Here is a 57,671-nt window from a genome sequence, read left to right as displayed (position 1 = left end):
TTTCATGTTCCGGAGGATTGCCATCAGCGAAAAAATTCCATTCGTTGCCCCTTCCTGCCTCAGAAGCCATAAAGTTTGGATAAGTACGATGAAGACCGGTTGGACGTGTAGGCTCATGGATATCGATCATAACATGATAATCTGCTGCCTTTTTAATCGAACGGATATAATGATTAACCATCCATTGCCCATCGTGGTGTTCGCCACGGGGCACAATTCCTGATACATAACCTGTTTTTAATGAACCGTATCCGTACTTATTCATGAAACGGAAAGCGGTATCCATCTGCCTTTCGTAACTGGTGGCACTACCCCCTGTTTCATTGTGCATGACCATTTTAACATTATTAGCCTTCGCATAATCAGCGATCGCTTTGACGTCGAAATCGGGATAGGGAGTTACAAAATCAAATTTCTCTTCCTTATCGTCGGTCCATTCTTCCCAGCCCTTGTTCCATCCTTCAACCAACAGTCCTTCAATCCCATTTTTAGATGCAAAATCAATGTAATGTTTAACATTTTCGGTATTTGCAGCATGCCTTCCGTTAGGGATGTATTTGCCTTCGGCATGGAGGGTTTCCATCTGATCAGTATAGTTCCAACTGGTTTTGCCAACCTGCATTTCCCACCATACGCCCATAAATTTCATCGGTTTTATCCAGGCTGTATTTTCAATTTTAGCGGGCTCGTTTAGGTTGAGTATCATTTTAGATGAAAGGATATCTATTGCCTTATCACTCACAATTACTGTACGCCATGGCGTATGGAAAGGTGTACGCATGTAAGCCTTATTTCCACGTGCATCTGGAACCAGGCTGGATGATAAAGCAAATGTACTTTTATCAACATGCAGTTGCATTGATGGATAATCGATTAACGCAGCTTCGTGGATATTGATATAAAGGCCATTTGCAGTTTTCATCATTAAAGGCGTTTGTACAGCACTTTGGTCTGGAATATTACCTTCAATTGTTCCACTTGATATCAGGCCCCACTTTCTGGCATCAATTGCAGATAAGGGAGAAGAGGTATATTTATACTCGTTAGAATCAAAGTCCGCAGGGATCCAGAAAGTTTTATGATCACCCGTCATATTAAACGCAGTCAGTTCTTCCTTTACAATAAAGGATTTCAGATTGTCTTGTACGGGAAATTGGTATCTAAAACCTACCCCATCTTCAAATATCCTGAATACAATATCCAGCAAAATAGGTTTTTGCCCCTGCTGTACAAGATGTACTGTAAGTTGCTTATAGTGGTTTCTGATCTGCGCAACCTCGCCCCATACCGGCTTCCAGGTTTCATCTACAGTAACAGAGTCAGCTTTTAGCAACTTGAAATTTTCAGCGAGAGAAATACCCTGATCTAGTTTAAATCCTAAAACAGAGGTTTTTACAGCTTCATTTTTGCCATATGAAATTTTGTATTCAGGAGTTCCTTGTGCGTTGAGGACAAAGGTAAACCCAACATTTTTCATATTAAGGGAAAGTGGAACTGATTGCTGGGAAAATCCCTTAAATGCAATTACGGAGAGGATCAGGCTAAAGAAGATGGATTGTTTTTTGAACATAACAACTGAGTTAATAATGGGCAATGAAAAAGTTCTCTGATTTATTTAGTGAGTACAGTATGCTGGTAAGGTTGAAAAAACAATTGGCTGCCCAAAGTAACAGGACTACCTGAAAATGCATTTTTCCATGTTCCCTGTAGAACAGGAGGGATATAATAGGTGGTGGCATTGCCCCGTATACTGGCAAGGACCAATACTTTTTCGCTGCCCGACGACTTGGTAAAAGCTACAATATCATCACTGCTGTAAACAGTAAGATCGCCTGTTTTAATGGCCGCACTGTTTTTCCTCAGGTTAATAATTTTTTTATACTCAGCTTTCATATCTGGATTTGTTGTCCAATCTATTGGCGTATGGTAAAAGAAATCAATACCCCTGGTGCAGCCTACTTCCTGACCATTGTAGATCATGGGCACTCCTTTCATTAATGCGGTTACCAAAAACGCAGACATTGCGCCCGTTTTCCCTCCATAAACATTAACCGGACTACCATCGGTAAGATAAACATCATGGTTGGTAATGTACCTTACCACTTGCGATCCTGGCAAAGCAGGAGCAAACTCTGAAGTATTAAAATCTTGCAGAATAGTGGCAGGTGCAGCATTTCCAAATACTTTATTCTCTAAAGCAGCGTAATAGCCAAAGCCATAAACCATCTGAAAACCTGCTTTAAAATGATCGTTACGTGTTCCTTCGGCCAGCATTAAAAGTTTATGCGTAGTAATTCCCCTCAGGGCATCAATGGCCTGTTTCCAGAAATCAAGGGGCACAAAATCAGCAGCATCACAACGGAAACCGTCAATATTGGCATTAAAAACCCAATATTTCATTGCATCAATCATGGCAAGCCTCATATCTGGCTTATTATAGTTAAGTGCGGCAACATCTGTCCAATTGGTTCCTTCAGGAGGAATAATATTACCATTGGTATCTTGCTTGTACCAGCTTTTATTGCTGATCCAAGCATTGTCCCAGGATGTATGACTGGCTACCCAATCGAGCATTACAGCCATATTTCTGTCATGCGCAGCATTTACCAATGCCCTCAGGTCTTCCATCGTACCAAATTCTGTATTCACGGCTTTGTAATCCTTAACGGCATATGGAGAGCCAAGTCCCCCCGCAGATTTCAAAACCCCTACCGGATATACCGGCATGAGGTAAACCACATTAACGCCTAAAGCTTTAATGGAATCCATTCTGGCCGTTACCCCTTTAAAGGTAGCCTCCTGACTAAAGGCCCTGAGGTTAACCTGATAGATAATTGCATCCGAAGTATTGGGTACTCCGCTGTACGGAGTGCCATATTGCGGATAAGATGTATCCGAAACAACTTGGTTCCCATCCTTTTTACAAAAAGTAAAAAGGGAAATGCTAAGGAACAGGAATGCTTTTATGATGATATGCTTCTGATTATTTTTCATGTTGATCTCATTTAACCCCAATGGTAAGCCACCGGGGCAAGATTAATTTTTCTTAAGCTTATAATTGTAGTTTGACGGATCATGGAGATCGAGTGTAATGGTATAGTTACCGCTGGATGGTACCGTGATGTTGTTTACCGCAGCATTATATCCGTAAACCGGGCTATCAGCATAAGTAAGTTTTCCGTTTGCATCAACACCAAAGTCGATATTCCAGGCATTATTGGCTCTGAATTTAAACGATCCTGTCGACAGCATATCAGCTGTTACCGTCCAAACCTGTGTAGCTGGGTTGTAAGTAAGCTGCGTATCGGTATTCCAACCGCCCGGAGAAGCATCGCCTAGAATAGACCAGGTTGTTTTTACGGCCGACCAGGTATTGGTGTTCAGGTTAACTGACACCTGCACATACCCTGCTTCAGGGGATAAAAGGCCGCCAGCATTGCCATCAACAGAAATCTTACCTGCTCCTGCATCGCCATAGTTAATATGGTTCCAGTCTCTTGCCGTGGTCATCTTGAAATAATTGGTTACCCCAGCCGGGATATAAATGTAACCTTCATATATTTTGGATTGTAAAGCAGCAGCCGTAGGCGCAGTTGCGGGCGACCAGCCCTGATAATCGCCAGGGATATATAAAAGTGGATAAACAGCCTGTGCAAGATAAGTGGTTACCTTAACCGAAACCGCTTTACTGTAAGCAGCACGGTCCTGATAGGCTTTCACCCTAAATACGAGGTTTCCGGAAGTGCCACTTCCAATCCCCATTGATAAGGCAAGGTCATTGAGGTCTTTTCCTTTATAGGATTTGCTTAACACATCATTACCGATTGCTACGCTTGTTGCATTTCCCCAGGCCGCTGCACCTACAGTGTCAGCAGGAACATCAACTTCGAGGGTATAGGTAACAGATGCCTTGATCGGGAAACTTACCCCTGGCCATGAAAAAGTTACCACCGCAGAAGTATCCGTAGCTGGAGAAAGTACCACAGCTGATTTGTTTGCCGTTAATGACGAAGTGAATGAAATGGCTTTCAGTACGGTGAGTTCTTTTTCTTTCTTACACGACTGGAAAAGTCCTGCGAAGAGCATGATTATTAGATATATTGATTTTTTCATCGATTTGAGAATTAATAACCTGTATTCTGTTTTAAACCTGGATTGGCATTAAGTGCGCTTGTAGGAATCGGGAACAATAACCTAAACGCTGGTGCGGCAGGTGCAAAATCATGGGCAAGCAAAAACTTGTTAAACCTGATCATATCCTGCCTGCGATGGCCTTCCCAATTTAATTCGAAGCCGCGTTCGTTGTAAACATCTTCTAAACTCGGGTTAGATGCCAACGTCCCTAAACCTGCCCTTTGCCTCACCTGATCGATGAAGGGTTTTGCCGCAGCCGCATTGCCTAAACGTACATTACACTCGGCTTTCATTAATAGGATATCCGCATAACGGTAAATAGGAAAGTCATTGGATTCACCGCTACCGTTTTGTGGCGGAACAGGGAAAAACTTTACGCCCCTTATTCCTTCGTTCGGTCCTGCTCCAGGATTATCAAGCGAAGTCACGTCAGCTGTATAAGTTACCCCACCCGGTTGTGCGCCAACCAGATATTGTTTCTTTCTGATGTCGGCATTATCATATCTATCGTAATATGGGCGCGGAACAATCGTTCCGTTCCATCCACTAAAGCCAAAAAGTGCTACGCCATTTGGTCCGTTCACACTGCGGAGTGCGTAAATATTTCTCGAAACAATGTCTGCAGTAGCATAAATGGCAAGAATGGTTTCATCTTCAGGCAGTTTATCGCCAAAGAGCTCATAATACTGGTAGCCCAGCGGACTTGCGGCATTAGCGCCCCCTGGGTGCAGGCTAAAGCTTCCCTGCGACACCTTATCGCAGGCTGCCAGGCAGTCTGCCCATTTAGCTGTTCCCGTATAAACTTCTGCGTTAAGATAAACCTTGGCTAAAAGTGCGTAGCCAGCCCATTTATTAAAACGTCCATAATATACGCCTCCCTTGGTTTCGGTAAGCTTATCAACATTATCGGTAAGCTCTTTTACCACAAAGTTATAAACCGTTGTTCTGCTGGCCTGCGGGATTTTATCAACAGTAATGTTGTTATCGGTATAAAAAGGTACCGAACCAAAGTCATCAATTAAAAGGTAGTAGAAAAATGCCCGTAATACTTTTGCCTCGGCAATTTTAGAGGCTTCGGCATTTGATTGCTGCAACTGATCTACTGCTAAATTTGCTGTGTAGATCGATTTATAAAGCCAGTTCCAGGTATTGTTAACAATACCTGATGTTGGAAGCCATTGACGTTGATAAAGCTGTGCAAAATCGAGCTGCCAATCGCCTGTATTACGGTGTGGAATAACCTGCTCGTCTGAGGACATTGTATTCAAGTCATACCAGCAGTTGTCTGCCCCGGCATAACCGGTACCCCAGTTTCCCGAAACCTGCGAATAAACATTGGCCAGTGCTACATCGGCACCTTTTGGCGAACTGTAAAATTCGGAGGCTGAATATTTATCGTAAACACTTTCATTTACTTTCTTGCAACCCTGGGTTGCAGCAGCTAATATGATAAAGCTTAATAATATTTTTTTCATGTTCGTTACTATTTAAAAACCACATTTAAACCCAGAGAGAATGTTCTGGTTCTTGGATAAATCCCTCCGTCAGAACCTGAACCACTACCACCACTTACATTAAGTTCGGGATCAATCCCGGTGTATTTGGTAATCAACAACAGGTTAGATCCGGTAAGGGATAGCCTTAGTGAACTTACATATTTGATTTTTTCTGTTTTCACGGTATAACCGAATGATAGATTTTCCCATCTCAAGAAAGCACCATTTTCCAACCATAGATCTGAACTGTACTGAGAGGTATAAAGACCAAGTGGTACAGCGCTTTCTAATACGTTAGATTTACCCAAATTCTCGAAATAACTCAGGCTTGGCCTGATGGTGTTGTAAATCTTATTTCCACCAGAACCTCGCCATACCATAGAGGCATCAAAATTCTTATACCTAAAACTCGGTGTAAATGCATAAGTATATTTTGGAATTGCAGATCCCTCAATCACCCTATCAGGACTTTGGTTTCCCTGGTCGATAATGCCATCACCGTTCTGATCGATAACAGTTTCGGCGTTAGCGGCATCTTTGCCCTTATGCTGTAAAATATTGAAACTACCGATCGGCATCCCTTCAATCAGGTATGAATTTATACCCCAGGGAACGTAATTTGTATTCAGTGGTACACCCGCAATACTACCGCTTAAGCTAAGCACTTTATTTTTCAACAGTGATCCGTTACCAGCCAGCGTTAATGTTGTATTCTGGGTTTTGATTACATCATAGCTTAAAGAGAGCTCAAGGCCCTTGTTTAACAGACTGCCAACATTGGCCGTAATGTTTGGATATGGAAAAGGTGGCTGAGGCACGGTGTAACCAAACAATAGGTTATCAGTAGTGGCAGTAAAGGCATCAATTGTTCCGGTTAAACGGCCTTTGAACAATCCGAAATCAATACCGATATTGGTCTGTTTACGTGTTTCCCAACGCAGGTCTGGATTTGCATTTTGGCTCACCACGAAATTTGTAATCGGTGCGCCACCAAAATAAGTAACACCAGAATACCCAACCAATTGTAAAGATCCCTGAGGGGAAAGCCCCTGCTGGTTACCAGTTATACCGTATCCACCACGCAGTTTAAGCGTACTAAAAATATGCTGATCTTTCATAAAAGACTCTTCATCAATTTTCCATGCGATTGATCCAGATGGGAAATCGCCCCATTTATGGTTTACACCAAATACAGATGAACCATCTCTCCTATAACTTGCCGTTAAGAGGTAGCGGTTTTTATATGAATAGTTTATACGCCCTAAAAATGAAACCAGGCTTCTGTCGTTTTTGTACGAAGAAATGTCGCCTGGGGTAACTTTGGAAAGGTCGCCCAACTGAAGCGCATTATAGGTCGCAATATCATTGATAAATCCTTTTGCCTGGGCAAAGTTTCCATTGTAGGTTTGCGCCTGGGTTTCATAAACGGCAACAGCATCAAGGCTGTGGTCGCCAAAATTCACCTTATAATTTAAACTGATGTCCATCAGCTTTTCATCATTGTGATAATTGTTAATATTAGCAATCCCTTGGTTATCAATCGCTGTAGACACTGTAGAAGCAGCCGGAAGATAGTATCCCGAGTTTCCATCTACTTTTCTCCAGCTACCAAACCAGCCAACACTTAAACCCTTATATAACTGAAGATCGGCACGAAGACTTCCAAACAAACTGTTAATGTGATTTTCATTTACAACTGTATTGGCTACTGCATAAGGATTGATGTACTGGAATACATTCGGATCAGAATAATAGCTACCATCGGTATTGTAAACCGGATCTGTTGGCCTTGTTACGTAGGCATTTGAAATCAGGTTTGAACGGAAACTTTCCCTGCCTACTCCTGTTGGACTATAATTGGTATTGTTAATACCATTGTTCAGGTTCATTGTTAAGGTCAACTTGTCATCTAAAGCCTTTTGGGTTGCCTGGATTCTACCAATGTAATTTTTGTAATTGGATTTAATCACAGAACCGGTCTGCAGAATTGCTGAAAGTGAGGCCCGGTAATTAAAATTGTTTGCACCTCCCCCGAAAGCTATGGTATGGTTCTGCGTAACACCAGTTTGTGTTAACAGGTTGTACCAATCTGTGTTTGAGCCATGGTTAGCTGATGCAGGAACATTATAAAGCTGTGCCTGTTGCCACCATTGATCGGCATCAAGTGTTTTTAAACCTTTTGGTAACACATCAATAGAGGTATTTGCTGTATAATCAACGCTTGATTTACCTGCTTTACTTTTTCTTGTTGTAATAATGATTACACCAGGAGCACCGCGCGAACCGTAAATTGCAGTTGCTGATGCATCTTTAAGGATATCGACAGATTCAATCTCGCTTGGAGGAACCTGGGTTAAAAGATCCATATTACCTTGAATACCATCAATAACCACTAAGGGATCATTTCCACCAATTAATGAAGTGATCCCCCTGATTCTAACACTAGGTGAAGTGCCTGGCTCGCTACCTGTTTGTGTAATATTTACACCGGCAGCTTTACCTGCCAATTGTTGAAGCGGATTGGTTACTGAACCTGGGTTGAGGTCTTTACTGCCTATTGTAGAAACTGCCCCTGTTACGTCAGATTTTTTTACGGTACCATAACCAATTACCACAACCTCTGAAAGCGATTTTGTATCCGGCACAAGTGCCACTGTAAAGTCCTGTCCGGCAATAATACTTTTTTCAATAGCATCATAGCCAACATAGCTAATATTCAGGGTAAGCGGACCTTTATTGGTTGAAGTAAACTGAAAGTTACCTTCGTTGTCGCTAGTTATACCTTGAGCTGTTTCTTTTACTTTTATGCTCACTCCGGGTAATGGCAGGTTTCGTTCGTCTACAACCCGACCTTTATAGGAGCTGCTCTGTGCAAATGCATTGATGGAAAAAAGAAGGGCCAGAATGGCCAGACCATACTTGTACAAGTAAACTTGTTTCATAGAGAATTATATTTGGTTATCAATTATTAATATTCAGCCGTTAGCTGTTGGTTTGTTCATCAAAGTAACTGAGGATTTGACCTACTATCAATATGGCAAAATGTGAATATTAAAAATATCGAAACCACACATCAATCAAGTAATTGATTATCAACAAAATAAGTCAAATTCAAATCAAAAATTATATAGATCTATCAGATTGTTTTAGTTCTTTAAAATGATTGATATTTCACCATTAGGCTCTTTTTGATTCATATTTATTACGTTATGATACCCGTGCAAATACCTTATTTTAAGAAACTTGTACAAATTGCTGCCATATAATTTCTATATCAGCTAACTTTAGGCTTACATTTCATTTCAGGCAACCGTATCTTGGTGTTTCAGAAATATCAAAAAACAATGCGAGCCATTAAAAACCTGCTAACCCTTTCCATTTTATTTTTACTGCCCCCAGTTGCTCAGGCACAGCAAAACCAAAGATTTCTGCCTAAACGCAGTGATGCTACCATCTATCAGGTTAACATCAGAACCTTTAGTAAGGAAGGAAATTTAAGAGGTGTTATCAAACGCGTCGACTCTATTAAAAATTTGGGGATCAATGTGGTCTACCTCATGCCAATCTACCCTATCGGCAAACTAAATTCGGTAAATTCTCCTTATTGCGTCAGCGATTATCGATCAGTAAATCCAGAATTCGGTAACCTGGCCGACCTTAAACTATTGGTTGAAACCATACACCAGAAACAGATGTCTGTTATACTTGATTGGGTACCCAACCATACTTCTTATGATCATATATGGATAAAAAACAGATCATGGTATCTCCAGGACAGTACCGGCAGAATTATAAGTCCACCAAGAACAGGCTGGCGGGACGTTGCCCAGCTTAACTTTAAGAATATGGATATGAGAAAAGAAATGATCTCTTCCATGGAATATTGGGTGAGAGCGGCTAATGTTGATGGTTTCAGGTGCGATTATGCTGATGGGCCACCCTTTGATTTTTGGAAACAAGCAATAACATCCCTTAGAAAAATCCCGAACCATAAACTGCTCATGCTTGCTGAAGGTAAAAGAAGCAACCATTATCAAGCAGGTTTCGATTATAATTTCGGTTTCGCCTTTTTTGAAGGAATGAAAGAAATATATACCCGTGGCAAATCTGCAAAATTGATAGATAGCTTAAATAAAGCAGAACACAAGGGGGCAAAAAATGGCCAGCAGATTGTACGCTACACCACCAATCATGATGTAAACGGTTCGGATGGGACACCGCAGGAATTGTTTGGTGGAGAAAGAGGTGCAATCGCCGCTTTTATCGTATCCACATATATGAACAGTGTTCCCTTGATTTATAACGGACAGGAAGTTGGCACACCTTACAGGCTCGTTTTTCCATTTACAGGAAAAAATATCGACTGGAGTTTGAACCCATCCCTAACAGCCGAGTACAAAAAAATTATCGCTTTGCGCAACAAAAACGAGGCGCTGAGAAATGGCAAGGTAAAATCTTACGCTACTGATGATATCTGCGCATTTATTAAGGAGAAAAAAGGTAAAGCATTTTTTGTACTGTCTAACTTAAGAAATAAGCCGGTTCAATTCACTGTTCCTCAAAAACTTAAAAAGCAAAAGTGGACAGATGCATTTACAGGTTTACCATTTAAGCTTTCAGATCAGGTGGTTTTGCAACCTTACAGTTACCTTGTAATCAGTCATTAGGTACTTTTACCGCCCTGATCTGCATTATTTTATCTTCAAATTCTTCATTTGGGACGAAAGAACGGTTTTTAACCTTTGTTTTATACGTATAAATGGTATTTACCGAATAGTTAAGGATTTTTGCGATGGTTTCATTTTCATCGATCCCCAGCCTGATCAGGGCAAATATCCTCAGTTCAGTACTGAGCAGATGTTCATCAGGAAATTCAATGTGGTAGTCTGTAATAAAAAGTGCATTAAAATCATTCACGAAATTTGGGAACAGGTTTAAAAATACCCGGTCAAAATTATGGGAAAGATTTTCCCTTTCCAGATCTGTATTGAGTTTTTTAAATACCTGGCCAATCTCGTTATAGTTTTCGGCCTTGATATTTTTTTCTACCGATCGTTTCAACTTTTCAATTTTTTCGATATAACTGGAGTGGATATTGAAAGAGTACCCTATATACTCATCCTTGATCAGGTTTGCCTCGTCAAGTTTGTTATTGATTTGGGAAAGGGTTTTATTTGATTTATCCAGGGCTGAATTGAGTAACGTCAAGGAGTGGTTTGCACTGTTCAGGTCAGCATTTTTTTCCAAAATTATGCGATCGGCTATCCTGAGTTTTTTTAGTTGTCTCAAGGTGATGTAAGCAAATATAATCACAATGATGATCAGCAGGGTTATCGTTGAGGCATATATCGTTAACAGGTTCTTCTGCTTTTCTATCCCATTTACTTTTTCACTCTGGATAATGGGCATAATGTTGCTGATCTGCGCTTCCCGATGCCTGGCACCATAAAAATTGGCATCATCAATGGCATAATTGATGTATCTGAATGCTGTTTTGACATCTCCCTGCTGATAAAGATAATTCGCAAGATTGGTCAGTGCGACCCCTTCTTTCGTAGAGTGTGAATTATCAATTATTGCAGCCTTGATCAGCATTTCAAGGCCTAGCTGCATTTTCTTCTGCTCAAAATATGTAAAACTCAAACAGGCAAGGTTTACCGCGCTGTCCTGGCAGGACTGTTTGAGCGTAAGGATATGCTCATAAATACCCGAAGCTTTGGAGTATTGCTGCTGCCTTATCGACTTTAATCCCTCAGCCGAAAGATATTCATAGGACGAAGGTTGAGTAGAATTCAGTATTGAATCGCAATAACCAAGACCTGCCGTGTTATATTTTGCATAGTAATCGCTGATCTTATCATAATCTGCAAGATCAAAATTGCTCCTGGCCTGAAGGAACAAGTAGGCATATCTTTCCTTTGCATCAAGTTTATCAAGGTCAACCATTTTCAGGGTATCAAGCCCCTCTTTGAACATCCCGGCAGAAACCAGAACAAGTCCCATATTTATTTTTGAAAGGTTTATCTTTTTGTCATCTTTCAACAACCGGGCGTTCGCGTTCAGCTTTTTACAATAAACGTATGCAGAATCATGATTGTACGACTTGTAGGCATCAAAAAGCTGTTCATAATGATCATATCGCTTTGTAAGCGAAGAATAGTCACGTTTCAGGTTGCCCCTGATTGCCTCTATAAAAAGCACCTTTTTCTGATCAAATGCACCGCGCTGAGATAGCTTACTGTTTAAGACCTGCTGCAGACTGTCAACATCGGCAGAGGCCGAAAGGCAGGCAAACAGTTGAATTGCAAGAAAGAATACGAAATTGCAGCAGCCAGTGTTTTTCACAGATAACATGTCCTTAGTAATTGCGTTGAATGCATGGAAGATACCTGCGTTCGAACCGCGCAATATGATCAAATTTTATGTAAAAATAAAATCAATCAGATTGATTTCCAAAAAAAGTACCACAGGACAACAAAAGAAAGAATACGCCCGGAGTAGATGGTGATGATAACATTTTCCTTTTTATTGATAAAGTTTGGTCGGAGCACCCGGTCATAAGTCGTCCTGTTCCGATCATAACGGTTAACTATAAAACAGTTGCGAGTATTAGGTCCAAATCTTCTTAGTATTAATTATAACATGGACTGCAGTTATTAGGCGGCCATATTGTTTAGAACAAACTCAGACTAAAATAATGATATTGATGATGCTTAGAATTAAAAATTATAATGGGTAAGCCGTTTCACTCTTAGGCTCAGATAATACAAAGTAGCTTTGAACAGTGGTAATATTGGGTAGTGTAGCCAGTTTATTCCGAAGAAATTCGTGATAGGCATCCATATCTTTCGTTGCGATTCGGAGAATAAAATCATGTGCACCTGTCATCTGCAAACATTCCATTACCTCCCCAAATTTAGAGACTTCTGTTTCGAATTCAATTAAAGTTTTAGCACTATGCTCTTTCAACAATACATGAGAAAAGGCAATCAGGTTTCTGTTGATTTTCTTGCGGTCGAGTATGGCCACAATCCTTTTAATATAGCCTTGTTCTTTTAATCTTCTGATGCGTTCGTGTATGGTGGCGATAGATTTATGCAGCTTCAAGGATACTTCTTTATTGGTTAAAGAGGCATCACGTTGCAATAATTTTAAGATTTCTACATCAACCTGGTCTAAATCGCCGTGTATCATGTTGTGAATAAATTGAAAAAAAATATAATTGTCATTTAAAAAACAAGCCGAAACTAAAATAAAGATTAAATATCTATCAAAAAAGCAGAAAATTTCTGTAAAAAACAAGATGTATTGACATAAAAAATTATAATACAGAATTTTACTGAAATAAAAATCAATCATTTGGGTTTTGCCAAACGATTTAACAAACAGCCATGATCACATTAACAGCAAATGAAATGACTTCAGCCATAGCGGGAAAATTTGAACATTTATCACTTCTGGTTGGTAATACTCCAATGCTCGAACTCAGCTACACTTACCAAGGCAGAGTAGCCAAAATTTATGTTAAATGTGAACATTACAACTTAACAGGCAGCATTAAAGACAGGATGGCACTTTATACCTTAAAAAAAGCATATGCCGAAGGTAAGATTAAAGCTGGCGACAGGATTGTTGAAGCTACGAGCGGCAATACCGGAATTGCATTTGCGGCCATTGGCAAAGCATTAGGGCATCCCGTTACGATTATTATGCCCAACTGGCTGAGTAAAGAGCGCATGGATATTATTAAAAGTTTAGGGGCCGAAATTATTCTGATCAGCAAAGAAGAGGGCGGCTTTATCGGCAGTATTCAACTTGCAGAATTTATGGCGGCCAACAATCCGAATATCTTTTTACCCAAACAGTTCGAGAACATGGCCAACCCCGAGGCTCACGAGCACACCACAGGTAAAGAAATTTGGGAGCAGTTACGTTTGAAAAACATTTCCCCTAACGCTTTTGTTGCCGGCGTGGGCACAGGTGGAACCATTATGGGGGTAGGCAATTTTTTAAGAAAACAAAATGCCGGCATTAAAATACATCCATTAGAACCTGCAGAATCGCCAACACTAACTACTGGTTATAAAGTAGGCAGTCATCGGATCCAGGGGATTTCTGATGAGTTTATCCCCGAAATTGTGAAACTAAGCGAACTGGATGAAGTGATACAGGTTAATGATGGCGATGCCATACTGATGGCGCAAAAACTAGCCGAAAAATTAGGTTTGGCAGTAGGTATATCATCAGGCGCAAATGTGATCGGCGCCATCAAACAACAGCAAAAAATGGGGATAGAAAACTGCGTAGTGACCATTTTTTCGGATAGCAACAAAAAATATTTAAGTACCGATTTAATGAAAGTAGAACCAATTAAAGCCGGGTACCTCACACCTGAAGTCGATTTTATCGATTACCAGGCCTTTAGCAGATTAAAATAATCAACATAAACCAATTAAACCACAACATGAAAAAAATCACTTTTTTATTCTGTGCCCTATGCCTGATCAAGTTCAGTGCATACAGCCAAATTTTAAAACCGGTAACCTGGAGTTACGCAGCGAAAAAAACAAGTGCCACCACAGCTACTATATTTATTAAGGCCACTGTAGATCAGGGCTGGCATTTATACTCGCAATTTGTTAAAGATGGCGGACCGGTTAAAACAACCTTCACTTTCCCGTCGTCGGCCGCTTATACCTTAGTTGGTACCACTACCGAACCAAAAGCCATTACCAAGTATGAATCTACTTTTAAAATGGATGTAAGTTATTTCGAAAAATCGGTCGTGTTTCAACAAAAGGTAAAGTTAAAAAGCAAAAGTGCAACCGTGAAAGGCAGTGTAGAATTTATGGTATGCGATGATAAACAATGTTTACCACCAGAACAGGTAGATTTTAGTATTCCTGTAAAATAACAAGCATATGATATCCTTAAAGAAAATCTGTCTCGGCTTGCTGTGTCTCTGTGCCCTATCATTTGGGGCATATGCACAGGACAGCACCGGTACCGACGACTTAACTTTTACAGAAATTAAGCCCGAAACGGTTGATAGTACGGTTAAAACGGCCGACACTAACCTGAAAACAAGGGTTGCTGCTGCTGCAACTGTTCAAAAAGCTATTGCTCAGCCAAAGGAAGAACACAAAACATTATGGGGGATTTTTATTGCAGGTTTTGTTGGCGGTTTAGCGGCACTGCTAATGCCCTGCATCTTCCCTATGTTGCCCTTAACGGTAAGTTTTTTTACTAAGGGATCAGAAAAGGGGAAAGCTTTTCGGCGTGCAGCGCTTTATGGCTTTTTCATCATTTTAATCTATGTAGTACTTGGCCTTTTGGTAACGGTAATTTTTGGTGCCGATGCTTTAAACAGCTTATCTACAAATGGGATCTTTAATTTTTTCTTCTTCTTATTGCTGGTTGTTTTTGCGGCATCCTTTTTAGGGGCTTTCGAAATTACCCTACCCTCTTCATGGGTAAATAAGATGGATGCCAATTCAGATAAAGGTGGTATAGCGGGTCTGTTTTTCATGGCTGGAACTTTGGCACTGGTATCCTTCTCCTGCACTGGCCCCATTATCGGCACTTTACTGGTTCAGGCAGCAACCACGGGTGCACTTTTAGGTCCGGCAATTGGCATGTTTGGCTTTTCGCTGGCACTCGCTATTCCTTTCGCTTTATTTGCATTATTTCCATCAGCGATGAATAAACTGCCAAAATCTGGTGGTTGGTTAAACAGTGTAAAAGTAGTACTGGGTTTTCTGGAGCTGGCTTTTGCCTTAAAATTCTTGAGCAATGTAGATCTCGCCTATCACTGGGAATGGTTCGACAGGGAAATATTCTTAAGCCTTTGGATCGTCATTTTCGGGATGATGGGAATTTACCTTTTGGGCAAACTGAAATTTGCTCATGATAGTCCGCTGGCCTTTATTTCTGTACCCAGGCTTTTTCTGGCTACCGTAGTTTTAGCTTTTACCATCTACCTGATCCCGGGCATGTGGGGGGCGCCTTTACGCAGTGTATCTGCCTTTCTTCCTCCACAGGAAACACAGGATTTCGATCTCTACACCACAGGATTATTGGCAGGAAAACAAACGGCTACAAATGATGGCCCGCACAAATATGCAGATAAATTCCACGCACCATTAAAACTCAATGCCTATTTCGATTACAACGAAGGTTTAGTTGTTGCAAAAAAGCTCAACAAACCTGTGCTGATCGATTTTACCGGCCACGCCTGCGTAAACTGCAGAAAAATGGAAGCCAATGTTTGGCCGGATCAGGACGTATATAAAATGATCAGCAATGATTATGTACTGATCCAATTGTATGTGGATGACAAATCTGAACTCGCCCCGGCAGATCTTGTTATTACACCGGAAGGAAGAAAACTGAATACCATTGGCAAAAAATGGAGCGATCTGCAGGCCAGGAAATTCCAATCCAATTCGCAACCTTTTTATGTATTGCTCGATCCTAAAACAGAAACATTATTGGCACAACCACAAGGCGCAGATTACGAAGTAGCCAATTATAAAAAATTCCTAAAAGGTGGTTTAATAACCTTTAACAAGTAGAGAAAAGAGACTGCAGGTTTTAGAAGTCCTGTAGAATTTTAGGTGTAGTGACAATTAGACTTAGGGGCATTGCCGGATAGCATGCCCCTTTATAAACCTGAGTTCGACTATTAAAATGCGTGCAATTGATTAGTTTTTACAGTTTGATATTTGATTGATGGTTTTTCGGAAAAAAACTATATGCCGCCAATCCAGCCAAAATATTAACTACGAAATTAATGAATGAGCGATGTCTTGAATGTTCAATCTGACAAATGTTTTTAAGCTCATCATTTACAGTTTCTATGACAGACCTTTTTCTCAGCATAATCTCATCGTTCATGCTCATTAAGCTGTTTTTCATTCTGTTACGAATGCCCGTTACCAAATGTACGCCATCGCTGAAAAGTATTTCAAACAGCTGTTTGGATATATATCCTTTGTCGCCAAACAGCTTACCGAATATTTTCTTCAAGAATCCTTCTCTTTTCAAGGGTTCCCTATGATCCATATAATATGTTCTATTTATTTTTCAACATATCCTTTAAGCGGATTGCTCGTTCATGGGGTGTTCCTTTAATGTATTTTAAAAAAATTGTTTCTGTTTTTATGAGTGTGTATTTCATCGAAAGTAGTTCATCATTACTTTTGGTGAAGGATCCATATCCAACTACAAAAGGATAATTTCCAAGATCGAAAAAGCTCAGCGTGCAGCTAGGTATGGGGTTTTAGCTCAACGACCCTCGAAAACATCAAAAGCGCAGAATCCAACTGGTCTTTGCATTAAAGCCAAACCTATCGGCTGCTGCAACGCGCCCCCACAATTGTTACTATCCATTTTAATTTATTCCGTTGGTACAAAAATAAATTGGAGTAAATTTTTTCATCTTTGTTTTAAAGACCTATTTAGCTTTGTTTTAAAGACCAGGGCAAATCTTATCCCCAAAACAGGAATCTTGTACCCACCAAAACAAGAAACGCAAACAAGAAAAAACTTCCTGTTTGCATTCTTAAGACCTAATGCCTATGTTTTACTAATATGCTAATAGCATATATGCAGCACGTATAGTGTGGTCATAATTTGGCTTTATTTTTAGCTTTGGTTACAGTTCGAAATTCTGGTGGTCGCGGACGATTTTACTCACCACCTTTTCCGGCAGTCCTTGCTCATGGAGTTGCTTCTCCCAGAACCCGGAGACAGACTGAACCTCTTCGATTGTCCCTTTAGGATTTTTGACTGTAAATTTTTCAGCGACCTGGAGCAGGTCTTGCAAAAAAATATCAGATCTTTTATTATTGATTGAAAGTACACGGTTGTTACGTATGACGTTGATCATCGGATTGAGCGAATAGGTCAGGTCATAGGCTGGAGCCAATTGCCAGAGATCATGTTGTTCATCGTAAATGAACGAATGGTTCTTCATATGGTCATCAAAGTTGGCGTACACCACATTGAAGACCATTCTCCGGTAGAGCTGTTCTATTTCCCGATGGGTCAGCTTTAAGAACCTTGCCAGTGTAAAAAGGTTTTCATAGCTTGATCTTTTAGGATCGCCTGAATAGGCCCAACCGGTCATACCGGTTGCGGTAAGGATATGCTGCTTTTTGCCCTCCTGTCTATCGAAACGTTTGGTGGCAAAATGTTTCCCATCTATCATATGGCTATCCATCATATTGATCCCGGCCTCTACTGCTGTGAGGTAATAGGCATACTCAAGGGCCTCCCTGCTGTAGGCCAGCTCCTCTGCAACAGATAATTTGACGAGGTAATGGTTATAGTCCGCGGAATATTCAAGGTCTCCAGGGATGATTTTATGACTATTTTTATCTTCCGAGATCAATATCTTTGGCCGTGCACCGCCTGCAGAAGTCCCAATGTTAAAGATATTAAAGAGGGAGGCACAGCTGAGGCTATCCTCTTTGGTCTTCCCTTTATCGAACAGTACCTTTTCCAGTACGGCAACGATTTCATCCAGGTTTATGGTCGCATCTTTTGGTATTACCTTACTCGGAAAATATTCTAATGCACCCATACCTCTATTTGATACATAGGCAAGCTGTTCAATTACGCTGATCTGTTCAAAATCCTTATGACTGGCATCCATCCAGGCCTTAAAAATTGTATTTCCAAACATATCCGGCAAGGAATCGGCGATCATTGGCGGCAGTCCACGGAAGTTATCGTGATCATAGTTCCGGAATACCTGTGCATTCGGGATACGTTTGATGATATTTGGAAAAAGATTGCTATATCTGCCACTTTTAAGAAAATCCGGATGATACTGAAAAGTAGACCGTCTCTGATTTTCGTCATAACCGACCTTTCCGATTTCCTCACCAAAGGCGCGTACAGCTATAATATCGTTTTTTGCCATAGCTTAGTATAATGGAGTAATATTCTTATCTTCAATATTCTCGAGGATAAAACTGTCAAATTTTTCAAGCAGTTCAAAGCGCTCCAAAACCTTTAAAAAAGTATCAAGGGTAACATTCTTTGGACGCTCGAGATTCTGAATGGTGACTCTTGACATGTCTAAATCCTCAGCAAGCTGATCCTGTGAAATGCCCTGATAGGCGCGTAATACCTTACTGAGTTCTGCGATATGGATTTTCGCATCATAAACTGTTAAACTATCTAAAATCATTATTTTAGCATATTATAATATGCTAAAATAATGATTTAACAAGATAATGCATAATATAATGTGCTTTTTTTTTTATAAATTAACACAAGAATAAAATAGCATATTATAATATGCTATTTCAACTAAAAAGAACAAAAAAGCACATTATAATATGCTTTTATCCATTAAACTTTAAATCTTCAATAGCGACCGTACTGTAGGATATTCAAAGTGGGACATTCAGAAAACATCCATTTTATATCATCCAAAGCCCCCACATGTGCGTCACCTGTTGGTTTACCAAACAGAGCGGAAACTAAATTTTCTTTTTTAGCTATCCGGTAAAGATGCATCAGTAATTCATTGGCCTGTTTTTGGAATTTTTCATGACGCGTCCCGGTTAGCAGGCTCCCATTTTAAATTGTGGCAAAAACAACTTTGGTGGGATTTTTGCAGAGCATCCAGGAATTTCAGAAACCAGCTATGAATAAAATATTTCACCTGTTATTGCCACTTTTTATTGTCACCGGAACCTGTGACGCCCAAAAGAAAGTATCATCTGCCATTAAGAAGCCTGCCCCACTTAAGATCAGAAAGCCCGCGCCCATGATAAAATATGAAGAGCCATCAAAAAAGAAGGCGGAAGTGGGTGAGCCAGCGAATATTGGCTCGAATGCGGTACATGCAGAAAAACGTAATGCCAAATTCAATCAATATTCCAATAATGCGGTACTGAGTGAAGATGATATTGTACTGAACAATCTGATCCTTAAAGTGGACACAGAAAAAAAGATCACCAGCAATGCTTTACTTATTTATGGAAGCAACGGAAAAATTTTCTCTTATGACCTGGATCAGCAGACTATAAACTGGCGCTATCTGGAAACGGGGATTACAAGCAGTGGCAGCAACAGGTTCAATGTAAATGGTGCCACACTCTATGTACCCTACATAGACGGCACACTAGCAGCACTTGATGTAAACACGGGTTCTGTTTACTGGAAAGACAAGATCGGCCTGCGCCGTGATAAAAGTTTACTGACCAGGCAGAATGCAACCATCAACAACGACCAAATTTTTATTGCCGCCAGAAACAGTAACCTTTATGCGATCAATAAAAAAAATGGCTCAATGGCCTGGAACTATGAACTCCAGTACGAATTTAATATTTATCCCCCTGTAATCATTGGAGATGGCATTTACATCAATAATGCCCCTTATATATATAAGTTCCAAGCACAGACAGGCAAACCCGCCTGGCAAAGAAACTTTACAAAGGCAATGTATGCCAGTATGGTGGCTGATGGAAAACGACTGTACGCTACCGACGAAAGCAATACCCTATATGCCATAAATCCCGATGCAGATTCTTCAATAGACTGGGAGTTTAAACTTTCCGATAACCAGTACGGTGTGGGTGAAAATATTATCATCGATAAAGGCACTATTTATATGGCCGGAAAAGCGAATCCCGACTCAAAGGCAACTTCTATATATGGCATAAGCGCGGCGGATGGAAAACAGCTATGGAAGACGGATCTTGCAAAAGACGAAGTGGTCAGCCTTAACATGATCGATGGCCAGATTTACGGATACATGAAGGACAACCTCTTTACCATTGATCCCGAGGATGGAAAACTGCTCCATAGTGTTAAGCCGCCGGAGGAACCAATTTCCAATATCATCAGGGAAACAGAGACAAGCCTACTATACTTAAGTCAAAATGGTTTGGTGAGGATTTCCAAAATTGATAAAAACTTCAAACTCATCCCGGTTTCCGAACTGAAAACAGAAGAACCCGAAAGTAAGGCAAATATCCAACTGGTTACCAAAGACAATTAATATCCAGATATACGATCAGTGCTTTGAAAGTTGATACTTCTGCGAAGAATATGTCCAGCTTGGCGTTATTTAAAAAGACATGCCATGCCAAGAACCTTCAATTTCAACGATATCAAACCGAACGCATCCTTCGGCTGTAAGTGTATTATAAAGTTCTTTTATTTCCATCCGTAACATGCCTCAATAAGTTGCGCGCCCGTGTTTCGTTAAAATATACAGCAACTTAATCCCATTCAGATCATCCAGATAAATAAAAGCGATCTTCTCCTGAAATACCAAGTCAATGTAAAGCCTGAACCGGACGAAATAACAATTGTAAAGAATACTTAGTATTAACAGCTCCCAACTGTAAAGACTTTTCCTGACGAGACAGCTGCTTTCACTCCTATTCGCGGAAAAATTATCTGACAAGCTGGATAATATTTTCTTTTTCTGAAATATGAGACAAAAGTGTATTAATAATTTGAAATGGATAAAAAGAACTCTATACTTTTCGAATAAATGAATAACGATGAACGGACTAAAAATACCATCTAGGCCAATTCAGGACTAGAACTGAAAATGGACTGTGAAAAATTTTAGCATTTATATCATTTGCGGGTAATCTGTGAAATATCCATCGTCAAGAAAACAATGTATTTTGGTGATACTTAACCGTAGTATAAAATATTCAATCATTATCTAAAAACGTCACTTGACAATGGAAAAACAACATGACCACCATCACGGCTGCGCACAATGCGCCTGTAACAACCCTGTCCTGGAAATTCTCAAAGAGGAATTGTTCAGCGCCGAAAATCTTGCAAAAATAAAACCTGGCCCTGGCAACAGCCCTGGGCAGGAGCCAAAGACACTTTTGATCTATGGGGGAATAATCCGTCCGATGATCGGAGGCTTAACCGAAACCGTTGAAGCGATCGGGATGTCGGGCGGAAATGTCGTAGTAAGTGGTACGCAGTCCAGTGTTTCAGCATATATGGACCAGAATTTTCCCTCGTCGTACCAGACCAAAGAATTAACTGGTACCCAGACCCTGCTTCCTGGGCTTATTGAGCCGCATGTACACATGGTACCTACGGCCATGATGAAGGAATGGGCTGATGTAGGTCCTTTCGAAGGCCAGAAGCTAAAGAAAAAGTATGATCTTGAGTCGATCACAGCGGTAATCAACAGGCACATTCCGGTCGATCCCAACTTTGTGATTTTGGGAAAAGGACTGGACCCTTCACTGATGCCCTTTTTGAACGATAATGGCACCCCCGAGCTGCTGACCATTGATAATACCGTTCTCGATGGGGTCAATACTGCAATCCCTATGATGTTGCTGAGCGCATCAATGCATACCCTGTATCTGAACACTGCGGGATTTAACTATGTTTATCAGAACAATCCAGAAATAAAGATAAGGTATGAATCGGTCGATGCCTACATTGCTGCTATGAAGGGGCAGTTACAGGAAAACAAAGAGATGGCACCCGCACTCGCCACCATCAAAGGACAGGTCTCTATAATGGCCGAAAACATCAATAGCTATCTGACCGAACTTTTTACACTCGCAAACAAACGGGGGGTCACTTTCATGTATGATGCTGGGCTGAATGACAATTTTTCGAAGTTACTGACCGGCTACGCAGCCACCTATCCCGAGCTTGTCAGGACGGGTGGCGCACTGCTTGTTTCCAACGAGAAAGAAGTGGATAAACTTGACACCTACAAACCGCCGGTAAGCTACAGCCCGGTTTACAAGGGACATATTAAGGTGGTTTCGGATGGTTCGAACCAAGGGCTTACCGGTTATCAGAGTACCCCTTATAACTGTGACCCTATCAATAATACGGGGATATTTAATTTTCCTTTGGCTAAGCCAGCGACAGATCTACCGCGGAAATACGGCGATCTGATCAAAAATGTGATAGCACTGCAATGGCCGATGATGATCCATGCCAACGGGGATCAGGCGGTAACATTTGCAATAGAAGCTTACCAGAACGCCCTTTCGGGATACAGTGGCCCTGAACGGCGCAACCGAATAGAACATTGCTCGCTGCTTACAGCTGAGCAGATTACCACGATGTACCAGATGGCGGTTTCACCAAGTTTTCTGATAGGTCACGTGGGTTACTGGGGTTATGCTTTCAGCAAAGTGATATTTGGCAGTACAAAGGCGCAGATGCTGGATCTTTGCGCATCATCCCTGGCTGCTGGCATGCGGATTACGCTCCATAGCGACAATGAGGTTAGCCCATTGGGGCCTTTAAGGATGATGGAGCAATCTATCACCCGGATAATGGAGAAGGAACCGGGAGAGTTGGTTTTAAATGCTGCTGAATGTTTGACTCCAGAGCAGGCCCTGATAGCAGTGACTTATGATGCTGCATGGCAATGTTACGCCGATCAGTGGGTAGGATCACTTGACACAGGCTACTTTGCCGACTTTGTTGTATTGGCCAAGGATCCGCTTTCCATGACCACCCCACAATCACAATATATGAAAATGCGGGACATTCCGGTACTGGAAACCTGGCTAGGCGGCGTGCAGGTACACCAGGGTCCGGATGATAGAGATCTATAAGATCAACAAATAACGATAAGACTTGACTCCGATAATGAGGCTGTCTCAAAAAGGCAGTCTCTTTTTTGTTAAAAAATAATAATTTTTCATCTATTAAATTTGGTTTATTGTACTGAATTTCAGATATTTAATTATAAATTCACGAAGACTCCTATGCCCATCGGCCAAACCGTTCAGCACATCAGGCAGTAGAAACCGCAATGAAACGGTGCTGGCGATTCGATTGAGCACTTAACTTAGACGTAAGCAAATTCTTTGATACGATAGATCATGACCTGCTGTTGAAAGCCATTAAGCGCCATACGTCCGAAAGGTGGGTCCTGCTGTACATTGAAAAATGGCTAAGAAAAAAAACTCATAGAGCGGGGTCAAGGGGTTCCACAGGGCTCGGTAATTGAGCAATCCTTGCCAACCTGTACATGCACTATGTCTTTGACGAATGGATGAAACGTAACTATTGGCACATTCACTATGTTATAGCTGGCATTTTAACCTTGGCTTCTGAAGGGCTAAGAAATCAACATGTTCATTTATGTCTAATTTTATTCTTTGACAGTATGAGTGTAATAAGCCAATTGTAGTGCCGGATTAGAATATATAGCTTAAACGAAAAATAACCATTGTCCCTCTAATGTCAAAAATACTTTCACCGAATTGGTTATAATTTAAGGAAGTCACGTTATAGGATTTTCTATTTAAAAGATTACTAACTTCCAGGCTCAGATCTAACCTTGGTACCAATACCCTGTATTTAAGGTTGCTGTTTATAAGAAAGAAATCTGAGAGGGTGTTATTTGCTAGGTTATTAACTGTGTATTGACTGATGGCTTCCCAAAAAAATCTTTCTTTTATATTGTAACCCAAGCTTAATGAATGGTTAAGTCGTTGTACCGATGAGGTGAACTGGAGGGCTTCATCGGCTTTTTGCTTAGTTTTTGATAATTGATAAAGAAAATTGTAGTTTAAGGTGAACCTGTTTAATATTTTTGAATCATAGCCAAAAGACAAATTTATGTTGTTATTGGCATATGGCAGTAATTGGTTGTTTAGGAACAGATTTGTTTTTAGGTTGCTATAATTTGCAGATATTTGTATCTTGGCCTTAAGATCAAAAAAATACTTACTGAAATCTAAATTGGCGGAAGTCCTGGTGCTTTTGTTTTTTAGAGGCACAAGTATTGTTTGCTGAATATCATTTCTTATTGAAGTAAATGCAATCGTGTTAGCCAAAATTTCATTATAATTGAATCCGACATTACTTATAGCCAAACTTATGGATTTTTCCAAGTGATACTTTACGCCCAGCCCCCAGCTTTTTTTTACCTGAAGGTCGGTATTGTTACTATTGAGGGTCCTATAGTTTGTTAAAATATTTCCCTTGTAAATACTATTAATATCCCCGACATTATTGGTGTAATTAAGAGTTGCATTGATGTAATTTTCATCGCTGGTTTTTAAATTTATGCTTGCATTCGGGTTGACTGTTAACTGAAGGAAATTACTATTGAGACTGTAGTCTGCCTGCTTATAGTAAATTTCTTGAAACTGAACAGGTGCTGTAAGTATGACCTGCCAGAGTTCTGTTTTTAAGCTTAGGTTTGGCTTAAAATAAATTTTATTATTTTTCCATTCGAGTGCATTGCCGGCATCTTCCTTATAGTCAGCCTCTTTATTGTCTAGTTCAACAATGCTGATCTTGCTGTTTAATTGTTTAATTTCATTTGAAATCCCTAACTGATAGCTTTGTTTAACATGGGTATTGGGGATAATTAAAGATGAAGAAATATCTGAAAAAAATGTAGGGATTTCAGATTGTTGTCTTAGGCTTTTGTAAGGCAGATTGTCATTGATGACTTGTGGATTTATCCCCTCATCGATAAAGAGATTCTGAGGATTGGAGAACAAATCCAGATTCCACTTCAGACTGAAAACCATGCCCTTTTTCAACCGCGGTATATAACTAAAACTGTTGGAAAAAGCATATTCTGTGTTGTCTAATACCTGGTTAAAGTCAAGTCCGTTAAATTTTAGGGGGGAGTGATATTGGTCCCGGCTTAGGTTGATGTTCGTACTATTATTAAAAAAAAGTTTTGCTGTATTTTTGCCAACCGAAAGTCCGGTATTTATCTGGGCTGTTTTCTGTGTAACAATCTGTTGTTCACTATACCCGATGGTATCTTCCGGAAGGTAATTTATGACATTACTTCTGTGAAATAGGGAATTTCTGTCTAAAAAACCCTGGATATTAACTCTTAACTGAATTTCCTTCTTAGTATTGACTAAGTTATTGAGGTTAATTGCTCCCGATTTATTAATATAATAACTGTTTCGAGGCAGATCCGGCATACCCGTTGTGCCCGCATTCGTAATAAAGCCAGGCTTTGAAAAATCATCGCTATTGAAAGATGTATTTGAACTTAATTTTTTAAAGTCATTTCTGTAATCTACGCCGGTATTGTTCGCCTTCAAACTGTTTAGTACTTTAATGGTCTTATTAAGCCCAATCAAGTTTACGGTGGCATCCAGTTTCGAGGGAATGCCAAGGCCAAGTGTTCCTTCCCCAGAAATCTTAAAATTCTTGTCATCCTTCAGCACTAAGTTCATTGATACATCATCAGTAAGTACTTTATCTTTGAGGACTTTTATGGGCTGGTGATTCTTTAGTACTTCAACGCTTTTGATCATATCTTTTGAGATGGATTTTGTCGCCAACCCATAACGTCCATCCATCAGATCATCTCCAGCTATAAACAAATTTGCTATGGCGGTTCCGTTAAATGATATTCTTCCGTCATTGTCAACAGTTACTCCGGGTAGGTGACTGATTACATCTCCGATGCTTCTATCTTCTGTCCGGGCAAAGCTATTCACTTCATAACTCAATGTGTCTCCACTTTTAGTGATGCTTGGTTTTCTTTGTATTTTAACTTCGCTTAACATTATTGGGTCAATTTCTAATACAAAATCATATTTTAACTTACCCGGCATGAATTGAAATCGCTTTTTTTTAAACCCAAGGCAAGCTGCGGAAACAAATAACGTAGCCTGCCTATTTAGCCCCTTTGGTAATGCCAGGCTGTAGGCACCCTTATCGCTGGTGTAACACGAGGCTATTATTAGGTTTTGTTCATTCTGCAACAATATACTCACGTTTGGGAGATATGTTCCACCAAAATCTTTCACCACACCGGAAATCGGTTGATCCTGCGCGTACAATCGATTGGTACAAATCAGTAAAAAACATTTTACCAGTAATACATAATATAATTTTGGTAAGAGCTTCATTATTTGCTTTGGTGGCCTTAAAGTTCGATAGGATTTGGAAGGAATTTTTTTGAATCATCACCACTATCTTCTTTATATTTTCTCACCTTACTAGAACCCACCGGCAGTTGGGACTGCATATAGGCATCAGGATTTTCTTGATATGCTTTTTTCGCTTTAATATAATCTTCTGTACTTATTTTTATCGGCTTTGATCCCAGTGGTTCAACTTTTTTGGCTGAATCGGTTTCTTTATTGATATCTTTAAATAGAAAGCGTACTTCTTTTTTGCTATCTTCTGCTTCCAAAATTAACCCTGGCAATCCCCACAGTTTAAAGGGACCATTCCGGAATGGCAAATCAGCTGCAAACCAGGCAGTGTAAGTCCTGCCGCCGAAATCACCAACAGCTTTTTGACAATCAAAATCACCTATTTTTTTTGTTTCCCCCACTATCTTCCAGTTAATTTTGGTAAGAGCGGTGTTTGTTGAATAATCCTTATTCCCAATGCTTGCATTTATATCCAGCCTATTTTCCGCTGGCCATTGAAAATAGGTCTCGCTAATAATACCACCTTCTTTATTTACTTTCACTATTGGGGTGCCGGACATCATTTTCATTCCCGGGGCTGCTTTGGGAATGGGTATGAGGGATCTATTATAAATTTCTGCCTTAACATACCTGCTGCTATTTTTACCAACAGATAAAACCATATCTGTTTTTGTAGGATTATCCCTGTCATTTAGATTGTTTATATGAACAACCTGATAGATAACGTTTAATACAATAGATTCTTTAGGATGGTTTTGTGCTTTTGCTTGCCAGGAAATGCTCAAAATAAGGGTGGTGATAAAAAAAATATGCTTCATAGGGTATAGTTATTTTTGTGTCTCTCTTATTTTTTGTAAAAATCGTTCTTTTGCTTCCGGAGACTTAAGGGGATTCCCCTGATATATAATCGTATTTTCTTGATCGGTAAGGACTGCATCCATTTCAGCACTCTTGCTGATCACATCGTTTTTTGCTGTAAAATCTCCTGTTTTATTTAGAAAAAACGGATACGGGAATTTTGCTATTGCCTTTTTCTTGATCAAGTATTTTATCAACATAAAATCATCGTCAGTATTTGCGATAATTATAACAGGTATATTTCTTCCTGCTTTGATCTGAGGCACGATAGCTGCCCATTTATTAACTTTTTCAATACAGGTAGGGCAGGAAAAATTTATGGAAACATAAATTTTAAACGGGCTTTTTGCAATTTGCGTGCTATCGAGCAGGTAGTTTTCAAATGGCGTATATACCACTAATTTTTCGGGAACGAATAAAGCTTTTTTGATGAGCCCCTGACCTGGTATATATTTTTGCGATTGGCCACAGGAAAATAGACACATTAGGGCCAGTATAAAAATACATTTGTATACATAACGGTCAACCATACTTATAGATTTAAATCGATTTTCTTGATGGATGAATCTTTTACCTCAAAGACATAGGCTTCTTTATCATTTTTTACTGTAAAACAGGAAATGTATGAAGGTAGGTTGATTTTTTCTATTGGCTTTCCATTCCAGTTATATACAAATATGGCTTTGCCGTAATCAAGATTTTCACTCATATGGTTATTGCCAGAATACAAAAGGTAAATGTACTGGTTCGTTACGCAACCGTTTACAAAAGCAAATTTTGTTTTTTCGTTTCTTTCTGCCCTGTAATTATTGGATCCCAATTTTGCCTCATTAAATTCGGGTTGATAATTTTCTGGTCCGGATATCACCTTGCTTTTGCCGGTTGATAGATTAAATATTTCAATCTTATCCGTAAATCTATATGCCGAAACAAGAGCCTGGCCTTTGGGTTGCAGAAATAAAAAATTCTCGTTCGCGTTTCGCCACGTTACTTGATTCACACCTTTTGGTGTTTCACCATAATTGCCCAATTCTTTAACAATCTTTCCGGTTGCGAGATTGATCAATTGTACTTTAGAACTTTTACTGTAATCACCATTGACAAATGCCTGAAGAGTATCAGCAAGCTGCATAGCATACATCAGGGCATTAATTTTGAACTCCTTGTTTTTATGATTTGCCAGAGTTTGCTTCAATGGTTGTACTGCAACTTTGCTGGCACTGATATCGTAAGCCCATAATAAATTGTTATTTAGTCCTGTAGCCAATGGACTTAGTATCTCGTTAGCTTCGCCCCCCATTTTGAACTGGCTATCCGCCAATTTTCTGGTTTTTAGATTATATATGTTAAAAAAGAAATTCTTAGCCGTCTGTTTGGTATTCCTGATCACCAATAAATCTTCGTACAGATACATTTTATTGGCTTGATTATTTGTCAAGTGCAGATAAAATTCAGGTTTTGAATCTACTTCCTGACCAAATTTATTAAATGAATTACTATTTTGAGCTGATGTTTTGTTGCCCGAGCAACTGCAGAAAATAATTATTACTAAAATAAAAGATAAATTTTTGAGCATAATTTTTGAGAGTAAGGTTAGTGTTTGAACATTAAAAAGCTGTCTCAGTATTTGACACAGCTTTTTAATTTTTGATTATGATGGGAAGTTCTATCCTCCAGTTGGGCCGGGAGGGGTTATGTAGCCGCAATCAGATCCTCCTGAATTGTTTGAGCAACTTGTGACACCCCAAAGTCCCCCACCTATCACAACAACGCAGTAGTCACTTTCAATACCTGTAAAACGACAGCCTGGTGCAGGTACAGGATCATCATTACCTTGAGCCATTGCTTGAAATGAGATCAAACCAGTTAACATGGTACTTGTAACTCCGGCTACAAGCATCAGTCTTTTTAAATTTGTAAGCTTTTTCATAAAATTTAATTGGTTTTTAAGTTAATTTATATAAAGAATTATGGTAAACAATTTGTTATATTTATTTATGCTATCATGAACAGTTTTTAGTAGCTTCCTTTTTTTCATCAATTAGCTCAGAGACTAATAGCTTCAAAAATTGATATCGTCAAAGCCTTGTTTTAACAGCAAGGTATAATACGATCAGATAAGAGCGCATCTTTCAAGATCGAGTAGCTTGAGGTTGTCAGTAAATTTCATTTATTACGCCAGTTTAGCGTTTAGAACTGTCTTTTTACTCCTATGTCTTGTATTTTTTTTAAAGTATTGAAGTAGATTTTCCTTGCCCTATACTGTATATGTGTTTTGTCAATTTTGTGGCTAAACCATATCAACTATAAACAAAGTTAACTTATGCTAAACATTTATTTAGCTATAAATTAACCGATGATAGTAGCTTTTTGTTAATATTAATTGAAAAGGCAACATTGGATGACGAATTATAAAGTTGGTATACTAAGCTCTGGAAATAATTGATTGCTTTTGGCAGTATGGCTTAGCTAGGATTGAATCTTGGTATCAGTTTGATTCTATTGTGCTGATCGTCAGTTTCTATTAAGATTATATTAATTAACTCAAGTTGTAAGTTATAATATTATTTTATTGACTGTAAAAGCAAAGATGAACAGTACTGCCTAATTTAAACGATCAAGATTGGCATTATACTCATTTTTCATTTGCTGAATGAGGGCAGTTACCATAATATCGTCTGTGTCTGAAAGGTACAGGGCTTCATTAGCCGAATAGCTGAAGAATTAATATTTGTAATACCTTACCTTTTGGCCAAATGTGCCCTCCACAAAAACTCAGGATGTATAAACACCATCCAGAAGGATTATGAAGTTGTTCCATTTGAAAGTTAATTGAAATTAGTTAATTTCCATAAAGAAAGGCATTAATTTTGATTCAAGTGACTCCATATTAACACAATCGCTTTACTAAGGATAAATAAAACCAATTCTAATCCCTATTTTTGAGAAATGAGTTTTTATCAAGGCACATTCATACTGTTCAAAATCAATGATTATCAGAAGACTTTTTACAATCACCTATACTTTGTTAACTTTCTTTACCCTACTTTTTGCGGGTAACTTATTTGCCCAGAAAAGCAGTCAGGAAGCTAAAGGGCAAGATGTATCGATACTTGCAGACTCGGCAACATTGACCAAAGGCGATTACCTTGCCCATCTGGAAAAGGTGTTCGAAACAGTTAACAAAGTACCGGTTACCGTTGCTTCTTTTAAGAAATTAAAGCCCATTGGGGCTCATTTAACACAAGATGAGGCAGCATTGGCCTTGCTAAAGAGTAGGTTAACGCAAAGCGACCGCAATTTAAACCTGCAGAACCTGCAAATGGACCAAACTTTGCTGGAAGAGCTTCGAAGTAACAATAAAGATTGTCTGGCAGATCTGGATGAGTATGAAAGGGACCTTCGGGCATTGAAAACTGAGATCCTTAACCTACGAAAAGATACGGTGCTGATCAAATTATTTACCTCGCCTACGGTTCGTGTCCTGTTCAAGGATCAGTTTGCCGAACTGGGAAAAAAACGGGTTGTAATGGATAGCCTGCTTAAGAACACGACCTTAACGATCAATAATTTCCAGGCGAGGACTTCAGCCAACCTGATCAACATCAAAGAGCTAATGTACCTTACTGATAACCAGTTAGAAGCGGTCAGCATAAAGGCTTTTGGCAAGGAACGCCGTTATCTTTGGGAATCGGTAAATAAAGCGGCCAATAAAAGTATGGGCTTCCGCAAGTTTATCAAAGGAGAACAGGAAATATCAGGCTATTATTTTGTTTACACCCGCAGCAGCCGGTTGCTTTTACTATTTACCTGCGCTGTATTTTTTTTCTGGGTGTTTTTTAATTTCAGGAGTGTGAAGCAGCGTGGGCGATTAGAAACCCTTGACGGCTTTTCGCTAATCAGTCCCCAGCCTTACCTGATTACTTTTATTACGCTATTTACCCTGGCCCCTATCTTCGACCTCAGGGCACCAGCACTGTATATAGAAGCGGTACAGGTGATATTGGCAATATTGCTTACCGCATTTTTCCGCAAAAAACTAGGCAAAAGATTATTTTACTATTGGTGCATTTTTGTAATACTGCTCCTTGCACCAGTTTTTCTCCGCCTTTTGGGCATGCCGCCAAGATACCAAAGGTGGCTCCTGATTTTCTTAACAGTGAGTTCGGTAGCCTACGGTGTTATGGTCTGGAAGATACTCGATGAAAAAACGAAAAGATACAGAATGATTGTAATCACAGGATTTATCTATACGGCATTTGCCATTATAGCTACTTTTTGCAATTTGTTTGGCCGTTTTACCTTAACACAGGTTTTTTATTCAACCGGGGTGAGTTCCTTATTAAATGCAATATCGCTTACCATCCTGGCCAAAGTGCTGGTAGAAGCTTTTTTGTTGCAGATGAAAAGCAGTCGGATCCGCAAAGGATTTCCTGAATATTTTGACTGGCAGCCGGTAATTGCCGGTTTGAAAAGGCTTACAGGCATTGGCGCAACCATCATTTGGTTTGTAATATTTACCACCAATCTGAATATTTTTAACGGACTTTACGAATCGGTGATGGAAATCCTTACCGAAAAAAGAATTATCGGCAGTTTCTCTTTCACTTTTGGAGGGGTGGTGCTATTCCTTGGTATCATCTGGATTGCCAATTTCTTACAAAAATACATTGCCTATTTCTTTGGCGATACAGGCGACGATAGTTTTGACGACAATAAAGGCGAACGATCTAAATTGCTGGTTACACGTTTGGTTTTACTCATTGGTGGCTTTTTAATTGCGGTTGCGGCCTCTGGTCTGCCTATTGATAAAATTACGGTGATTCTTGGGGCTTTAGGTGTGGGTATTGGGCTGGGTTTACAAAATATTGTCAGCAATTTTGTTTCGGGCATCATCCTTATTTTTGACAAGACCATTCGTATTGGTGATATTGTTGAACTGAGTGATAAAAAAGGTCGCGTAAAAGAAATCGGCGTGCGTGCGAGCACTTTGCTTAGCGATGAAGGTGCAGAAATCATTATCCCTAATGGAGCCATCTTATCCAACAACATCATCAACTGGACACTGAGCAATAACCAGATGCGGGTAAACATTTCATTATCAATCGCCAAGCCATTTAATACTACTGATGTGGTAAACCTGATCAGAGAAATTATTACCGAAAACAACAACGTTTTTATCAGCAAAGAACCCGTGATTATGATCAGCCCAGTGAGCAAACTAAATAGCAAAATCAATGTTTATTTCTGGTGCAAAGATATTTCAAAGGCCGATCTGACTAAAAGCATGATCAATGCGCAGATTTTTGAAACATTTGAACAGAAAGGGATTGAAATATTATAATCTGGACAGATAAATCGGGTTTTAGATAAAAAAAACAATAGAGATAATTACAATTAGGAACAAAAATATGATCAGGAAGGAGATTTTCCTGTCCTTTTTAAAATACCTCAAGATCTGTTCGAAAATGATGGCTAAAACCCAAAATATTACTACAGCGGCGGCAAGAATTACATAGCCCACCGGTCCCATGGTATGGTGATGTTCATTTCCCGTGCATCGCGCATGAGGATCGTAAAAAAACTCCATCAATAGGTATATTCCCAATAACGGCAATATCAATAAGGCTAAACGTGCTAATATCTGCTTTAACAGGGACTTTTTTGTACTCATTTTTTATTGCTCTGGTTTATTTTCATGGGAATATCTTTGGCACTTGTGCTTTTCATCTTATTACCGAAGATAATTCAATTCAGGTAAACAGCTAAATCCAAAATGTGTTTTTTATCTTTATGGCATGAATAAATTTCTCCTCTCTGAGCTCCACATCTATCCCATCAAATCATTGGGAGGGATCTTTTTAGAAAAGGCCGAATTAGAAGAAAAAGGCCTCCAATACGACAGGAGATGGATGCTTATAGATGAAAAAGGAACGTTTATTACGCAAAGAAAATATTCCGAACTGGCTTTACTTGCGGTAAATATCAGTGACGGCAGGTTAATTATATCGCACAAAATTCAAACCGACCAAAGTATATCTTTCGATTTGCTGGAAGATAATGGGACGCAGGTTCCCGTTGTGATCTGGAACGATAGCACTATTGGCATTGAAGTAAATGTAGCGGTAAGCAATTGGTTTTCTGATTTTTTGAATTTTAAAGTGAAACTGGTAAAAATGCCACTGGCAGAGAAAAGGTTGGTAGATTCGCGATATGCATCTAATGATGAAGTGGTGAGTTTTGCTGATGGTTACCCTTGCCTGCTCATTGGTCAGTCTTCTTTGGATGGATTGAATGAAAAGCTTCAAAATCCGATCAGAATGGACCGCTTTAGGCCTAATTTTGTGTTCACGGGTGGAACGCCTCATATTGAAGACCGCTTTGATAATTTTTACATTGGCGAAACTTTATTTTCTGCAGTAAAACCCTGTGCAAGATGTGTACTCATTACCATCGATCAGCAAACGGGTGAAAAAGGACAGGAACCGTTGAGAACATTAGCTAATTACCGAACCATAGGAAAAAAAATCCTGTTCGGTCAGAATTTGCTGCACCAGCATTCAGGAACCATTTGTATAGGCGATGAGCTTAAAATTGTTGATTGGAAGAGCGAAAAAAAAATCATTCACGATTGAGTTTTATATTTAATTATCAAAGCTTTAAAAGCATAAGATCACCTAAAAGTTACAAACTTTTTAGTGCGCCAGGCGTTTATTAGCAGCGCTCTCCATCATTACATGGGCGAAATAATTTAACGCATACTTGAATATTGCTCTATGACAAAAAGAATCATCATCGCAGTTCTCGCGATTTTTATTGTTTTATCCGGTGTAACCTTTTGGATATTCAACACTTTCGATCAAACTACAAACGAAGCCAACACCCGCACAGAAGCTGATTTTACAACAGCTAAATTCATTGTAAAAGAGCTTTGGGTAATGGAGAAAAAACAGAACGACCGTGTGCTGGTTTCCTATCTTTTTATCAAACCTCAAAAAGAAAATATTAGCTTGAGGTTACCATGGCAAGGTAATACCGATGATGAAAAAGCATTGGCCAACAAAATTAAAGAAGGCGATACGGTGGAGGTAAAAGTGTTAAAATCTCAACTCACATCTGCACGTGAAGGCGGTGTTGGAAAAACCATATCCCGTTTTATTATGGGTGATAAACGTGAGGTGACGATTTTTAAATTAACGGTTAACAATGAACTTCTTGTAGAAAAAGGCATACACGATTGGGATGATGCCAAAATTACGCTATTGGGCAGATTAACCGACAATCCATGGATATTGTTGATCCCATTTTTTATTCTGATGTATATTATTGGCGTGGTAAAAAGAAAAAAGGCCAAACAACAACGGGTATAGCGTATGGCAAAATATTATCATATCGATGATCAATCCATTACGATTAAGCCGCTTGCATTTCTGGTCCCCATAGGACTGGCAGTTGTTGCTTTGCTCCTGTTATTACCTTTAACCATGATCCTGATTATGGTAAAGGGGCATATAGGAGAGATTGAATCTAAATATTTCGCAGGTTATTTCATTATGCTGCCATTCCTTGTGGGTTGTATTCCGTTTTTTACTTATGGAAAAAGATGCGTGATTTTTAATGCTGCAACCCAAACCATTAACCTCAAAACTATTTTTGGCAAAAAGCAATTGATGAACTTTGCGCAGGTTGCTGCAATTGATCCTCAAATCCGTTTTGGACTAGTTTATTACCTCAAAAGTACAGAAGATCGTTTTGGCAAAGGGTACCGCATTTCTCCTTCTTTTACCAATGAGCAGGATAAAGACAAACAACATTACGATGGTATTGTGCTCCAGGCCATCAAAAACATGATCAGTTCAGCACCGGTACAACAGGTAAGCGTTCAAACCAATGCGATTGATCTAGGGATACTCACTTATTACCTTGCTTCTGATCATGAGTATTGGTTAAAACGTTCAGGTTTTGCAAAATTTTTACCCGCGCTGATTTTTTTTGGACTTTTAGCCTGTTATTTTTGGTATAACTTGCTTACAAAAACACAACCAACTGATAGCGACAAACAATTATCAATAATCATACTTTTACCCATTTCCATCTTTGTGCTTACCATCACTAAAAAAATTGTTTTTGATTTAAATACGCAAAAAATTAAAGTGTACCGGCTGGGCATATTGTTTAAAAGTTATGCTTTTGATAATTTCGCAGGATTCAGTATTGTGCGCAAAACATATAACGGACTTTATAATGGTACAGATGTACGTTTAAAATTCAAAAAATCTTCAGGTATTTCCGAGCTCACTTTAGCTGATTTCGGAAAGACTAATCCAATCGAAAATTTTATTGCAGAAACTGAATACGTGTTAAATAGAATGAAAAACAATGAAAGAAATATTAATTGAAGCAACAGGCCAAAATGACTATCAAAAACTGATCACCGTGTGGGAAAATTCGGTTAGGGCTACGCATCATTTTCTTTCTGAAAGCGATATCATTACCTACCGTTCATTAATTTTAAATGAATATTTTGATCAGGTAAAGTTATATTGTATTAAAATAGGATTAGAAATTATGGGCTTTATAGGCCTTCAGGGAGAAACGATTCAAATGCTTTTTATCCATCCGGATGCGAGAGGAAAAGGGTTGGGAAAAACACTGATCGATTTTGCAAAAAAAGAACATGGCGTTACCACAGTGAATGTAAATGAGCAAAATAATCAGGCGCTAGGTTTTTACGAAAAACTTGGCTTTGTAACCATCGATCGTAGCGAAATTGATGGTGCAGGCAAACCTTTCCCCATATTATCAATGGAATTAAAAGCTTAAATTTCGAATGGATTTATAATAACTGCCTTTAAACTATTTTTCAATTCAATCATGTTCGAAAATATCATCGGAAAAATATTAATGGCAGGAGCAATTGGTGCGGCCTTTGGCCTGTTCTACACCCTGTTACTCAATCAGCATGGTTTTACAAAAATTAAGTACAGGCACGCCGCACTTACAATCGGCACCATCATATTTTTGCTTGGGTTATATAGTTTCGAGGCCGCAGGCATAGGCTGTTTTATTATCGGCATCGGCATTTTTGTACTTGCTATTGCACTTATTGCAAGGGGTACGGCCGATTCGCTTAAAGCACTTTCTGCTAAATTTTCTTCAGGAAACAAACAGCAAAATGATGAAGAACAGCCGTTAAACAAACCAGGTTTTAGTAACTATACCGGGGTAATATTTCATCTTGTGGTAATCGTACTCATTTCGCTATCAATATTTACCTATTCAAACGATACAATATTGAATCAGGTAAAAATGGACCAATTGATCAGTGATGCTGTTTTTCAATTTACCAGCACCATTATGCTCATATTATTGGGGGTATTTAATCCTTTTGTACCTCCATCGGAAAAGTTATTAGCGATTGCTGATCGGATTGATGGTTCACAATACCCTAAATTACAACTCATGGTTGCCAACAGAAAATTCTGGATGGCTGTAAAAAGCCTTATTTGTATTGGGATTATTGCTTATTTCACTGCTCACGGTTATTTCGGTTTGCTGGTATGGAACAATAGTTCGCCTTACATGAATATTTACATCTTCATGATCGGTCTTTTTATTTTCATTAACCTCATACAGATGGTCCGCAGCCCCGAATATTTTTTTCAAAAAAACTTATTCAGGATTACCATGTTATTGCGTTCGGCCTTTATCAGTATCTTTTTAAGTGCAATCCTGGTTTTTTCTACCCTGTTTATCTCATCGATTTTAGGAGTCGATATTAATAAATTAAAAGTAAGCTCCGAGGCTATTATTTTTCTCGGTTTTAACATCATTATGTGTTATAACGAGTTCAGGCTGGCGAGGGCTTAATCGTATCGGATGCTACCATCTAGCACCATGTTATTTCAGTATAATGAATTGATCAGCCATGATAACATATGACGGCACAATGCTGTTATAAATATTTCACTTCAAAAGTGCTAAAGGAAGCATTTTGATTAACATTACCATTAAAATGAAGTCCAATTCTTGGGCTTCTATCCCATTGGGGTAAAAAATCAGTCGTAACTTTTTCTGTTAAGGGAACATTTTGCCATTCCTGTTTACCTTGTTTAAAAAAGACCATTACACTTAAATCTTCAGCAATTTTCATTTTAAGCATTATTGGATTTTTTACAGAAACCTTTACTTTAGAAAGTACTGTTCTGACTTTATTTTCTACCTTCCAGAATTCTACTTTATCGTCAATTACCCCTACGCCTAAAGCGGCGTTGGCATCACCATAATATACCAGTCCCTTTAGGGCATCGTTAGTATTGTTCACTGTTGTGGTTGCTTCAAAAGTTCCGGATACCGGCCTCATGGTTAATGCTATGCCGCTTAGGTTATCTTTATTGACGATTCCTGATAAATGCAACCGGCCTTTTTGCTGCGAAATTTTCGGTGTTGAATTTCTAAAATCCCATTGCCATTTTTTGTCAATTTGGGGGTTATTAAACAGCATTTTAAAATCGTAACTAACTCCTGGACCAGATTTTTCCTTTAAAACAGGCCATCCATCATTAGCCGACCAGCTCAATACTGCAAGCATGCCCTGCCTGCCAGAGAAAACATTTGTCTTCTTATTATAGGCATGGTAGAGGTAATTGTATTTCCCATCTGGTGCTTTTACAAAAGTGCCATGTCCTGAACATTTCCAGTATTCATTTTCCGCTAAAAGCGGGTTGTTTTTATATTTTTGATACGGTCCGGCAAACGACTTTGATCTGGCTACCCTTACATTGTAATCGCATTTCGCACCGCAGCAGTTCCCGGCAGAATAAAATAAATAATAATATCCATCCCTTTTTAAAATGCTTTGCCCTTCCAATCCTATCCGTTCATCGTCTTTAAGTAAAGAAAAAGCTTCTCCTTCTATTTTGAGGCCGTTTTTAGAAAGCTGATAAGCTAAAATTTCAATCGGCCGCTTATCGAGGCCATAAGCTTTAAAAGTAATGTAACGTGTATTGCCATCCAGATATACAAAGGCATCGATTGATTCTTTTCCGTAATCGATAATTACCCCCTGATCAACAAAACCACGATCCGGATATTTGGAAGTGGCTACGCCAATGCATGAAACATTGTCTTTTTTCCGCCTTGCCGTATAATAAATGAAATAGGTTCTATCGTGGTAATCGTATTCGGGTGCCCAAAATGAACCTGAAGTCCATTCGGGAGCATGATCAAAAATATAACCAGATTGTTTCCAGTTCAGCAAATCCGTTGAATTATAAACGGGAAAATGAGGTGCCCACTCCGAAGAAGTACCGATGGCATAATACTGGTTATTGGCACGGATAATAGAAGGATCTGCAAAATCTCCGGCAATTACAGGTGTTATAATGGTTTGAGCGGATAAAAAATTGCCAAGAAAGAGCAGTTTTGCAATTACCGCTAACCTTACATAATACAAAAATTTTGTTTTTTTAAAGGTCGAAAGTATATCGAAATATATTTTATTTATAAACATCATAACATTTTAAGCTACCCGGTTTTTCGCTCCGGGAGGTTCATATTTAATTAATCGTTTTGGCTTCAGCTACAATTATGCTTTTGAAGTAAGGATATAGGTAAGTAATGCTGGTGCACCTGCAAACGATTCCTGGTATCGATCAGTAGAAAGTATAAAACCCGCCTTTTCCAGTAATTTAACAGAAGGCGGATTACCGCTTACCGTAAAAGCCACAACAGTTTCTACGCCCATCACCTCAAATGCATAACCCAAGGCGCGGGTTACGGCTTCTATCATAATCCCTTTATGCTGAAACTGCGGAAGCAGCTCATAGCCAATTTCTACAGTACCCGAAGGTATATCAAAATCCCACATGCACACTGCACCGATCATGTTGGGAGCCCCCTTATAAGAAACTGCCCAAAATATAGATTCATCCTTACTGACGAAATTGTCTATTTTGTTGATATAGGCAATCGCTTCATCGATATGCACAAAGGGCGCCTTACCTGTTAATACGGCCACATTGGCATCAGAGCGCAACTGATAAATTTCAAGGGCATCTGTCAATGTAAGCCTGCGAAGGATCAATCTATCAGTTTCCAGTACAGGGAAAGTAGAAAAGTCGGGTTGTTTCATCTGATTAGCTTAAACCTAAAGTTATCCAATAATAGTTGAACAAAAAAGCCGGATCAAAAGCGATCCGGCGTTTATAAGGTATTGGATGATATTATTTATTTACAGGCACGTTAATCTGATACAATTTATCGTGCAGGGCTTTCATTTGTTCTTCTGAAAATTTGATATCTTTTCTGTCGTAAGTCATCAATCCATTGGTTTCTACTTCCACATCGGTAGTTTGGGTGTACACGCCTGCCGAAAGTCCAAGCGGAATCAATTGCGCTAAGCGTTTGGTAAACTCCGCATATTTGTTAAACAAATCTGTTTTATTTTTAAAGCTCTGGTAGCCCCAGTTATTTTTCTGTTGCCACACATGGCCGTCAATGGGAAGACCTAAACCACCAAATTCGCCCAATACCAATGCATAATCTTTTCCAAAATAATCAGGGCTTGGCATTGCCGGGTGTGGGTAATTGTGCAAATCAATAATATCGCCAACCGGATGGAAGTTACCGCCACTGGCTGTATTTACTAACCTCGAAGGATCTTTTTCCTTGGTCCATTTAGCAATTTCTACGGTTTTAAACTGGCCCCAGGCTTCGTTAAATGGCGTCCACACCACGATAGATGGTACATTGTAAAGGGCGTCTATAATGGCATTCCATTCTTTTTTGTAATAACCTTCTGATTCGGCAGTTCTGTTTTGATCCGATCCGTGATCTAAAATGCCCGGACGGTTTTCCCAGCCGTTACCCAAATCGCCACTTGGCATATCCTGCCAAACCAGCATTCCGGCCTTATCGCAATAGTAATACCAGCGGGCTGGTTCTACTTTAATGTGCTTTCTGATCATGTTGAAGCCCATTTCTTTGGTTTTATCTACATCGAATTTCAAAGCAGCATCAGTTGGTGCGGTGTATAAACCATCCGGCCACCATCCCTGATCGAGCGGTCCATACTGGAAAACAAATTCGTTGTTTAACAACATCCGCTGGATACCGTTCTGATCTTTTCCAATTGAAGTTTTACGCATGGCAAAATAACTGTTTACTTCATCTACTTTTTTGTTTTTAGCAAGCAGTTCTACCTTTAAATCATATAAAAATGGGGTTTTCGGGCTCCAAAGTTTTGGATTTGCAATTTTTAAAGTAATTGCGCTATTGCCATCGCCGGTTTGCTCAGCTATTTTTGTAACGCCGTCCCATGCCGAAATTTTTACCTGATCGCCTGAAGCAGCACCTGTTAAAAATGGCGTAACAGCTAAAGATTGCTGATCGATATCAGGCGTTACCTTAATGTGATCGATGTGCGCTTTATTTACCGCTTCTATCCACACGGTTTGCCAGATACCCGTTACCGGGGTATACCAGATTCCTTCAGGTCTTTTTACCTGTTTCCCTCTTGGTTGAGGCCCTTCATCTGTCGGATCCCAAACCTCTACAGTTAAAGTCTGGTTGCCGCTTTTATTTAAAAATGGAGTGATGTTAAAGCTAAAAGGATCAAAACCACCTTCGTGTTTACCCACTTCTTTACCGTTAATCGTTATGGTTGATCTCCAGTCTACTGCGCCGAAATGAAGCAAGATTTCTTTGCCCTTCATATTGGAAGGCACAGTAAACACGGTTTTATACCACAGTAAACTGTCTTTACCTACGGTTTTGCCCACGCCCGAAAGCGATGATTCTACGGCAAAAGGAACAAGTATTTTACCCTGGTTAATGGCCGGACGCTGTGATTTTGCGGAAATGGCATAATCCCAAAGGCCGTTTAGGTTTTTCCAGTTTCCGGTACGCTCAAATTGTGGGCGGGGATACTCTGGCAATACATTTTTAGGATTCACATCAAGTGCCCATGGTGAAGAGATTTTCCCTTTTACCATCGACCATGATTTATCTTGCTGCTGTGCTGACAGGGAAAGCGAGAGCCCCAGCAGTGATAAAATAATAGATACTTTTTTATTCATTGGTTTAATATTTGTGTGTTAGGTTGAGTTTGATCATGTTATTAAATCAGCAAAAACAAAAATTATTTGTCCTTCGACAGGCTCATGATGACAAATCTTTATTTGTTGTTGAGTTTTTTGATCAGGTTAACTTCATCCTGGCGGTATGGTGTACCATCGGGCTGAAAAATTTCGTGAAACCACTCAATTGGTTCGGAACCATCGGCAAGCGGCGTATCCCAGGCATATTTGGTATTGGTTTTACCAGCGGCAAACCCCCAGTTAATGGCGCCAACATTTTCATTTTTAAGCATAGGCAGGATATTAGCGAAACGGCTGTTACGCGATCGGGCCATGTATTCGGTACAAATTAATGGTCTACCACTGGCTTTTAACAGGTCGATGGTGCGCTGGTGCCAATCCGGCGCTTCGTAATTATGATAGGTAACAATATCCGAATTGGCCAGTTGTATGGCATTCAGTTTTTCGAAACCCCAACTCCATAAACCGATTGAGATCGGCTGATCAGGGTTTACCGAACGTGCCCAGCTGATGGTTTTAGTTAATAAGGGAATACTTGCTTCTAGTTTCCCACTGTTTCCGGGTTCGTTGTACAAATCCCAAAGTAAAATCCTTTTATCGTGTGCAAAATGGGTAAGCACATCTTTTACATATTTTTCGAGCTCAGGGAAATTGGCTTCCTCTTTAAAGGCAGGGTCGCCCGGATCTTGTAACCAGCCCGAATTGTGAATGCCCGTTTTAGGCTCAGGCTGTTTGCCAATGGCCGAAGTTTTGTTCCAGCAATCGTCGAAAAACACAAACATAGGTTGTATGCCATGCTTTTGGGTAATGGTTAAAAACTGATCCATTCGTTTTTTAAAACCTTCAGGATCCTGGCTCCAGGCTTTGCTATATAAAAATACCCGCAAGGTATTGAACCCGATGCCTTCGGCCCAGCCCAGTTCTTTGTCGATTAAATCTGGCGAAAAGGTATCGGCCTGCCACATTTCCAATTGGTTAATGGCGTTTGCAGGGATATAATTCGCCCCTGTTAGCCATTTGTGTTCGCTATACCAGGCATTGGCTTTTTCTACCGGCCAAACATTTGCAGGTTCGGGATTTTTCTTTGTTTTTTGCGCAAAGCCTGTGCTGAGGCTAAAGCTCATTGCGGCAAGGAGCAAGTAGTTTTTTAGGTTCATATTGGTTATCTGTCTGATTTTATTTTTTATTCTTATCTGATGGCAATGCTAAAATTTTGCCTGGTTTAACAGGTATACCGAAATTTGGCGTACCATCGGTATTCCAGCTGAATGGCTGTGCCCTTGGCGAGCGGAAACCGCCACAGCCCTGCCCTGCTTTATCGTTGGCATGATAAAGGATCCAATCCTCTTTTCCATCTGGTGATTTAAAAAATGAATTATGGCCAGGGGCGTAAACGCCATCTTTTGGCGATTGCTGAAAAACAGGCTGATCTGCTTTTGTCCACGATTTTGGATCGAGCAGGTTACTATTTGCCGAAGCGGAAAGCATACCCAACGCATAAAAATCTGTCCAGCAACCACTGGCAGAATAAATAATAAAAATTTTATTTCCGTGAACCAAAAACTGTGGCCCTTCGTTTACATCAACATGTGCTCCACCACCCAGGTCGCCGATTTTTTCCCAGTCGAATTTTGGAGTGGAAATTTTTACACGATTGCCATCTATTGTCCAGGGGGTTTTAAGTTTAGCAATAAAAATTTCCTGTTTGCCGTTTTCGTCACCTTCCCATCCTGACCAGATCATATATAACCGGCCTTTAAAATCGATCACATCGCCATCAATGGCCCATTTATCGGTTGGGTCGGCAATTTTACCTTTAAATACCCATTCTCCTTTCATCGGATCTGCTGATGCATTTTCCAATACATACATGCGGTGGTTATCGTTTTTACCATCATCGGCGGCAAAATAAGCATACCATTTCCCCCTTAAAAACATTACTTCTGGTGCCCAGATTTCTTTACTGTACATCGTTCCGGCAGGTGCTTTCCAGATGGTTTTCCGTTCTGCATTTTTCAGATCGGCCAAACTTTTGCTTTTCCACAGGTCTACACGGTTCCCTGTAGTGTGGGTGTAATAATAGTAACCATCTTTATAATAACTGTAGGGATCAGCGCCAGAGGGTAATAATGGATTGGTAAATGTTTGTGCATTTAATCCACCCATTGCCAACAGGCACAATAATGTAAAGCACAGTTTTATTTTCAATCTATTCACCTTTAAAGCTTTATAAGTCATTATTTTTTTTGAATTCGTGCATTTCTTAATCTTTAAAAAAAGCGATTTATTTTTTTAACGCAGCCTCATTTTGTTTCAATATTTCTACAAAAGCAATCAATTTAAGGCCTGCGTTAAAAACCGGAAACTTTTAGCATCAACCTGCATCCGGTAAGTGCCGTTTTTATCTTTTACAAAACCTGCTTTGATAATGGCGGTGGCCCTTGGCGATACTTTATCATTGCTGTGATGGGTATGAAGTACATATTGTAACCCGCCACTTTTATCGGTAAAAAAATCGCCATGACCAGTTCCATTAAATTTTAACAGTTTATTACTGATAATGGGATTGCCTGCATATTTTTTCCATGGTCCAACTGGCGACTTTGAAGTGGCATAACCCACGGCATAATCAGGATTTCTGAAATCGTTTGCGGAATAGAAAAGGTAATAAAGTTTATCTTTTTTCAAAACAGTAGGTCCTTCGGTTACCGGCCAATCGGTTTTGGCCGTATTTTCCCAAAATTCGGTACCGGATAAACATTCTTTTGCGGTTTGCGGAATTACATCTGAAAAATCAGCCTTTAGTTCGGATACGTAAATCCGGTTGCCCCTATCGAGTTTAACATGGTAGAGGTAGTTTTTCCCGTCACTATCGGTAAATACAAAAGGATCAATCTGTTTTCCGGTTCCGGAAATGGCTTTTAATGTTTCCTGTTTAAAAGGCCCCAGCGGACTTTGGCCCCTCGCAATGGCAATCTGCTCATCGGCTGTGTAGGCCATGTAATAAGTATCCCCCCTTTTAAATACCTGTGGTGCCCAAAAACCTTTGCTCCCGAAAGCATCACCTTTTTTTAAGGCAAAGCCGTCATCTTCTGATTTTTTATTCCAGTTTTTAAGGTCTTTTGAAGTGTACACTAAAAAACCTTTGTCGCTGCTGGTACCATATAAATAATAGGTGCCTTTATCTACAAATATGCTTGGATCGGCCAAATAAATGGTATCGTTTAGCTGCTTTGCAAATATTTTTTCACTAATAAAAGCTAGTGAAAAGCATAAAAAAAGGACAAAAATAGATTTCATTACTAATGACTAACTAAGGGTAAGGTATTGATTATTAATAGGATTCAGATTGATCGTCATTCCCAACTTGATTGGAAATCTTAAAACATAATGAATAGTTACATCATGCATTAAGATTCCCGCCTGCCCGGGAATGACGAACCTTTAAAGAATTAAAAACTGATTTTAGTTACCGGAGTAAAAATCAGATCATCAACGCCGGCAATTTTAACACCTATCCTTGCGAAAACATAATTTTGAGCCGGCACTATGGCTGGGATCGTTACACTCATGTTCAGGTTATTCAGGTCGGCAATGGCTGCACCATTGATTTGTTGGGTAGCAATGTTATTGCCCCCATCTACAAATTGTGTTTTATTAATATAAAGTGATACATTTTCGATATCCTTGCCATCGGCATTGGTAATGATTTTTTCTAGTTTGCAAAAACCGTTTACTTTACCCGAAGCAGCGGCAAGCGTTGCTCCACGAATCATGTAGTAAGGCATCACCTCGATATCCATTGTTTTAGCACCATTAATATTTACGGCAATGGTATCCTGCCTGCCTGCAGCATTCTTTTTCCATAAAAATGGCCCCTGGTTTGGCGAAAACACGAGTTTATAATCTCCATTGAATAATTTAGCAGAATAGGTTCCATCCTGGGCTACATTCACATTTAAAGCGGAGTAATTGCCAAAACCCGATTGCCAGAGTTCGAAATTAACCTGCCCGTGCTGTACACTGATGGGTTCTCCTTTATATACAATCCTTCCGGTAAAATCGGCTTGGGGTGCATCGTAATTATCTTTTTTGCATGAGGTAAAAAGCACCACAATAAGTGCGACCATCATGAAATAATATTTCTTTTTCATCTCTATATCTGCTTATTGGTTCGGGTTTCTAACAATTTTCGGGTTTCCGTTAAGCACATCCTGCGCTATAGAGGAATAATAATTACCAATACGGAAACGGTGTGCGGCAGTTACACGGCTGGGTTTAATCACTTTAAAAATGTATTTCAGGTGATTTGCATTGCCGGGATTATAATATTTGTAAGGCCATAACCCAAATACCTGGGTACTGGTGCGGGTTGCACTGCCGATGTTGGTGGCATTGATAAAATCGGCTGTCGACATGTTGTTGCCGTTCCATACTTTATCAGCAAGTCTCCAGCGTTTCATATCCCACAATTCATGCCCTTCAAAAGCAAATTCTACTTTACGTTCGTGTACAATGCGGTCGAAAGTAATTTGTGCCGGGGTTAAGGCGGTGGTTAATCCGGCACGATCACGCACGGGTTTAATGTAATTGGCTGCAGTAGCCGGATCGCCGAGTTCAAAAGCAGCTTCAGCTGCATTTAACAATACCTCAGCATAACGGTAGCGGATCCACCAAACATCACTCCGGGTACCAATTTGACCTGAACCTGTAGCAGGATCTAAATATTTGCGGACATAAAAGCCTGATTGTGCACTGAATTCGAGTCCATCAACCGGACCATCTTTACCAACTACCTGTACAGAAGCCGGATTATCGGGTAAAACTTCCTTTTTTTCCTGCCCAAAATTATCGCCGGTAATAATCGAACCATTTGCCAGCTGAATACCCGCCCAGATATCAACGGTTTTACCTTTAAACTGTGTTCCTGGTAGGATAACCGTACCTGCTAAACGAGCATCGCGACCTGCAAAAATATCGTTGATATTGCTATAATAAACCGGGTTACCGCTTCCATCAACCGAGGCCATAGAGGCGTAGCTATTGTCCAGTTTTTCGAATGACTGAACCAGGTTTAAGGATGGATTTAAACGCCCGCCCTGTGCTTCTTCGGCAGAAGAGCGTGGTTGGTTATCGACGGTAAAACCATGTACTTTGTTGGTTTTCAACTTAAAATCTTTTACAAAAATCACTTCAGGATTATTGCCTTTATCGGTAAAAAGTGAAGAGAAATTTTCTGATAAATTCGGGTTTTTATTATATAGTGCATATTTACCACCATCGATAATTTCTTTTGCGGCATTTAATGATTTGGTAAAATAACCATTGGCCAGGGCCGAAGATATTCCTACCTCTCCACCTGGTAAGGTTAACTGCGAATTGCTGTATTTGGCAATAGAACCGGCGTATAATGCAGCTCTCGATTCCATGGCCAAAGCTGCTGCTTTTGTAGCTCTGCTTTGTACAGTTGCATTATCAGGCAATATGTTTTTAACGGCTTCAAGCTCCGAAATCACGAAATCATAAACCTCAGTTTCTTTTGCCCTTGGGTATTGCAGGTAGCTTGGATCGCCACTATAATCATATTCCAACGGAGTGGTAATTAATGGAACACCACCCATTCTTTTCACCATTTCGAAATAAACACCGGCCCTGATAAAACGGGCTTCGGCAAGGAAACGGTCGCGGTCTTCTGCTTTTAAAGCGGTAGCTTCCTGACCGCGTTTGATAAACATGTTCAGGTTATTAACCAGTTTATAAACATCCATATCCCAATATCTCCATGAATCGTATCCGTATTCTAAATTCTGGTGACGGAAATAATCGCCACCTGCAGAGGCAAAACCTTCATCAAAATCAGCATAAAGCCACCACGATTCGATGCGCTGAAAATCGGGATAACTATCGTATAAATCCCCTAAAACAGTTAAAACAAGGTTAGGATCTTTCCATACCGCATCAATGGGTAAGATACTGGTGGGTTGTTTATCTAAAAACTCCGAATCTTTTTTACACGACTGCGCAAAACTTAAACAGGCTATGGCAGCAAATGCATATATAATTTTTTTCATCTGATTAGTCTTTTTCATGTTACAGTGTTAGTTTAAGGCCTATATTAAAGAACTTATTCTGTGGGTACTGCAATCCGTTATCGTCTGCAATTTCCGGATCAACACCATAATCTTTTAGGTTATCGATAGAGAACAGGTTATATCCGTTTACATATACTCTTGCATTCTGGATTTTGATTTTTTCTGCCCATTTTTTTGGTATGGTATAACCAATTTCTAGTGTACGGGCACGCAGATAACGTACGTTGTGAATCCAGAAGGTAGAATTTTTATCGTAGTTACTGTGTGTTGAGTCATTAAAACGCAGTGCAGGATATTTGCCTGGAATCCAGGGACTGCTTAAGTTATAAGGATCGGTACGGTGCCAGCTATCATCGGCAAAATTCTGAAGCAGTGCACCACCGTTTTGAAACGCCCAGCGTTGCTCCCAGTTCTGGTTCCACGAATACATCGCCCCACCAGAGAAATCGGCTGTAAAATCGAAGTTTTTGTAAGAGCCGCCAATGGTAAAACCAAAGCCAACATTGGGTTGCCCTGTTGTGGTATAGCCAATTGGGCGCATATCATATCCATCAATAATACCATCACCGTTCTGATCTTTATAAATCAGATCCCCGGGCAATAGAGAACGGTTACCTTTTCCATCAATATTTACTTTATAATTGTTGATTTCGTCAACATTCTGGAACTGTCCGGTTACTTCGTAACCCCAAAAAATATCGGTGTAACGCTGGTTTTGGCTATTTCTGTAATTATCCCATGAGTTGCCATAACGTGGCTTATACTGATCTAAGTATTTTTTTCTGCTGATCGAAATATTACCCCCCACATTGTAATTAAACTCGCCAATTTTATCTCTGTAGTTTAATGAGAATTCGCCTCCAAACTGCGCATCACTTTCCAAATTTTCAGGGTTTTGAGGATATCCCAGTTCAATAGGAACCACAACATCGTTTTTAATGGCAAATAAACCCGTACGTTTTCTATAAAAATAGTCTGCCGTACCTGATAGTTTGTTTCCAAACATCGAAAAATCAAGGCCGATATCGGTAATTTTACTTTTTAACCACGTTAAATTGTTAATAATCGGACCTTTATCTCTTGAGGTTGTAATGTTTTTTCCATCCAAAATCACAGTACCCTGATTGTAACGGTATCCTGGAATATAAGCGAATGGATCAAGCGGGCGATTCGCATCACCTAATACACGGAGATCATCATCACCTAATACCCCGTAAGAGGCACGCAATTTCAAATCGTTTAAGATATTGCTTTCGCCTAAAAGGGATTTCATAAATTTTTCCTGTGTAATTCTCCAACCTATTGATGCCGAAGGAAAGTAACCTACCCGTCTATCAGGCGCAAATTTCCATGAGGCATCTCTACGACCAGAAAGTTCGAGGTAATATTTGTTATCATAGTTATAGTTTAACCTACCCACATAACCCACGCGGGCTTCTTCTTCCTGGATATCTGCAAAATCCTGTCCATCCATATCTGCGAATTGCAGCACTGGCAAAATATTGGTTTGCGGTACCGCGTGCTGGAAAGTGTAGGTTCTGAAACGATCTAAACGCTCTGCCACCAATACGCCACCAACCGTATGTTTACCAAAAGTACGGTTGTAATTGGCCTGAATTTGATAGGTATTGGTATATACTTTTTCATTCCTGCGTTCCCTGTAAGGATTTGAACTTCCGATTTTTTCCTCATAAATACCTGTTTCCGGATGGTAGGTATATACATTGTAGGTGTATTCGTGACCATTAATTACGTTATCGGCAATGTAATAAGAGTATAATCCTTTTATTTCGAGCCCTTTAATCGGCGTATCGTAACTTGCTGATAAATTGGTTTGTAAAACCCTCCAGTCTGATTTCCAGTACCCTGTAAGCGCTTTGCTTTGTACGGCAAACTGTTCGGTATTGTGCCCGATATCATTCGGGTAGTTTGGATTGCCATTGGCATAAGCCTGTTCTGTTGGCCTGTTTCTCAATAGGGCAAAACGGGCGGCAAAATAATCATCACCACCTGGTACACCTGGTTGATCGCGGCTTTCGATACGGCCGTTAATGAGCATACCCACTTTAAAACGATCGGTTATTTTAGCTTCGATATTACTTTGGATATTGGTCCGGTTAAAATCAAATTCTCGTGCCGTTCCATATACAGCTTTCTGATCCAATCGGGTAGCTGAAAAATAATAGTTCACTTTATCGGTACCGCCAGATGCACTTAAATTTACTGAACTCTGCGGGGCATTTGGCGCAATAATAATATCTTTCCAGTTCTGGCTTTGATAGCCGTATTCTGTTCCGGCTTTCCATTTATCCAGTTCTGCCTGTGTAACATTGGTTGTTCCATTCTGATTCATTTCAGCAGTAGCTTGTCCAAGTTTCCATTGGTAAGCATCGGTAGTCTCCGGAAAACGTACCCAGTTTTGCCAGCCTGTATAGGCATCAACACTAAAACTATTACGCGTGCCATTTTTACCTCTTTTGGTGGTAACCAAGATTACCCCGTTTGCTGCTCTGCTACCATAAATAGCCGCCGAAGCATCTTTAAGTACAGTAATGGTTTCGATATCGTTTGGCGAAATGTTATTAAATTGGCCCGCGTCCTGCTGGATTCCATCAATAACATATAAAGGATTACCCATATTACGAACCTGAATATTGGCGCTTGATCCTGGTCTGCCGTCGGGCATTCTAAATGAAACCCCAGGCAGTTTACCTGCAAGGCCACTACTTACTGTTGAGCCTCCATGCACTTTTTCGAGGTCTTTACTGCTAATGGATGAAATGGCCCCGGTAATGGCTTCCTTTTTTTGCGTGTTATAACCTACAACAACTACTTCTGAAAGATCGTTATTGGAAGGATTAAGTTTAACGTTAACCTGAGTACGACCGGCCAATGCCACCTCCTGATTGGTATATCCCACGTAAATAAAAATCAGCGTGGCATTTTTATCGGCCACCTGAATTTTAAATTTTCCGTTACCATCTGTTGTTGCTCCCGTGCTGGTGCCTTTAATTTTAATGCTGGCACCCACAACCGTTTCACCTTTCTCGTCGGTTACGGTTCCGGTAACGGTAGTTTGCTCTTGTGCACTGAGCTGAAATGAAAGTAAGAGTAAAGTAATTGAAGTAAGAATAACAGAAAGGATTTTGCGTTTCAAAAACATTTTTTGAAGCAAGAACCTATCCATGCGTACAAAGCCGCCATAGGAGAATAAACTTCTTTTCATATTTGGTTAGTGATTTGGTTAGTTATTAGAAGTAAATGGTTTTAGTTCGATTTAATTCTAAACCAAAGATTCGGTTTTTAGCTTTTGGAAGGGATACGCATTTGTATCAATATTTCTTCATTTTGTCTCTATTTGTGCTGGAGGGGATACGGAGATATGATTGGAATATATTTTAGCAAGAGATAAAAGGATAAACACAAAGAGTTTATTAGCACACGGTTTGGCTATAAGAAACTTGCCAGTTTGATAACATGGAGCTAGAGAAACATAATGTTGTCGCCCTGAAGAACTCTGTGATGGCTCAGGGAAGCCCCGATATCACTTCAAGCCCTCTCCCAAGCCTAATTTATTGCCGATGAATCGGTAAAGGTAAAGGTTCGGGATCCGGGCTTTACGTTTGATCAGGTTTATTTAACACCAGCCCTATAGTGCTAACGCAGACCTCGCAGTTTTTTACACTAGGTTTTGCGTTAGGGATTGTTAAGGGTTTAGTACCGATCATTCATCGGTACCGGAGCGAAGCGCAGCCCTGAAACGCCCCACCCTTGCGCAGCATGGGTAACGCCCAAATCAATTTGCAGTTGGCCGCTAACCGTTTTCAGGCCTATAAAAATTGAGCCTTACTCCTGCTAAGGCTGCCCTAAATAAAAATCGAAAGGTTTATCGCGGTCGCAAACCAATGTGCCATCTTTAAATTCGAGTTCGGCAACGTGGATCGATGTACGTTTATTGGTATAAGAAAAAGTATAATCCTGATCCAGCGTTCCTTCGAAATGCGTTTTTCGACCAGGATGGGTAAAGTAGAAAATGTAAGCCTTTCCGCCAACCACCTGCACATCGGCATGCGCCCCTGTTGGTGTATCTTCTGGCCGGTGGCCGGGAACATCGAGCACCATACCCTGTTTTTCCCAGCTTTTACCATCTTTCGACTGGTACACCCTTTGCCCATGCCATTCATCGGTAATCATCCAAAACCAGTTGTTAAAGAAAAACGCCTTGGCGCCTTCGTGCGGTGCGCCACCGATAGCGGGTTCGGTTTGGGCTATCCAATGTTGCAGGTCTTTACTTTCTGCTGTCATGGTAATGCTTCCTTTCGAACTGTCTTTATACCACATGTGCCATTTACCATCAGGCATTTTAAGCAAGGTGGGATCAATTACATGTGCTGAGTTGAGGGAAATAAGACCTTTATATTTCCAGTCCCACAGATTTTTACTGGTATAATGCGCAATTTTAGCTGTACCACCCCAGTGGTTACGCACACCCTGAATATAAGCCAGGTACATGTGGTAAACACCCTTTTCATAAATTACATCAGGTGCCCAAAAAGTATTTACACCAGGTTCGAAATCGAGGTTAAGCGCACCTTTATATACAAAGGTCTGCCCCTTATCGGTAGAAGTGGCCACACCGATATTGGTGCCATAACAATAAGCTACATCATTGGTTTGTGCGTTTGCCCTGCGCTGGGTATAGAGCATCCACCAGCTTTTTTCGGCATGATTATACACCATAACCGGATCGGCTGCTCCATCATAAATCGGATCGCGGTATAAGGGAGAGGGTGCTTTGCGGAACGCTTGCGCAGATGCAGCGACCGAAAAAAACAGCAGTATACCTAAACTTAAAATTTTATAATTTTTCACACTTGGGAGGTTTTTGGTTAGTAGACAACAAATAACAGCATTTGCCCTTCAGCGCAAAATTCATCTGTCTCAATCTTTCTACTTATCCTCTCAAATTTAATTTGAGCTAAAAGCAAACCTTTTCTTTAATATATTTGAAGCTGCTGACCAAAATATCTTGAAAAAACTCTTTATCCTTTTGTTTCTGCTATTTTCGGCCAATTTAATTTGGGCGCAGCCTTACTATTTCAGGCACTACCAGGTAGAAAACGGGCTATCGAACAACACGGCCTTTTGCAGTGTGCAGGATGGAAACGGTTTTATGTGGTTCGGTACAAAAGACGGGTTGAACAGGTTCGACGGTTATTCTTTTAAAACCTATCGTCACGATCCTGAAAAGAAAGGCAGTTTAGGAAACGACCTGATTTATGCGCTGCACCATGATACGGATCAAAATCTATGGATAGGCACCAATGATGGTGTTTACCTTTACAATCCTTCAAAAGAAAGTTTCTCCCTCATTAAAGAAACCAAAGGCATGCGCATTATCGATCTGGCCAGCGACCAGAACGGCAACCTCTGGATTTTATCTTCATTTAAAATATACCTGTACCACAAAAGCACCGGAAAAATAAAACTTTTTACCACTAATGCCCCTTTTGATGCAGGTTTGGTTACCGTTTTAAAGGATGGTGGGATTTGGATCAGTACCGGAAAGGGAACCCTGGAAAAATACAATCCCAAACAAAATAATTTCGAGAGCTTTAATATCAATGGCAAAAATAAAAAGCCCGAATATGGCTGGGTATCACGGATAGCAGAAACAGAAAGTGGCCTGTTGTTAATCGGCACGACCAATCAGGGCGTTAAACTCTTTAATCCGGTAAACTTGCAATCCAAAAATATTTTAAGGCTCAACGATGATCAGACCCCAATTTTTGTAAGGGATATTAAAAAAACAGCGGCACACGAATTCTGGATTGCCACCGAATCGGGCATTTATGTTTATAACGACGAAACCGAAAAAATTACACACCTCCAAAAACAGTACAACAACGATTATTCGTTAAGTGATAATGCTGTTTATACCATTTGCCAGGACCGTGAAGGAGGCATTTGGACGGGCACCTATTTTGGCGGTTTGAATTATTATTCTACCCAAACTTCGCTATTTACCAAATACTTTCCGCAGAAGGGCACCAACTCCATTAGTGGCAGCGATGTAAGGGAAATTGCGAAAGACCAGGCCGGCAATTTCTGGATTGGAACGGAAGATGCTGGATTGAACAAACTGGATCTTAAAACGGGGCAATTTAAACATTTTGTACCCGATGGAAAGCCCGGGAGTATTGCTTATTCGAACATCCACGGATTGTTGGTAGATGGTGATAAACTTTGGGTGGGTACCTTTGAGCATGGTTTGGATGTAATCAGCCTGAAAACCGAAAAGGTGATTAAACATTATCAGGCCGGTGTAGGCAATGCTTTACGCACCAATTTTATCGTCACTTTTTGTAAAACTCGATCAGGGGAAATTCTGGTTGGAACCATCAACGGAATTTATCGCTACAACCGTAAACTTGATGATTTCGAACCCATTCCAAACCTTCCCTTTCTTTTTTACGATTCGGTAATTGAAGATAGCGAAGGCAATATCTGGGCAGGCACTTTTAATGATGGTGTTTTTCAGTTTAACTTATCCAAACCCGGGGTTATAAATTACCGTAATAAAGCAAACGACACTAAAAGTCTTAGTCATAACACCATTAACAGCATTTTTGAAGATAGCAAACACACCATCTGGGTAACAACAGATGGTGGTGGTTTATGCCGGTTTAACAAAAAAACACTTGAATTTAAACGTTATGGGGTAAAAAATGGTTTCCCCAGCAATTATCTCTTCCGTATAGAAGAAGATGCTTCGAATAAATTCTGGATCAGCAGCACCAGGGGACTTATCCATTTTGATGCGGTAACAGGACTGAGTAAAACCTATACCAAAGCCAACGGCTTGCTTACTGATCAGTTTAACTACAATTCGGCCTATCAGGATAACAACGGGCGGATTTATTTTGGTAGCGTAAAAGGATTAATCAGTTTCGATCCCAGCAACCTTAAATCAACAGTTTACCAAATACCCGTGTTTTTAACCGGCTTCCAGATCAACAGTACCGGAATGGGCTTAAACGATGTCGATTCTGTTTCCAACACATCCATTGTGTACGCCGATACCATCGAACTTAATCACAACCAATCATCTTTCAGCATTGATTTTGCAGCCTTAAGCTATCGTTCACCAGAGATGACGGAATACGCCTACAAAATGACAGGCCTTTATAAAGATTGGGAGTATTTAAAAACCAACAGAAAGGTATATTTTACCAAACTCGCCCCGGGTAGTTATACCTTTGAGGTTAAGGCATTGGTAGAGGGCAGTAATACCTGGAGCAGCAAAAATGTAAAATTGCTGATCAAAATCCGACCGCCCTTTTACTTAAGTCCGTTTGCCTACTTTCTTTACGTTGTTGGCGCAGGCGCAATTATTTTCTTTCTGGTGCGGAGGTACCATCAAAAAATCGCCCAGAAAAACAGCAGGCGTATGGAAGTTTTTGAGCACGAAAAACAGAAAGAAGTATACCAGGCTAAAATTGAATTTTTTACCAATGTAGCCCACGAAATCAGGACACCACTTACCCTGATTATCGGCCCGATGGAAAAACTGATTAAACAAGCCGGTGCGGTGCCTGCCATCGAAAAAAACCTAAAAATTATGGGCCGCAATACCGATCGTTTACTTAAACTCACCAATCAGTTACTCGATTTCAGGAAAACGGAAACCAGCGACTTCTCCCTAAACTTTGTAAAGGCAGATATTAAAGAAATTTTGAAAGATGTTTTCCTTCAGTTTCAGCCCGCGGCCGAGCAACGCAACATTGCTTATCATATTCATCTGCCCGAAAAAGCATTTCAGGCCTATATTGATGTAGAGGCTTTTTATAAAATCATCAGTAACCTGGTGGATAATGCCATTAAATATGGCAAAACAACAATAGAAATCAGCTTATCTGAATCAGCGGGACAGGATAAATTTAAGGTCTGTATTAAAAGCGACGGCAATAAAATTCCGCTAGAAATTAAGGATAAGATTTTTGAACCTTTTTTCAGGGCAAAGGAAACGGAAATTACAACAGGAACAGGAATAGGGCTTTCCATTTCTAAATCACTCGCACAGTTACACAGCGGCGAACTTTACCTTGATTTTAATGACCATGATTTTAATATATTTGTATTAGAACTGCCCATCCATCAACTTATTGAATTTAACCTGAACGGAAAATGGAAGAAATTGTAGGTATACTCAGCATGAAAGATCACCAGGAGATAGAGAAAAATGTGGTGTTATTGGTAGATGATAATGAGGATATTCTCGATTTTATTTCGGATGACCTGGAAGAAAAATACCAGGTGCTACAGGCCAGAAACGGGGTAGAAGCATTAGAGATTTTACAGCGAGAAATTGTACAACTCATTATCAGTGATGTGATGATGCCCGAAATGGACGGCTTTGAATTTTGCGCCAGGGTTAAATCCACATTGGAGTTTAGCCACATTCCGGTAATTCTGCTTACGGCAAAAAATTCGCTGCAATCTAAAATAGAAGGGTTGGAACTTGGTGCCGATGCTTATGTAGAAAAACCATTTTCGCCCGAATTTCTGCAGGTACAAATTTCAAGCCTGATCAAAAACAGGAACAAAATCAAAGAATATTTCTCCAGTTCTCCCCTTTTGCACATTAAAAGCATTGCTTATTCTAAAGCAGATGAAATATTTTTAGAGAAACTGCAGGATGTAATCAATAAAAACATCAGCAATCAGGATCTCGATGTAGAGCACCTGGCCGAAAAGATGAATATGAGCCGCCCTACGCTTTACCGCAAAATAAAATCCATTTCCAACCTGAGTCCTAATGAACTGATCAACCTGGCAAGGTTAAAAAAAGCTGCTGAATTTTTAAACGAAGGCATGCTGAAGATTTACGAAATTTCGGAAATGGTGGGCTATAGTTCCCAATCGCACTTCGGGCGGAATTTTGCGAAACAATTTGGCATGTCGCCTACTGACTATCTGAATGGTAAAACAGCGGAGAAGAAAAAAGGGTAATTTAAATGTTATCAAGCGCAAGGACTCGTCATTGCCAGAAGGCTTTTTCAGCCGATAGCCCGCTCAGATTTTCGGGAAAGCAATCTTAATGCACACGCTAGTACCGAAAGTTTTAAGATTGCTTCGTACCTCGCAATGAAGATCTTTCTTCTCATACATTAAATTCCTTCCATTTTTCATCTCAAATTCAAACCATTATATATCCATTGTTATTATCCTTTATTATGCGTAAATTGTATTAACCAAAATATAGAAGTTATGAATATGCTTAAGAAAATCGAAAACTGGGGCGATCATCACCACCCAAAATGGTTAGACTACTTTAGAATCTTATTAGGTCTCGTTTTAATCTGGAAAGGCGTTGATTTCTACATCAATATGCAGGCTTTTAGTAATTTAATGAGGGGAGCATTTTTAGGTACGGCAATCAGCATCAGCTTGCTGGCGCATTTCATCATTATTTTACACATTTTAGGTGGTTTAGCGATTACGCTGGGTACTTATACGCGCACATTCTGCCTCGTTAATTTACCTATACTCATTGGCGCTGTATTCTTTGTTAATATTTCGGGCGGCATTTTTAAACCCTACTCAGAATTTTGGTTTTCAGCTTCGGTATTGGCCGGATTAATCTGTTTCGCTGTTGAAGGAAACGGGATTTTATCAGTAGAACATGAAAAAATTTACCCGAAACAGGCAGTTTAATATTAATTATAGTACCTAAATTTTATTAAAAACAGCTCAAATCAGCTGTGTATCGATGCTTTTTGATTTTTTTACACAAGCTAACTAAATGATTAGCAAGGTATAAAATATTATTTAAAATTTTTGATAGGAAAAGGTTTGCAGATTTGCTTCAAGTTTGTACTTTTGCAGCGGAGAGTTGGCAGAGTGGTCGATTGCGGCAGTCTTGAAAACTGTTGACTTGTTAAAGGGTCCGCGGGTTCGAATCCCCCACTCTCCGCCAATGTATAATCAAAATACATCAAAACGCTTTAAACTATATGTTTAAGGCGTTTTTTGTTTATGGCCCATAGCAAAATCATACAATTTATGGATCAGTTACAAAATCTG

The 57,671-nt window shown here is 39.8% G+C and carries 41 protein-coding genes and 1 tRNA gene (1 of these 42 running past the window's edge); 16 read left to right on the top strand and 26 right to left on the bottom strand.

The annotated features are described in order from the left end of the window. The 5 genes in view from R2R28_RS05345 to R2R28_RS05325 are tightly spaced (at most 42 nt apart) and all read right to left on the bottom strand, a layout consistent with a single transcriptional unit that may run on beyond the window. Nucleotides 1-1,570, bottom strand: the 5' portion of a protein-coding gene (locus tag R2R28_RS05345) for a glycoside hydrolase family 97 protein (protein WP_316824674.1). It extends 551 nt beyond the left edge of the window; 1,570 of the gene's 2,121 nt are visible here — the first part of the coding sequence; the start codon lies at nucleotides 1,568-1,570; its stop codon lies beyond the left edge, outside the window. 41 nt (nucleotides 1,571-1,611) lie between these two features. After that, a complete protein-coding gene (locus R2R28_RS05340; RefSeq protein WP_316824673.1) occupies nucleotides 1,612-2,994 on the bottom strand; it encodes an alpha-amylase family glycosyl hydrolase in 1,383 nt (460 codons plus the stop codon). Nucleotides 2,995-3,036: 42 nt separating this feature from the next. Further along, nucleotides 3,037-4,113, bottom strand: coding sequence for a SusE domain-containing protein (locus R2R28_RS05335; RefSeq protein ID WP_316824672.1), 1,077 nt, complete (start codon nucleotides 4,111-4,113; stop codon nucleotides 3,037-3,039). Between the two features lie 11 nt (nucleotides 4,114-4,124). Then, complete coding sequence (locus tag R2R28_RS05330) at nucleotides 4,125-5,609, bottom strand: RagB/SusD family nutrient uptake outer membrane protein (RefSeq protein WP_316824671.1); 1,485 nt, start codon at nucleotides 5,607-5,609, stop codon at nucleotides 4,125-4,127. A gap of 8 nt (nucleotides 5,610-5,617) precedes the next feature. Beyond that, complete coding sequence (locus tag R2R28_RS05325) at nucleotides 5,618-8,572, bottom strand: SusC/RagA family TonB-linked outer membrane protein (RefSeq protein WP_316824670.1); 2,955 nt, start codon at nucleotides 8,570-8,572, stop codon at nucleotides 5,618-5,620. 402 nt (nucleotides 8,573-8,974) lie between these two features. On the opposite strand from R2R28_RS05325, the gene R2R28_RS05320 reads away from it, so the two are divergent. Further along, nucleotides 8,975-10,297: an alpha-amylase family glycosyl hydrolase gene (locus tag R2R28_RS05320; protein WP_316824669.1), complete on the top strand. Its 1,323-nt coding sequence runs from the start codon at nucleotides 8,975-8,977 to the stop codon at nucleotides 10,295-10,297. On the opposite strand, the gene R2R28_RS05315 is transcribed toward R2R28_RS05320, so the two are convergent. Together R2R28_RS05315 and R2R28_RS05310 are read right to left on the bottom strand one after the other, a co-directional pair. Then, nucleotides 10,287-11,975: a DUF6377 domain-containing protein gene (locus tag R2R28_RS05315; RefSeq protein WP_316824668.1), complete on the bottom strand. Its 1,689-nt coding sequence runs from the start codon at nucleotides 11,973-11,975 to the stop codon at nucleotides 10,287-10,289. The two genes, R2R28_RS05320 and R2R28_RS05315, sit on opposite strands and share 11 nt — an antisense overlap. A gap of 381 nt (nucleotides 11,976-12,356) precedes the next feature. Further along, nucleotides 12,357-12,824 (bottom strand): Lrp/AsnC family transcriptional regulator, encoded by a 468-nt coding sequence (locus R2R28_RS05310; protein WP_316824667.1) that lies wholly within the window; start codon nucleotides 12,822-12,824, stop codon nucleotides 12,357-12,359. A gap of 197 nt (nucleotides 12,825-13,021) precedes the next feature. Between R2R28_RS05310 and R2R28_RS05305 the strand changes: the two genes are divergently transcribed. From R2R28_RS05305 to R2R28_RS05295, 3 genes are read left to right on the top strand one after another with little or no spacing between them, the layout of a single operon-like run. Next, a complete protein-coding gene (locus R2R28_RS05305) occupies nucleotides 13,022-14,068 on the top strand; it encodes a PLP-dependent cysteine synthase family protein (protein WP_316824666.1) in 1,047 nt (348 codons plus the stop codon). A gap of 26 nt (nucleotides 14,069-14,094) precedes the next feature. After that, nucleotides 14,095-14,544 (top strand): protein-disulfide reductase DsbD domain-containing protein, encoded by a 450-nt coding sequence (locus tag R2R28_RS05300; RefSeq protein ID WP_316824665.1) that lies wholly within the window; start codon nucleotides 14,095-14,097, stop codon nucleotides 14,542-14,544. A 7-nt stretch (nucleotides 14,545-14,551) separates the two neighbouring features. Beyond that, the gene (locus R2R28_RS05295) at nucleotides 14,552-16,204 is read left to right on the top strand and encodes a protein-disulfide reductase DsbD family protein (protein ID WP_316824664.1); all 1,653 of its coding nucleotides are present in this window, start codon (nucleotides 14,552-14,554) and stop codon (nucleotides 16,202-16,204) included. Nucleotides 16,205-16,340: 136 nt separating this feature from the next. Here R2R28_RS05295 and R2R28_RS05290 read toward each other — a convergent pair whose 3' ends face one another. The 3 genes from R2R28_RS05290 to R2R28_RS05280 all read right to left on the bottom strand — a co-directional run bounded on the left by R2R28_RS05290 (nucleotide 16,341) and on the right by R2R28_RS05280 (nucleotide 18,828). Then, nucleotides 16,341-16,694, bottom strand: coding sequence for a transposase (locus R2R28_RS05290; RefSeq protein ID WP_410479157.1), 354 nt, complete (start codon nucleotides 16,692-16,694; stop codon nucleotides 16,341-16,343). 592 nt (nucleotides 16,695-17,286) lie between these two features. Beyond that, nucleotides 17,287-18,558 carry a type II toxin-antitoxin system HipA family toxin gene (locus tag R2R28_RS05285; protein ID WP_316824663.1) on the bottom strand — a complete coding sequence of 424 codons (1,272 nt, stop codon included), beginning with the start codon at nucleotides 18,556-18,558 and terminating at the stop codon, nucleotides 17,287-17,289. Between the two features lie 3 nt (nucleotides 18,559-18,561). Then, complete coding sequence (locus R2R28_RS05280) at nucleotides 18,562-18,828, bottom strand: helix-turn-helix transcriptional regulator (protein WP_316824662.1); 267 nt, start codon at nucleotides 18,826-18,828, stop codon at nucleotides 18,562-18,564. A gap of 462 nt (nucleotides 18,829-19,290) precedes the next feature. Here R2R28_RS05280 and R2R28_RS05275 point away from each other — a divergent pair, with 462 nt between their 5' ends. Both R2R28_RS05275 and R2R28_RS05270 read left to right on the top strand, forming a co-directional pair. Then, on the top strand, nucleotides 19,291-20,649 hold the full coding sequence (locus tag R2R28_RS05275; RefSeq protein WP_316824661.1) for a PQQ-binding-like beta-propeller repeat protein: 1,359 nt from the start codon (nucleotides 19,291-19,293) through the stop codon (nucleotides 20,647-20,649). A 700-nt stretch (nucleotides 20,650-21,349) separates the two neighbouring features. Further along, the gene (locus tag R2R28_RS05270) at nucleotides 21,350-23,221 is read left to right on the top strand and encodes an amidohydrolase (RefSeq protein ID WP_316824660.1); all 1,872 of its coding nucleotides are present in this window, start codon (nucleotides 21,350-21,352) and stop codon (nucleotides 23,219-23,221) included. A 588-nt stretch (nucleotides 23,222-23,809) separates the two neighbouring features. Here R2R28_RS05270 and R2R28_RS05265 read toward each other — a convergent pair. The 5 genes from R2R28_RS05265 to R2R28_RS05245 all read right to left on the bottom strand — a co-directional run bounded on the left by R2R28_RS05265 (nucleotide 23,810) and on the right by R2R28_RS05245 (nucleotide 29,324). Then, the gene (locus R2R28_RS05265; RefSeq protein WP_316824659.1) at nucleotides 23,810-26,407 is read right to left on the bottom strand and encodes a hypothetical protein; all 2,598 of its coding nucleotides are present in this window, start codon (nucleotides 26,405-26,407) and stop codon (nucleotides 23,810-23,812) included. A gap of 116 nt (nucleotides 26,408-26,523) precedes the next feature. Next, nucleotides 26,524-27,354: a GLPGLI family protein gene (locus R2R28_RS05260; RefSeq protein WP_316824658.1), complete on the bottom strand. Its 831-nt coding sequence runs from the start codon at nucleotides 27,352-27,354 to the stop codon at nucleotides 26,524-26,526. 9 nt (nucleotides 27,355-27,363) lie between these two features. Continuing rightward, entirely contained in the window at nucleotides 27,364-27,924 is a 561-nt protein-coding gene (locus R2R28_RS05255) for a hypothetical protein (protein ID WP_316824657.1), read from the bottom strand. 2 nt (nucleotides 27,925-27,926) lie between these two features. Continuing rightward, nucleotides 27,927-28,970, bottom strand: a complete 1,044-nt coding sequence (locus tag R2R28_RS05250) for a BF3164 family lipoprotein (RefSeq protein ID WP_316824655.1) — start codon at nucleotides 28,968-28,970, stop codon at nucleotides 27,927-27,929. Nucleotides 28,971-29,060: 90 nt separating this feature from the next. After that, nucleotides 29,061-29,324, bottom strand: coding sequence for a hypothetical protein (locus R2R28_RS05245; protein ID WP_316824654.1), 264 nt, complete (start codon nucleotides 29,322-29,324; stop codon nucleotides 29,061-29,063). Nucleotides 29,325-30,383: 1,059 nt separating this feature from the next. Between R2R28_RS05245 and R2R28_RS05240 the strand changes: the two genes are divergently transcribed. Further along, the gene (locus R2R28_RS05240; RefSeq protein ID WP_316824653.1) at nucleotides 30,384-32,738 is read left to right on the top strand and encodes a mechanosensitive ion channel family protein; all 2,355 of its coding nucleotides are present in this window, start codon (nucleotides 30,384-30,386) and stop codon (nucleotides 32,736-32,738) included. Nucleotides 32,739-32,759: 21 nt separating this feature from the next. Here R2R28_RS05240 and R2R28_RS05235 read toward each other — a convergent pair whose 3' ends face one another. Continuing rightward, nucleotides 32,760-33,068: a hypothetical protein gene (locus R2R28_RS05235; RefSeq protein WP_316824652.1), complete on the bottom strand. Its 309-nt coding sequence runs from the start codon at nucleotides 33,066-33,068 to the stop codon at nucleotides 32,760-32,762. Between the two features lie 124 nt (nucleotides 33,069-33,192). On the opposite strand from R2R28_RS05235, the gene R2R28_RS05230 reads away from it, so the two are divergent. The 5 genes from R2R28_RS05230 (at nucleotide 33,193) to R2R28_RS05210 (ending at nucleotide 37,264) form a co-directional block, all read left to right on the top strand. After that, nucleotides 33,193-34,029 (top strand): MOSC domain-containing protein, encoded by an 837-nt coding sequence (locus R2R28_RS05230; RefSeq protein ID WP_316824651.1) that lies wholly within the window; start codon nucleotides 33,193-33,195, stop codon nucleotides 34,027-34,029. A gap of 141 nt (nucleotides 34,030-34,170) precedes the next feature. Beyond that, complete coding sequence (locus R2R28_RS05225) at nucleotides 34,171-34,764, top strand: hypothetical protein (RefSeq protein ID WP_316824650.1); 594 nt, start codon at nucleotides 34,171-34,173, stop codon at nucleotides 34,762-34,764. Nucleotides 34,765-34,767: 3 nt separating this feature from the next. After that, nucleotides 34,768-35,793, top strand: a complete 1,026-nt coding sequence (locus R2R28_RS05220) for a hypothetical protein (protein ID WP_316824649.1) — start codon at nucleotides 34,768-34,770, stop codon at nucleotides 35,791-35,793. Then, nucleotides 35,774-36,217 (top strand): GNAT family N-acetyltransferase, encoded by a 444-nt coding sequence (locus tag R2R28_RS05215; protein WP_316824648.1) that lies wholly within the window; start codon nucleotides 35,774-35,776, stop codon nucleotides 36,215-36,217. The genes R2R28_RS05220 and R2R28_RS05215 overlap by 20 nt, the downstream gene beginning before the upstream one ends. A gap of 51 nt (nucleotides 36,218-36,268) precedes the next feature. Next, a complete protein-coding gene (locus R2R28_RS05210; RefSeq protein ID WP_316824647.1) occupies nucleotides 36,269-37,264 on the top strand; it encodes a hypothetical protein in 996 nt (331 codons plus the stop codon). Between the two features lie 85 nt (nucleotides 37,265-37,349). On the opposite strand, the gene R2R28_RS05205 is transcribed toward R2R28_RS05210, so the two are convergent. The 10 genes from R2R28_RS05205 to R2R28_RS05160 all read right to left on the bottom strand — a co-directional run bounded on the left by R2R28_RS05205 (nucleotide 37,350) and on the right by R2R28_RS05160 (nucleotide 52,457). Then, complete coding sequence (locus R2R28_RS05205; protein WP_316824646.1) at nucleotides 37,350-38,909, bottom strand: glycoside hydrolase family 43 protein; 1,560 nt, start codon at nucleotides 38,907-38,909, stop codon at nucleotides 37,350-37,352. Nucleotides 38,910-38,981: 72 nt separating this feature from the next. After that, entirely contained in the window at nucleotides 38,982-39,527 is a 546-nt protein-coding gene (locus R2R28_RS05200) for a GNAT family N-acetyltransferase (protein WP_316824645.1), read from the bottom strand. 91 nt (nucleotides 39,528-39,618) lie between these two features. Next, nucleotides 39,619-41,472 carry a glycoside hydrolase family 2 protein gene (locus tag R2R28_RS05195; RefSeq protein ID WP_316824644.1) on the bottom strand — a complete coding sequence of 618 codons (1,854 nt, stop codon included), beginning with the start codon at nucleotides 41,470-41,472 and terminating at the stop codon, nucleotides 39,619-39,621. Between the two features lie 98 nt (nucleotides 41,473-41,570). Beyond that, entirely contained in the window at nucleotides 41,571-42,650 is a 1,080-nt protein-coding gene (locus R2R28_RS05190; RefSeq protein WP_316824643.1) for a cellulase family glycosylhydrolase, read from the bottom strand. Between the two features lie 19 nt (nucleotides 42,651-42,669). After that, nucleotides 42,670-43,731, bottom strand: coding sequence for a glycoside hydrolase family 43 protein (locus tag R2R28_RS05185; protein WP_316824642.1), 1,062 nt, complete (start codon nucleotides 43,729-43,731; stop codon nucleotides 42,670-42,672). 96 nt (nucleotides 43,732-43,827) lie between these two features. Then, nucleotides 43,828-44,793: a glycoside hydrolase family 43 protein gene (locus R2R28_RS05180; protein WP_316824641.1), complete on the bottom strand. Its 966-nt coding sequence runs from the start codon at nucleotides 44,791-44,793 to the stop codon at nucleotides 43,828-43,830. Between the two features lie 152 nt (nucleotides 44,794-44,945). Next, nucleotides 44,946-45,647 (bottom strand): DUF3823 domain-containing protein, encoded by a 702-nt coding sequence (locus R2R28_RS05175; protein WP_316824640.1) that lies wholly within the window; start codon nucleotides 45,645-45,647, stop codon nucleotides 44,946-44,948. 12 nt (nucleotides 45,648-45,659) lie between these two features. After that, complete coding sequence (locus tag R2R28_RS05170) at nucleotides 45,660-47,582, bottom strand: RagB/SusD family nutrient uptake outer membrane protein (RefSeq protein WP_316824639.1); 1,923 nt, start codon at nucleotides 47,580-47,582, stop codon at nucleotides 45,660-45,662. Nucleotide 47,583: 1 nt separating this feature from the next. Then, the gene (locus R2R28_RS05165) at nucleotides 47,584-50,811 is read right to left on the bottom strand and encodes a TonB-dependent receptor (protein WP_316824638.1); all 3,228 of its coding nucleotides are present in this window, start codon (nucleotides 50,809-50,811) and stop codon (nucleotides 47,584-47,586) included. A gap of 629 nt (nucleotides 50,812-51,440) precedes the next feature. Beyond that, the gene (locus R2R28_RS05160; RefSeq protein ID WP_316824637.1) at nucleotides 51,441-52,457 is read right to left on the bottom strand and encodes a glycosyl hydrolase; all 1,017 of its coding nucleotides are present in this window, start codon (nucleotides 52,455-52,457) and stop codon (nucleotides 51,441-51,443) included. A gap of 157 nt (nucleotides 52,458-52,614) precedes the next feature. Here R2R28_RS05160 and R2R28_RS05155 point away from each other — a divergent pair, with 157 nt between their 5' ends. The 4 genes from R2R28_RS05155 to R2R28_RS05140 all read left to right on the top strand — a co-directional run bounded on the left by R2R28_RS05155 (nucleotide 52,615) and on the right by R2R28_RS05140 (nucleotide 57,564). Then, nucleotides 52,615-55,788: a two-component regulator propeller domain-containing protein gene (locus R2R28_RS05155; protein ID WP_316824636.1), complete on the top strand. Its 3,174-nt coding sequence runs from the start codon at nucleotides 52,615-52,617 to the stop codon at nucleotides 55,786-55,788. Next, a complete protein-coding gene (locus tag R2R28_RS05150) occupies nucleotides 55,773-56,597 on the top strand; it encodes a response regulator (protein WP_316824635.1) in 825 nt (274 codons plus the stop codon). The genes R2R28_RS05155 and R2R28_RS05150 overlap by 16 nt, the downstream gene beginning before the upstream one ends. 264 nt (nucleotides 56,598-56,861) lie before the next feature. Beyond that, complete coding sequence (locus R2R28_RS05145; RefSeq protein WP_316824634.1) at nucleotides 56,862-57,302, top strand: DoxX family protein; 441 nt, start codon at nucleotides 56,862-56,864, stop codon at nucleotides 57,300-57,302. A 172-nt stretch (nucleotides 57,303-57,474) separates the two neighbouring features. Next, nucleotides 57,475-57,564, top strand: a tRNA-Ser gene (locus R2R28_RS05140). Nucleotides 57,565-57,671: the final 107 nt, after the last annotated feature.

This window comes from Pedobacter miscanthi (assembly GCF_032678605.1).
In the GTDB taxonomy this organism is placed as follows: Bacteria; Bacteroidota; Bacteroidia; order Sphingobacteriales; family Sphingobacteriaceae; genus Pedobacter; species Pedobacter miscanthi_A.
This window is presented reverse-complemented; position numbering and strand designations above follow the sequence as displayed.

Excerpts from the sequence above, each read along its gene's own strand:
- R2R28_RS05280 (WP_316824662.1), bottom strand. The coding sequence starts at position 18,828 with ATGATTTTAGATAGTTTAACAGTTTATGATGCGAAAATCCATATCGCA.
- R2R28_RS05320 (WP_316824669.1), top strand. The coding sequence starts at position 8,975 with ATGCGAGCCATTAAAAACCTGCTAACCCTTTCCATTTTATTTTTACTG.
- R2R28_RS05310 (WP_316824667.1), bottom strand. The coding sequence starts at position 12,824 with ATGATACACGGCGATTTAGACCAGGTTGATGTAGAAATCTTAAAATTA.
- R2R28_RS05290 (WP_410479157.1), bottom strand. The coding sequence starts at position 16,694 with ATGGATCATAGGGAACCCTTGAAAAGAGAAGGATTCTTGAAGAAAATA.
- R2R28_RS05285 (WP_316824663.1), bottom strand. The coding sequence starts at position 18,558 with ATGGCAAAAAACGATATTATAGCTGTACGCGCCTTTGGTGAGGAAATC.
- R2R28_RS05295 (WP_316824664.1), top strand. The coding sequence starts at position 14,552 with ATGATATCCTTAAAGAAAATCTGTCTCGGCTTGCTGTGTCTCTGTGCC.
- R2R28_RS05150 (WP_316824635.1), top strand. The coding sequence starts at position 55,773 with ATGGAAGAAATTGTAGGTATACTCAGCATGAAAGATCACCAGGAGATA.
- R2R28_RS05175 (WP_316824640.1), bottom strand. The coding sequence starts at position 45,647 with ATGAAAAAGAAATATTATTTCATGATGGTCGCACTTATTGTGGTGCTT.
- R2R28_RS05325 (WP_316824670.1), bottom strand. The coding sequence starts at position 8,572 with ATGAAACAAGTTTACTTGTACAAGTATGGTCTGGCCATTCTGGCCCTT.
- R2R28_RS05300 (WP_316824665.1), top strand. The coding sequence starts at position 14,095 with ATGAAAAAAATCACTTTTTTATTCTGTGCCCTATGCCTGATCAAGTTC.
- R2R28_RS05180 (WP_316824641.1), bottom strand. The coding sequence starts at position 44,793 with ATGAAATCTATTTTTGTCCTTTTTTTATGCTTTTCACTAGCTTTTATT.
- R2R28_RS05255 (WP_316824657.1), bottom strand. The coding sequence starts at position 27,924 with ATGGTTGACCGTTATGTATACAAATGTATTTTTATACTGGCCCTAATG.
- R2R28_RS05170 (WP_316824639.1), bottom strand. The coding sequence starts at position 47,582 with ATGAAAAAGACTAATCAGATGAAAAAAATTATATATGCATTTGCTGCC.
- R2R28_RS05225 (WP_316824650.1), top strand. The coding sequence starts at position 34,171 with ATGACAAAAAGAATCATCATCGCAGTTCTCGCGATTTTTATTGTTTTA.
- R2R28_RS05340 (WP_316824673.1), bottom strand. The coding sequence starts at position 2,994 with ATGAAAAATAATCAGAAGCATATCATCATAAAAGCATTCCTGTTCCTT.
- R2R28_RS05220 (WP_316824649.1), top strand. The coding sequence starts at position 34,768 with ATGGCAAAATATTATCATATCGATGATCAATCCATTACGATTAAGCCG.
- R2R28_RS05260 (WP_316824658.1), bottom strand. The coding sequence starts at position 27,354 with ATGAAGCATATTTTTTTTATCACCACCCTTATTTTGAGCATTTCCTGG.
- R2R28_RS05210 (WP_316824647.1), top strand. The coding sequence starts at position 36,269 with ATGTTCGAAAATATCATCGGAAAAATATTAATGGCAGGAGCAATTGGT.
- R2R28_RS05305 (WP_316824666.1), top strand. The coding sequence starts at position 13,022 with ATGATCACATTAACAGCAAATGAAATGACTTCAGCCATAGCGGGAAAA.
- R2R28_RS05245 (WP_316824654.1), bottom strand. The coding sequence starts at position 29,324 with ATGAAAAAGCTTACAAATTTAAAAAGACTGATGCTTGTAGCCGGAGTT.
- R2R28_RS05250 (WP_316824655.1), bottom strand. The coding sequence starts at position 28,970 with ATGCTCAAAAATTTATCTTTTATTTTAGTAATAATTATTTTCTGCAGT.
- R2R28_RS05235 (WP_316824652.1), bottom strand. The coding sequence starts at position 33,068 with ATGAGTACAAAAAAGTCCCTGTTAAAGCAGATATTAGCACGTTTAGCC.
- R2R28_RS05200 (WP_316824645.1), bottom strand. The coding sequence starts at position 39,527 with ATGAAACAACCCGACTTTTCTACTTTCCCTGTACTGGAAACTGATAGA.
- R2R28_RS05275 (WP_316824661.1), top strand. The coding sequence starts at position 19,291 with ATGAATAAAATATTTCACCTGTTATTGCCACTTTTTATTGTCACCGGA.
- R2R28_RS05165 (WP_316824638.1), bottom strand. The coding sequence starts at position 50,811 with ATGAAAAGAAGTTTATTCTCCTATGGCGGCTTTGTACGCATGGATAGG.
- R2R28_RS05185 (WP_316824642.1), bottom strand. The coding sequence starts at position 43,731 with ATGACTTATAAAGCTTTAAAGGTGAATAGATTGAAAATAAAACTGTGC.
- R2R28_RS05240 (WP_316824653.1), top strand. The coding sequence starts at position 30,384 with ATGATTATCAGAAGACTTTTTACAATCACCTATACTTTGTTAACTTTC.
- R2R28_RS05190 (WP_316824643.1), bottom strand. The coding sequence starts at position 42,650 with ATGAACCTAAAAAACTACTTGCTCCTTGCCGCAATGAGCTTTAGCCTC.
- R2R28_RS05195 (WP_316824644.1), bottom strand. The coding sequence starts at position 41,472 with ATGAATAAAAAAGTATCTATTATTTTATCACTGCTGGGGCTCTCGCTT.
- R2R28_RS05335 (WP_316824672.1), bottom strand. The coding sequence starts at position 4,113 with ATGAAAAAATCAATATATCTAATAATCATGCTCTTCGCAGGACTTTTC.
- R2R28_RS05215 (WP_316824648.1), top strand. The coding sequence starts at position 35,774 with ATGAAAGAAATATTAATTGAAGCAACAGGCCAAAATGACTATCAAAAA.
- R2R28_RS05330 (WP_316824671.1), bottom strand. The coding sequence starts at position 5,609 with ATGAAAAAAATATTATTAAGCTTTATCATATTAGCTGCTGCAACCCAG.
- R2R28_RS05145 (WP_316824634.1), top strand. The coding sequence starts at position 56,862 with ATGCTTAAGAAAATCGAAAACTGGGGCGATCATCACCACCCAAAATGG.
- R2R28_RS05205 (WP_316824646.1), bottom strand. The coding sequence starts at position 38,909 with ATGATGTTTATAAATAAAATATATTTCGATATACTTTCGACCTTTAAA.
- R2R28_RS05230 (WP_316824651.1), top strand. The coding sequence starts at position 33,193 with ATGAATAAATTTCTCCTCTCTGAGCTCCACATCTATCCCATCAAATCA.
- R2R28_RS05270 (WP_316824660.1), top strand. The coding sequence starts at position 21,350 with ATGGAAAAACAACATGACCACCATCACGGCTGCGCACAATGCGCCTGT.